This is a genomic window from Clostridium sp. UBA7503 (assembly GCF_002477055.1).
GTDB lineage: Bacteria > Bacillota > Clostridia > Clostridiales > Clostridiaceae > Clostridium_J > Clostridium_J sulfidigenes.
Genome location: NZ_DLNT01000045.1, coordinates 1 through 57,671, shown reverse-complemented (window position 1 = coordinate 57,671; position 57,671 = coordinate 1). Strand labels below are relative to the sequence as shown.

The window sequence follows — 57,671 nt, the reverse complement described above, 5'->3', positions numbered from 1 at the left end:
AGCAGTATGCTGCAACAATATATTTTCAGTATTGAGAAAAGCTATACTCTTTGTGAACATATGCAATTAAATTTTAAAAGATAGAGCATAAAGTTTTAAAACTAGATATTTAAAGACTATAAAAAGTAAATATGGGGGTATAAAGAAATGAAATTCAACAGAAAAGATATAATCAGGTTTCTTTTTCCAGAGTTACAGATAGTTGAAACTGTAAAGGAACACGGATTTATAGCAATGCCAAATAAAAGTAATAAGGAAAAGAAAATTCAAAATATGGAGCATGTAAATAGTGAGGGTAATACTTATTATAAAAATAATTTCAGAGAGATGAACAAAACTACTAAACAGAATCTAGTTAATAAATTAGATGAATCACAGAGTGGAAATGTAGCAACATATCAACACAAGGACACTTCTAAGGTGAAGATTGATGATATAGTAGATGTATTTAGTAGTATTAGAGAAGAAATTGGAACCTTAGTTGTAGGACAAACAGATTATCTGGATAATCTCTGTACTGCATTTAAGCGTCCATTTATAACAGGATATGACAACTTAAAACCTAAGAATGCTATTATTATTCTTGGAAATAAAAGCACAGGAAAACATAGTAGTATATCTTGTATTGCAAATATTCTTAAACAGAGGAGAATTATTAGTAGCAATAATATTTTAAAAATAGACCTCTCTTTGTATGCTACAACTTCGGATTATGAAGTATTTTTATCTGACTTATATAAATGTTTATATGGAGAATCTGATATTGTAATGTTTGATAATTGTGATAAGTGTCATTCTAGTATTATTGATGTAATAGAATTATTAACAATCACTGGTAAATATACCCTTAGTTCAAGATATGTATTTCAAAATAACAATCTTGTTGAATCAAACGGAATGCTTTTACAAAATTCAATAAGTGAGATAAGTTCAAATAATAAATATTTTGTTTTTGTATCAGAGAAATCAGAAAATGATATGTTGAATATTTTTGGGACAAAATTTATGAATTGCATAGGAGATATACTTTATACTAAGAATTTTAATTATGAGGAACTTAAAAAGATATCATTGATATTAATTGAAGATTTAAAGATAAAATGTAGTAAAAATCTTTCAATGAATATAAACTGTGAAGATGCTATATCTGAGTTAATTATATCAAATTACAAAGTTGTATCTGGAATAAGTAGTATGAGAGATTTTGTTGATTCTAATATATATAAGCCATTAGCAGAATTTAAATTAAAAAATAATATTGAAGATAATAATGTATTTTTATCAGTTAATGGTGAATTAATGATGCAAATTGATGATAAGTTTATAAGGTTAATTGATATTCTGCCTCAAAAGAATGTATCGAGTATTGATGATGTTAAAAAAGAATTAGAAAGTATAGTAGGGATTGAATCTGTAAAGCAGTATATTTTGGAACTTGAAGATAATTTAAAAATTCAAAAGTTACGAGAAAATGCTGGATTTAAGGCTTCTAATATTTCGATGCACATGATATTTACAGGCAACCCTGGAACAGGTAAAACTACAATTGCACGGATAGTTGCTAAATATCTAAAAGCTCTTGGAATATTATCACAAGGCCAATTAAGAGAAGTTACTAGAGCTGATCTTGTAGGTCAATATGTTGGGCAGACAGCAAAATTAACCAATGATATTATAAAATCTTCTTTGGGAGGAGTTCTATTTATTGATGAGGCATATGCTCTTTGTAGAGATAAGCATGATACCTTTGGACTTGAAGCCATAGATACATTAGTTAAAGGAATTGAGGACAACAGGGATGATTTAGTTGTTATCTTGGCTGGATATAAAGAAGAAATGGAAGATTTTTTGAAAACTAATTCAGGCTTAAAATCACGCTTTCCAAACATAATTAATTTTGAAGACTATAAACCAGAAGAAATGTATGAAATTTCATTTATTACAGCAAAATCTAAAGGATATAAGGTTTCTGAGGATTGTAAAGAGCAACTCATAAAACTATTTGAAAAAAAACAAATTAAGGGCAAAAATGATAGCGGAAATGGTCGTCTTGCTAGAAATGTAATAGAAAAGGCTATACTTAATCAATCTAAGAGATTGATAGTAGATTCTAATGCACCAATGAACTTATTATGTTACGAAGATTTTAAATTTGAAGAAGTAGGTAAGTTTAATTTAGAGGAAAGTCTTTCTAAGATTATTGGACTTGAGAATGTTAAAGAGTTTGTGAGAACTCAATATAAATTATTAATCGCACAAGAAAAACGTAGAAAAGCAGGAATGATTGTAGATACATCACAAGCTTTGAACATGATTTTTAGCGGGAATCCAGGTACTGGAAAGACAACAATAGCAAGACTTATTGCAGATATGTTTAAAGAGATGGGCTTGTTAAAATCAGGACATTTAATAGAAACTGATCGTAGTGGATTAGTGGCAGAATATGCAGGACAAACAGCTAAGAAAACTGAAGAGGTATTTAGATCTTCTTTAGGAGGTATTTTATTTATAGATGAGGCCTATGCATTAGCAAATGATAATGGCGGCTTTGGAAAAGAAGCTATAGATACTCTCGTTAAACTTATAGAGGATTATAGAGGGGAAATAATAATTATTCTAGCTGGATATAGGAAAGATATGGAATATTTTTTAAAAACTAACTCTGGGCTTCAATCTAGATTTCCACTTAATATAAATTTTCCAGATTATTCAGCAGATGAGCTATTTGGAATAGCTTTAAAGATGATTAAAGATACAGGTTTTAGGCTAGGAGAAGGAGCTGGTGAAGTCCTTAAGGAGGAAGTTATTCTATTGCAGAAACAGTCCAATGAACATTCTGGCAATGGACGTATGGTAAGAAATTATATTGAGGATATAATGAGAAAGCAATCAGCAAGAATTGCAATGAATGATATACCTGTAAATGAAATGAATATGATTATAAGTGACGATATACAACCTAAAGATAAATCAATAGTTAACTTTGATTTAGAAAGTGAATTATCTAAAATTATAGGACTTGAAGAAGTTAAGGAGTATATACGTAGTTTAAATGCAAGACTTAGAGTACAAAGAGAACGCAAAAAACTTGGGCTTGTAGCAGATAATACGCAGACGTTGCATATGATATTCAAGGGGAACCCTGGAACAGGAAAGACAATGGTTGCAAGAACAGTAGCAGATGTTTTATATAATATAGGTGTCATTAAAACAAATAAGTTAATAGAAACAGATAGGTCTGGACTTGTTGCAGGATATGTTGGACAAACAGCAATAAAAACTAAGGAAAAAGTTATGGAAGCTATAGATGGTGTACTGTTCATTGACGAAGCTTATTCACTTTCACAGGGTGGAACTAATGATTTTGGAAAAGAAGCAATAGATACATTAGTAAAACTAATGGATGATTATAGGGATAGAATAGTTATCATATTAGCAGGATATAGTGATGACATGGATGAATTTCTTGATGTAAATGCTGGATTAAAATCAAGATTCCCTAATATAATAAAATTTGAAGATTACTCTACAGAAGAGCTTATAGAGATATCTGGAATGTTGTTTAAGAGTAAAGGATATGAAATTGATTCATTAGCTAAAGATAAGCTTAAAGATATATTTGACATAGTAAGACTTGAAGCACAGTTTGGAAATGGACGCTATGTACGTAACTTGTATGAAAAAGCAGTGAATAATCAAGCAATGCGATTAAGTACAGATATGGATTTAACAAAAGAAGATTTAACTACTATAGTTGATACGGATATAGAAAGGTTGTAATGAGATGAAAAAATTAAAAAATTTACTAGGATATATAATTGCTACTATTTATTTTATTTTTCCTATGTGCTTAGTTTTGCTAATGTTAATTCTTATGCCACTATTTTTTATAACGGATGTTAGTACAGTTAGAAGTTCAGGGTTTGCTGGTCAAAATACAGCAGGTTTATTTATAGGTATGTGTGGGCTTTTTACTGGAGTATCTCTTCTTATACCACCACTAAGGAAGATGTATAGAGTATTACCATGGTTGTATTCATTTGTAAAAATATTCTATGTTAATCTAATAATTCTTGGTATTGGACTTATAATATTAAATTTTGGTTATCAAACACAAAATAATACTCGTCATACTGTATTTTTTATTTTGATGATATTACAGGTAGTTATTTGTAGATTAGTAATGTGCATTTATTTTAAGATAAAACCAGCAAAAATCATTAATGAGAGGTAAATTTATGAGTAATAAACAAAATAGTTTAAAAAAGGGTAATGATAAGATTAAGAAAAATTTTATAAATACAAATGAGAATACAAGAGAACAATTAAACATTCCTGATAATCAGTATAGTGAGGCTCAGGATGATATTGAATGTAAAAAAATAAATGTAATTGAAGAAAATAATGATGAATTTAATAAAAAAATTGAGCAAAAAAGAAAAGATAAGCCATTAAAGATTTTTGGATTGATATGTATTTTTTTTGGAATATGTTTTCTTGTTTTTGAAGGAGTATCAAAAATAGATACTTCAGAATCAGCTAAAAATGCCCTCAAAAATAGAGTATCTACAGCTATTTCAGCAGGAACTATTCTCTTATCAAAGGATGAAAATACTCAAGCACAGGATTATACTATTACACATAAATCTAATGCAAATGATACTAAAATTTGGGTCTGGGATTACGCTGGTGAGGATGGTGACTATGTACAAGTACTTGTAGATGATGCTCCATTAGGGGAAGCATTTATGATTAAACACAAACCAAAAGAAATTATTGTACCAGCAGTAGGGAAAGTTCAAATAAAAGGAATAAGAGACGGCGGAGGTGGTATAACCTATGCAATTAGATATGATATTAATGGAACTAGCTATTTTAATGGTACCCCTGAAGGTGAATTAAATACTTATACATTAATTAAAGAATAAAATTAACCGGTACGGTCAATGAAGGGGGAGTTTTTTGAATAATAAATTTTTAAATCTTCCTAAAGAGAAGAAAAATGCAATTACATTTAGTAATTGACCTACCTCTCACTTTAATTATGGGAATAATTTATATTATTATTTATTTATATATAGTTATCAGTGTTATATTATTTTTATTTTAAATTTTACGAATTGCAATCACATATTTTTCATAAATAAGAAATTATTTGCGTTGTTAAAGTTCTTCTTTTATAATAAAATAATATATATCTATAAAATAAAAAGAAGGTATATAAAATGTTTGACTTTAAATTTGACTGGCAAGATGATTTAAATATCAATATTGGGAGAATTGATGAACAGCATAAAGAACTTTTTAGAATTGCTCGTAATATAGAACAATTATTGATAACAAAATGTGCTACAGTAGATTCTAAAATTCTTCTTGATATAATATGTGAGCTTAGAGAATATATTTCTTATAGCTTTTATGAAGAAGAGAAAATAATGAAAGAAGCTAATTACTCTAATTATGAAGAACATATAAAATCCCATGAGGAATTAAAAAAAGTGATTATGAATATTGATCTATCAGTATTAAAGAAAAAGCCTTGTGAAGAATTAAAGAAAATTAAGGATTCTGTACAAGACTGGATTTTTCAACACATGATGATAGAAGACAAAGCAATGGCAGAAGAAATATTAAAGAGTCCAACCTACATTTAGAATGTAAGTTGGACTCTTAAAATTTATTTCTTTTTACCTAAAATACGTATTAAGTATATAAATAAGTTAACGAAATCTAAATATAATTCTAAAGCGGCAATTATAGCAAACTTATTTGTGGTAGTGGCATCATAACCATAATTTTGCTCATGTATTAATTTAACTTTTTGCATATCATAGGCTGTTAATGCACAGAAAACTGCAATACCAATATAGTTAACCAACATAGATAACTGATCAGAACCTATAAAGAGATTGAATAGGCTAGTAACTAATATTCCAACAACCCCCATTATAGCAATTCTACCTACCATTGATAAGTCCTTTTTGGAGGTCATACCTATCATGCTACAACAAAAAAACATGGCAGAAGTTACTACAAAAATACTTATGATGGACTCGAGACTGTAGATAGTAAATATTGCCCCAAAAGTAAATCCGTTTACTATAGAGTAGGTTATAAACATGGCAAAAGCAGCTTGAACAGAAAGTTTATTAATCTTTCTGCTAAGTAAAACTACTAAAGTTAATTCCACAACAATAATACCTATTACGAAAGCTGGGTTACTATAGATTAACAGCATCATAGAAATATTAGTGGAAATAAAATAACCTACTGCAAAGGTAATTATTAGTCCGATAGCCATATATAATAAGGTCTTATTTATAAAATTATTTTGGCTCTTACTATATGAAATTTCATTCATAATATCACTCCCTCAATAAATATAATATATGAAATATTATACAATATATTTAGGATTAATAAATAGATTATATATATTAAAAGAAAAAATTCAGGAACTATTAATATATTTTAAAGTAATTGAGAAAGTATTATAAGTAAAACATGAAGAAATAGAATAAACTTGGAAAGAATTTCAATGAAATGATATAATAAAAAATGCATAAAATAAATTTTCTCTGAAAGCCCTATGGTTACAGCAAATAGTTAACTAGTTAAATATATAAATAGTTATCTATATAACTATTTATATGTTTTTACAGAGAAATTTTATATCCAATAATATAATTTTATGGAGGATGAAATGGATAAAAAGATACTTATAGGAGAAATGGCCAAGATTCACAATATATCAACTCAGACACTAAGGTATTATGATTCTATTGGATTACTTAAGCCTAGACATAAAGATGAGGAGAATGGATATAGATATTATGATATTGAACAGTTTGCTCAGCTTGATTCTATTTTATTTTTAAAAAAGCTGGGAATGCCCCTTAAGGATATAAAAAAGTATTTTTCAAATAGAAATCTTAAAATATTAATTCATCTCCTTAATAAGAAAGAGAAGGACATAGATAAAGAAATTGAACTTTTGGAAAGATATAAAAAAAGTATCTCTAAAAAACTTGAGTTTTTGGAAGAAAGTATAGAAGAAGCTAGACTTGAAGTATGTGAAATAGTTGATTTAGAGGATAGAGATATAATATATATTTCTCTAAATGATAGAATAGATATATATAGTGTAGAATATGGAATAAAAGAATTAAGTAATAGATTGGGAGATAATCTTTGTTTATTTGATGGAAGAATAGGAGCTTTTATATCACAAGAAGATATTTTAAATAAAAGATATACTACCTTTAGAGATATTGCTTTAATTTTTGATCATGGCATTTTTAACCATAAAAATATAAAAACTTTGCATAAAGGAAGATATGCAAGGATAATTTATAGAGGGCTCTATGATTATGCAGAAGGTTACTTTAATAAGCTTATAAATTTTATGGATATAAATGGACTAGAGAGTGTTGGAGATGGCATAGTTCTTACCATAACTGATTCTGCTTTTTCTTCAAAGGAAGAAGAGTATTTAACAGAAATACAGATTCCTTTAAAATAAATTATTGACATTATAGTTACTATAAGGTTTAGAATATTAACTTGTGAGAGATAAGAGTGCTAGATTAATTACACATTAAATAAATTATTTTAAGTAGGTGATATTATGAACTTTGTAGAGTTAACGGAAATGAGATTAAAGAAATTATTGATAAAATTTTTGTTTCCTAGCATACTAGCTATGCTAGCAACGTCAGTAAATATTCTTTGTGATACCATATTTATAAGTCAAGGAGTTGGAAAAGAGGGCCTTTCTGCTTTAGGAATAGCTATACCTATATATAACGTATATAATGCAGTATCCCTTTTAATAGGAATGGGAGGAGCTACCTTATACTCCATTAATATGGGTAAAAAGAAGAAGGAAAAAGCAAACCAAATCTTTAGCACATCCCTTTTTGTAGCAATTATAATTGGGTTAAGTATTTCTATATTTGGTTATATTTTTTCAAAAAATGTAGCTATATTATTTGGAGCTTCAGAAGAAATATTAGGACTTTCAAATGAGTATTTAAAAATAATATTATTATCAGGGATAAATTTTATATTATCAGGAGTTTTACAGGCATTTATAAGAAATGATGGTGCTCCAAAGCTTTCTATGGTTGCCGGAATTACTGGTAACATGTTTAATGTGGTTTTTGACTATATATTTATTTTTGTATTTGACATGGGTATGAGAGGCGCTGCCATAGCAACTGCTATAGCACCAATGGTAACTTTAATAATTATAGCTACTAAATTTATTAAAAAATCTGGATATCTTAGATTCAACTATAATTTGATTAGAATTCCATATATTAAAAATATATTTAAGGTAGGAATATCAAGCTCATTCATTGAGGTATCTGGAGCTATTGTTATAATTTTATTCAACTATATTTTAATAGATATGATAGGTGAGATTGGAGTAGCTGCTTATAGTATTATTAGTAATATTGCTTTAATTGGAGTTGCAATATTATCTGGAATAAGCCAAGCTATTCAGCCAATAATAAGTGTTAATTTTGGAGCTGAACATTATGATAGAGTAATTAAAACTAGAAAAGCAGCCATATACATTGCAATTGCTTTTGGAATAGTATTTTTCTTAGTAGGAAATATCTTTACAAAAGAAGTAATTAGCTTTTTTAATAATTCAGACATGAAGCTTATGGAAATTACAGCTAGAGGTATGAGAATATATTTTGCCGCATTTATATTCATTGGAATAAATATGGTTAATATATCATTTTTTCAAGCAATTAGTCATGCTAAGATATCAAATACCATGTCTATTATAAAGAGTTTTGCATTAGTATTAATTAATCTATGTATTCTTCCGAAATTATTCGGTATAAATGGATTATGGTCTACCATACCAGTTGCAGAGTTTATTACTTTAATCATTGGTATATTTATAGTTAAATATAATATGAATTACTTAAAGTGTAAGGCATAAAATTAATGAATAAAGTTACAGCATATAAATTTGCTTTTATGTATATTTATATGCTGTATTTTTATATAAATATATAGATGAAGATTAAAAAAATGGAAAAACTACTTTACCTGTCATAGTAATTGTGATATAGTATAATTACTACGACAGGTAAAGTACGATAGTAATAGTAATTAAATAAAATACACTAAAGATGTAGTTATATATGAAATAGGTAAGTAGTAGGTGGAGAAAGGAGGATAACATTTGATAAGCAGTGATGTTATTAGAGGATATAATGATACTATAATTCTTTTTACGCTCCTAGATAGGGAGTCCTATGGATATGAGATATCTAAAACTATAAAAAAACTATCAGAGGAAAAATATATTATAAAGGAAACAACATTATATTCTGCCTTTACAAGGCTGGAAAACAACGGTTATATAGAATCTTTTTATGGAGATGAGACCTTTGGAAAGAGAAGAACTTATTATAGAATCACACAAAAAGGACTTGATTACTATAAAGAAAAGTGTGAAGAATGGAAGGTTATTAAAGAAGTAATGAGTAAATTTATAAAGGAGATGGAGAACTATGGAGACCATTAGAAATTATTTAGAAAATATTTTTTCAAGTTTACCAAAATCAGCAGAAATTATAAAATTAAAAGATGAGTTGCTTTCTAATATGGAAGAAAAATATTGGGAACTTAAAGAAAGTGGAAAAACTGAAAATGAAGCCATTGGAATTGTAATTTCTGAGTTTGGAAACATTGATGAGTTAATAAAGGAGTTGGGAATTGAAAATAGAAAGCAATTAGACAATATTCAGACTATTACTATGGAAGAAGCAGAAAATTACATGAAGGATAAAGTTAAATACGGAAAGCTTATTGCTGTTGGTGTTATGTTATGTATATTAGCACCAGCAATACTAATGTTTACTCATAATATTATAATAGGTGGAGTATTTGGTACAGAAATTAATATGGAAACTTTAGAAGGACTCAGTGTTATCCCATTGTTTATTCTTATAGCTATTGCTGTAGGGTTATTTATCTATGCTGGTACTCAACTTGACAAGTATAAGTATTTAGAAGATGATTTCATATGTCCATTACATGTACAGCAAAGAGTAAAAATTAAAAAAGAAGAATTCTCATCCAATTTTACTAAATTAAATATAATTGGAGTTACACTTTGTGTACTGTCACCTGTTGCGTTAATTGGTATATCAGCAATTGGAGGATATGATAATGATATATTATCTAATTATGGAGCAATTGTATTATTAATAATGGTAGCTATTGCAGTGTTTATATTTGTAAGAGTTGGGAATATAAATAATAGCTATAATGTACTTTTACAAATTGAAGAATATTCATCAAAATGTAAGGAAAATAATACAGTTATAGGAGATGTTGCCTCAGTTGTATGGCCTATTGTCACAGCAATATTTTTGATTTGGGGGTTAGGATTTAACGGATGGCATATTTGCTGGATTATATTCCCTATTACTGGAATACTCTTTGGAGCTTTTAGTGGAGTATATGCCTTAATAAAGCGTAATAATAAAAGATAAATTAGTAAAATAGCTAGTCATGAACTTAAAGTTTGACTAGCTATTTTACTTTAAGCAAAGAACTCTGTTTATACTGGAGTTAATTCTCCAGTGGTGGAATCCATAATAAAACCATAGACGTTAATATCTTTTGGTATTAGAGGATGTTTTGTAATGATAGCTACTGTCTCAGCTACTGAAGTATTAACATTATCAAATCCACTTAACCATGAATCAAAGTTAACTCCGAAGTATTTAGCCAAATTTATTTGATCTTCAGTAATGTTTCTAAGTTTCATTTTTTCAATAATTTTTTTACTATTCATATGTTGTGCTCCACAGTCTGTATGACCAATTACAAAAATTTCTTCAACCCCTAAATCATATATAGCTACTAGTAAGCTACGAGCTACACTTCCAAAGGGATGAGATATTGAACCACCAGCATTTTTAATAATTTTTACATCACCATTTTTAAATCCAAGGGCAGCGGGAAGAAGTTCCGTTAGCCTAGTATCCATACATGTAACTATGGCTATTTTTTTATCTGGATATTTACTTGTAATATATCTTTCATATTCTTTATTTTCTACAAATTCTTTATTGTATTTCAAAATTTCATCTATCATATTTTCACGTCCTTAATATAAGTATTATTAAGTGTAAAAAGTAAATTTTAAATATCTTAATAATATTATACAAATACTTAATTATCACTCAATAAATAGATTTTATTTTAAATGTAAACTAAATACAAGGAATTTCTCATTTTTTTCGCAATATAAAAAATAAATTTGAAATAAACTTTAAAATAATATAATAATTAGTTAATTATAGAAATATATAAATTATTTATAATAATTACTAGTGAATATGATATAGTGGAATAGATTAACAAGAGTATTCTTATATGATATAATATTATTCAGAGTATAATAATTATTATGATAATTTGTTAAATTAATATTTAAAGTAAATAAAGTTATATATTTGACTTTAGATGTTGGGGGAGTAGATGCTATGGTAGATAAACTTTCTGTTTTATTTATGTATTGGATAATCTACAGTTTGTTAGGATGGATAGTAGAAACAATATATTGCTCTGTTCTTGATGGCTATTTTGTAGAAAGAGGTTTTTTAAATGGGCCTTTGTGTCCTATATATGGTTTTGGAGCACTTTTTGTTTTATTATTGCTAAATCAATATAGTAATAATGTAGTTATAGTATTTATTTTTGGTATACTCTATACAACTATTATAGAGTATATAACTAGTTTTATTATGGAAAAATTATTTAAAATGAGATGGTGGGATTATTCTGATTATAAATTTAATATTAGAGGAAGAGTTTGTTTGAGAAACTCTTTTTTGTTTGGATTTCTATGTGTTGTACTAATTGAGATAATACATCCTTTCACAGAGAATATTATGACTAGAATTCCAATAACAATAGTCCACTTATTATCTATTTGTATTTTAATAATTATTCTAGTAGATTTATTCATATCTATAAATTCCATAATAAATCTTAATCGTAAGTTAGAAGAAATTCATCATATTAAAGAAGAAATATGGAATAAATTATATGAAGAAGGTATAGTAAGAAAATTAGAAAACTTGCGTATAATAACAGATAGCAAATTAAATAACCTAAAGCAATTTAAGGGAAATATATCTGAATTTAAAGAAAATATATCTATAGATAAAGTAGAAATATCCCTTCGTAAAAAGTATAAGTCTCTCTTAATGGAAACTAAGTATGTGGAGCGGAGATTAATATGCGCCTTTCCTAAATTAAAATCTCAAAGACATAATGAAGCTTTACATGAATTAAGAAAGGCTATGAAGGACATTGAAAATGAAGATTATTTGGAAAAAATATTAAAATTCATAAAAAAGTTATTTAAAAGAAGTAATAATTTTTAAAATTATAAAACATTAATTTATATAAAAACAGTGTATATAGTATTAGAAGTATTGTCTTTAAATTAACTTGTAAAGGAGAATGATAATGTTTGATTCAAAGGAAAATGGAGATGGAAAAAATACTAGAATATTTATGTGGTCGAAAAATTCTACAAGAAATGATGTTATCAATATTGCTTGGCCTGTTTTGTTAGAACTTCTTATGGGTTCCCTTTTTGGAATGGTAGATATGATGATGCTTGGAAGAATGGGCGATAATTCATTGGCTGCAGCTTCTGTATCTGCTGTAGGTATGACAAATCAGCCATTATTTATAGGATTGTCTCTTGTACAAGCTTTAAATGTTGGGGGAACAGCAATAATTGCTAGATACCTTGGATCAAAAAGAACTGATAAAATAGAAAATACTTTAAAGCATGTAATATTATTGAGTTTGATAATGTTAGCTATACCTATATCAGTATTGGGAATAATTTTTACAGGACCAATTATGAAATTTATGGGGGCAGCCAATGATACATTACAAGTAGGTGGAAGTTATTTTAAAATTATTATGATTGGATTTATATTTCAATCTTTTAATATGTCAATATCTGCAGCACTTAGAGGTATTGGGGAAACCAAAACACCTATGAAGATAAATTTAAGAGCTAATTTTTTTAATGTTATTGGGAATGCAGTTCTTATATATGGTCTTTTTGGACTTCCTAAACTTGGTGTTACGGGAGCTGGAATATCTACTGCTATATCTAATGTAATAGCAAGTATATTTTTATTTAGGTATATTATAAAAGGTAAAAGTATAATTAAATTAGATATTAAAAAATCATTTAAAGTTGATAAAAATGTTATTTATAATTTAGTAAAGATAGGTGTACCTGCATCGCTTGAACAGTTAGTTTTAAGAGTTGGAGTACTTATGTTTGTAAGAATAGTTGCAGGACTTGGAACTGTAGTGTATGCATCACATCAAATCTCATTAAATATATTAAGTCTTTCTTTTCAACCAGGACAAGCTTTTGGAATTACAGCTTCATCCCTGGTAGGTAGAAGCATAGGAGCTAGAGAGCTTTCAAAGGCGGAGAGTTATGCCAAGGAAACCAGAAAGATTGGTTCCTTGATATCCACTTTTATGGCTATAATTTTCTTCTTTTTTGGTCCGCAGATTGTAGGTTTATATTCAAAGGATCCAAGGATTATACAAAATGCATCTATAGCTTTAAAAATAATAGCATTAGTTCAACCATTTCAATCATCACAACTAATATTAGCAGGAGCTTTAAGAGGTGCAGGGGACACTTTCTGGCCACTAGTTGCTACCTTTGTTGGAGTATTATTAATAAGAGTTGTTTTAGCTCACTTACTTGTAAATATATTTGGGTATGGATTAGCAGGAGCATGGATGGCTGTATTCATGGATCAATTTGTAAGATGGTTTTTTGTTTACATGAGATTTAGAACAGGAAAATGGAAATATATAAAAATAAGGTAGATATACATATACACTATAAAGGTTATCTTAAATAGATACTTATAAAGCCTTAGTATGGATAATATTTTATTTAATTTACTTTAGGTTTTATATGATTAGAGTATAGTGTAGTAATGAATAAATTATAAGTTAAGAGGGAAAGCATGGATGAAATAAAAAAATTATTTGATTTGAATATTGGACTAGTATTAGCCGGTGGAGGTGCAAAAGGTGCCTATGAGGCAGGGGTATTTAAGGCACTTTGGGAGTTAGACATAATAAGAAGAGTTTCCGTTGTATCAGGAACGTCAATTGGTACAATAAATGGACTTTTATTATCTATGAATGACAATAGTATAATGGACAAAAGTTGGTCAAGTCTAACTTATTCTAGATTTATTAATCATGAAAGTCTGGCAAGAGATTTAAAGATTTCTCAGTTAATAAAAAAAGCTAAGAATATAGGTAAGGAACAAAAATTTAATGAACTGCTTAGTGTAAGTGATATAGGTTTGCTTTCTCAAAGTGGCATACGTAAGTTTATTGAGGAGTATGTTGATTTAAAAGTAATTAAAGAGTCAAGAAAAACTCTCTATGCGTGTGCATATAATATAGACCTGAAAACACCTGAGTATTTTAGATTAAATGATTATGACAATGAGAAACTTATAGACATTGTACTTGCGTCCTGTGCAGTACCATTTATTTTTAAGCCTATAAATATAAATGAGTATAGATATTCAGATGGGGGTATAAATAGTCCTAAATATGATTATCAAAATGCAGATAATGTACCAATAGCTCCTCTTAAAAACCATAATTGTGATATTATAATAGTTGTACATTTATCTTATAAGCATCAATTAGATAGAACGGGATTTGAAGACTGCAATATTATTGAAATATATCCTTCTATGCATTTAGAAGCAGTAAGTGGTATAGGTACAGTTAATATAAGACAAAGTACATTAAATCAACACATTGACCTGGGATATCGAGATGGGCTTTCAATTTTATCTCCTATGATAATAGACATGATGAAGGGAAAATCCCTAGGGAAGTTAATTGAAAAGCATGAGGAATATAACAAGGAATTACTAAGTAATAATCATTTCTTTTAAAAAAGTGATATCATAGATTTCCATAGATATTGAAAGATATGATACCACTTTAAGGTTATACTTTATTCCCAATAGGTAATAGCTAAGGTCAAGTCCTCTCCATCTTCATTTATGATATCATGAGTACATATATATCCAGTTTGTGATTTTTCAATTTTGGTATGAACTTTTATTCTATGACCGTAATAGGTTTCTTTTTTATATACTACTGTAATCTCACGCATTTCATAATTTAAAGCAATATCTAATGGTATAGATTCAATTATCCAACTTACATATTTTACATTGTTAACATGTTGATTAGTGTCTATATCACTATATCTTATATCAAAGACCTTTTCAGTGTCCCAACTATCTAAAGGTTTCAATGAGGAATGAATAAAGCGTTCATTTTCATCCCTGGATATATTGTATGCAGCATACATATCATCGCTTACTTTTACAGGTCGTCTTTTAGTTGAATCAACTAAGAGCCATATTGACTGTCCATCCACTATTAAGTTACCTAAACTATCTTCAATATAGTTTGTTCTATATGCGTAATATTTATAGAAAGAATTTGCTCTCGTAGATACTCTTAAATTCTCATCATACAAAGGGTATCTACTTATTTTTATATTCCACTGTGTTAGTATCCATCCTTTATTATTTGCTATTAGGTATTCTACACCAACACCACGGCTATCAGATTGTACAGAACATATGTCCATAAGATAATTCATAATAGTGGAAATTAAAGCTCTTTTCTTGGCATCCACTTCATAATAGTGTACATTATAACTTTTACTAGTTATTAAACTCATGCTATTCCTCCTATGGTAATAATAAATGTTACTAAGGCATAAGAATATTTTACCACAAATTTAGAGCGAAATTTATATTTATAATTGAACTAATTTGTAAATATTTTTTTCTTTATAAGATTATTAAACTCTACTATTAATAGAGAGATAAAATCTACTTTTGTAAATTAGCTATTGAATATAAACTATTGGTAAAATTAACTGTTTATATATTAGATTTAATAGTATAATTAGGGTATCTTATTGTAAATTAGGAAGGAATGGATATAGGCTGTGATCGATATAAAGCTTGAAACATTTATTACTGTGGCTGATACAAAGAACTTTACACGGGCTGCTAGCATATTAAATATGACTCAACCTGCAATTTCTCATCATATAAAACTTTTAGAGGAATATTACAATGTGAAGTTATTAGAGAAAAAGAATAAGAATATGGAGCTTACGGAGGCAGGAAGGATACTTTATAAGTATGCTTTAGAAATTGATAAAATAAGTAAATTGGCAAAAAACCATCTTTCAAATGAATCATCTATTATAAAGAGATATAATGTAGGTGCTACTCTTACTATAGGGGGATATGTACTTCCACCTATCATAGGAAATTATAAGGTGAGCAACAAAAACATAGATGTAATACTTCATGTGGAAAATACAGGGAATATAATCCAAAAACTCTTTAGTGGCGAGATTATATTGGGTGTTATAGAGGGCCCTTTTGATAAAAGTAAGGTTATTTATGAAAAATTTAAAGATGATGAACTAGTATTTGTTATTTCAAAAAGTCATGAAATGGCTAAGAAAAAGAAAATAACAATGGATGAAATTCTTTCAGAAAAACTTATACTAAGAGAAAAGGGATCTGGGACAAGACAGATATTTGAAGATTATATGGTGCAGCAAGGATTTGAACCTAAGAATATTAATCCTTATATGGAAATTGGAGATATAACAGCAATTATGTCTTTAGTAGAATCTGGACTTGGAGCAACGGTGGTATCAAAGGAAGCATTAAATTCACCATTGATGTGTAAAAAATTTAAAGCATTATCAATCAAAAATATGAAAATGAAAAGAGAATTTAACTTTATATATTTAAAAAACTCAAATATGGATTTTATAAAGAACTTTATTGATTTTTGTAAAAAGCAATGTGATGAGACTGAATTAGAATAAAATATCTTCTAATTTAGTCTCTATTTTATATTTAAGTTATCCTAAGTATAAAGAATCTTTATTTTACTATAACTAATCTTAAGTTCACTTTGTAAAATTGCAGAGATATAATAAATATGAAAATATTACAAGGATATTACAAGTGCAGAAAGATTAACAATTAGAATGTCAATATAATGAAATAAAGAAGGGTAGTGAAGAAAATGGCAATAATAGCATCAGCAGAAGAAAAATCAAAATTAAAGGGGCAAGGATTTCTTCCACAAAGAGATGGAATACACTTTGCATGTAGGGTAATAACTGAGGATGGATGCTTAAATTCAAAGGAAACAAGAGTCCTTTCTGAAATAGCTGAGAAATATGGAAGAGGATATATGAGTTATACTACAAGACTTACAGTAGAAATTCCATGGATAAGATTTGAAGATATTGAAAAGGTAAAAGAAGAGCTTAGTGACGCTGGACTAGAAGGTGGGGGGACGGGTCCGAGAGTTAGACCTGTAGTAGCGTGTAAAGGAACGGTATGTATATTTGGGCTTTTAGATACACAAGAATTAGCAAGGAAAATACATGAAAGATTTTATAAAGGATATTACAATGTACTTTTGCCCCATAAGTTTAAAATAGGTATAGGTGGATGTCCAAATAACTGTATAAAGCCAGACTTAAATGATTTTGGCATAATGGGTCAAAGAGTACCGGACTGTAATGAGGATTTATGTTTAGGATGTAAGAAGTGTTCAGTAGAAGAAGCTTGTAAAAAAGGAGCAGCAAAAGTTATTGATGGAAGGCTTCAAATAGATAGGGAGAAGTGTACAAACTGTGGGCTTTGTATAGACAAATGTCATTTCGGTTCAATGGTATGCAAAAAAGATGGTGTAAAACTATTTATAGGTGGGAAATGGGGTAAAACTCCAAGACGTGGTGAACTATTGAAAGGGATTTATTTATATGATGAGGCTATGGATATAATAGAAAAAGCAATTTTATACTATAGAGATAACGGAAAAACTGGAGAAAGATTTGGTGATATGGTGGAGAGGATTGGATTTGAAGAAATATCTAAAGGAATATTAGGTAATGAAATTTTAAAAGAGAAAGAAGAAATATTAAAGGCAGAGGTCCATACTAAGAGAAATTATTCCTGTTAATTAAAATATAGAAATAAAAAAGTAAGCTAGGTTTAAGTTGAAATACTTGTACCTAGCTTGTTTTTTCTATTGTAAATTATTTAATAAAAATTTAAGTTTTTCTCTTAAATCTGATACTTCATTTAAAGAAAGACCAGTACTACAGAACATCTTTTCAGGTATTTTTGAAGCTTCATCCTTCATTGAAATACCTTTATCTGTTAGTTTCACATATACATTTCTTTCATCTTGAGAAGCTCGTATTCTTTGTATTATATCCATGGATTCAAGTCTTTTTAATACAGGTGTAAGGGTTCCAGAATCCAAATAAAGTTTCTTGCCTAACTCTTTTACAGTTATATTATCTTCTTTCCAAAGGACTAAAAGGGTAATATATTGAGTGTAAGTAATTCCAAGTTCATCTAATAGTGGCTTATAGCTTTTTATTACAGCTTTTGAAGAAGCATATAAAGCAAAGCATAGTTGATTATCAATATCTAAATGTTCATAACTCATATTAGAAACCTCAGTCCTATAAAAATTTTTCTATCTCTGGAATCATATCCATAGGATCTACAGGAGATTCAAATCTACCTACTATATTTCCATCTCTATCTATTAAGAATTTAGTAAAGTTCCACTTAATACTATTGCCAATAATATACTCAGGGTATTTTTCTTTCAAGATGTTATCTAGTAGTCTTCCGCTAGGGGTACTTAAATCAAAACCATTGAAAGGCATAGAATTACTTAAAAGTTTAAATAAGGGATGAGCCGTTTGTCCCTTAACATCTACCTTTTCAAATAATGGGAAGGTAACACCATAATTTAACTGACAAAATGCTTTTACATCATTGCTATTACCAGGTTCTTGTTCAGCAAATTGATTACATGGAAAGCCTAAAATTTCTAGATCCATATCCTTATATTTTTTATAGATATTTTCTAAATCAGAATATTGAGGTGTAAATCCGCATTTACTAGCTGTATTTACAACCACTAGAACCTTACCTTTGTATTTTTCTAAAGTAGTTTCTTCTCCGTCTATAGTTTTAACTTTAAAATCATAAATATTCATATATATTTCTCCTTTCACAATGAGGATATAGTGTGATGAAAATGGCTAACAATTAAATTGCGCACAATGCATATTTTTAATTTAATACTATATTAGAATCTTAAGTATGTCAATATGAAAATAAAATTAATTTAATAATTATTGCATAAAATTTATACTAAAAAACTATTATTATAGTAGTAATTTAAAAGAGGAATAATTATGTGTAATTTTCTAACAAATAAAGAAGAATTGGCTATATCCTATGCAAAAAGAGCTATTGAAGAAGTACAACAAGGTAAAAAGGAGAGAATCAATGCTATATGGCTAGAGATATCAGGGTGTTTTGGAGAAGTAATTTCTCTGTTAAATGGAGATGAACCAGATGTTTTATATATGCTAAAGGAATTTGTTAATATGATTTTCTTTGGCAGTATAAATGGAGATGAGGGACAGGAAAGCTATGAGAGAATATTTGAAATTTTGGATACTGAATATATATTTTTAGTTTGTGGGGCAGTACCATTAAGAGATAATGGTCTATTTACTACTGTTGCTACCTATAATGGAAGAAAAATAACAGCAATGGAGGCGGTAGAAACCATAGCTAAAAATGCTAAATATATTATTTCTGTGGGAACATGTGCTTGTTATGGAGGACCTACTGCAGCAAGACCTAATATATCTAATGGAGTTAGCATATCAGAGTTTTTAAAAAGAGACGACATTATTAGAATACCAGGTTGTCCTGCAAATCCTGTTTGGACTATGGGAATTTTGGGTTACATTACATACTATGGTATGCCAGAAGTTGATAGTGATGGAAGACCTAAGGCTTATTATGGAGAGACAATTCATGACAATTGTCCAAGAAGAAGGTTTTTTGATAATGGAATATTTGCTAAGAAATTTGGAGATCCAGAATGTTTGTTTTCTATAGGGTGCAGAGGTCCAATAACCCATGCATATTGTCCTGTAAGTCGATGGAATGGCACTGATAATTGGCCTATCGGGGATAATACTAATTGTATAGGCTGTGCAGGACCAAGATTTCCAGATGGAACAGAGCCTTTTGTAAAATATGGAGGAGTTTAATTATGACTAAGATAGTAATTGATCCATTGACTAGGGTAAGTGGACTTTTAAATATAGAAGTGAATGTAGTTAATAATAAGATTATAGATGCAAAAAGTAGTGGAAGTCAGTTTAGAGGATTTGAGGAGATGTTTAAAGATAGATATCCCTTAGATATTATAAGACTTGCTCCAAGGGTATGTGGAATTTGTTCTACTCATCATGCTGTAGCCGCTACTTTATGTCTAGAAGATGCAATGAAAGTTACACCTGATTTTAATGGAAAAGTAGTCAGAGATATTGCTAACGGATTTGAATTTTTGCAGAATTATTTAAGGCATATATATTTCTTCGTATTTCCAGATTATGTAGATATAGCTCATATAAATCCGTTGTATAAAACAGAAAGTGCTAAAGCTGCTGATTATAGGTTATCTAGAGAGGATACAAAAAGAATAAATGAAGATTACTTAGGGGCAGTAAGGTATAGTAGAGAAGCACATAGAGCTGTAGCTGAATTAGCTGGAAAAGTTCCTCATTGTCATGGCATTTTTGTAGGTGGCACAACTACCAATATTGATATACCACAAATAGAAAACATTAAATATAGTATAAAAGTAATAAAAAGTTTTATTGTAGATAAGCTTATACCGGATGTATATACTATAGCAGCCACTTATGAAGATTATTTTAAAATTGGTGGTGGATATAAGAATTTTATGAGTTATGGATTATATGAAAATTATTTACATCCAATTAAAATGGTACCAACTGGAGTAATTATAAATGGAAATAGAGAAGAATTTCAGTCTAGAAATATAGCAGAAGATATTTCTAGAACTTGGGTAGAATCAGATTTGCAAACTATAATACCAGGAGAAGACAATAAAATCACCTATAATCCTTATAAACCAGAAGCATATAGTTGGGTTAATGCGCCTAGATATAAGGGGAATCCTATGGAGGTTGGAGCACTAGCTAGAATGACTTTAAGTGGTGACTATAGTGGAGGAGTATCTACTATGGATAGAATAATTGCTAAATCTATAGAGGCAAAGAGACTTTGTGAAGCTATAGAGGGATTAATAGATTTATTAAAACTAAAAAAGGCTTATCAAGAGCAGTGGGAAATACCTGAGGAATCAAGAGGCGTTGGATTAATAGAAGCAGAGAGAGGATCCCTAGGACATTGGTTATCTATTAAAAATAAGTTAGTACATCACTATACTTTAATACCACCTTCATCTTGGAATTTATCACCTACTGACAATAGAGGAATAAAAGGGCCAGTGGAAGAAGCGTTGATAGGAACGGAAATAAAGGATATGGTCCATCCAGTAGAAATAGGACGTATAGTAAGAAGCTTTGATCCATGTTTAAACTGTGCCGCACATGTAACCAGTGATAAATATGAGCCTATAACAATAAATATACTATGATAAAGATTTTTGCCATTGGAAATATTATTTTGGGTGATGATGGTATAGGAGTAAAGGTAATGGAGTTAATAGGGGATCAACTGGAAATCTATAACAAAGAGGTTAAGGTATTAATAGTTGGAATTGATTATATATATTGTTTAAATGAAATTAATAAGGAAGATACTGTTATTCTGGTAGACAGTACCTACTTTGGAATTGAGCCTGGTAGAGTTTCAGTATTAAATTTAAAGGAATGTGATAAATTTATTAGCCATTGCAGAGATATGCATAGTGAAAATCTTTTGAGGGTTTTAAGAGAGGAATATAGAGAAATTTCTGGATATTTAGTTGGTATTGAAGTAGAAAAGGTGAATTATTCCTTAGAGTTATCTAAAACTTTAATGGATAGTTTACCTAAAATTACTAAAAAAGTATTTAGGGAAATTACAAGGATAATTGGTGATATAAATGCATGAAATTTCAATAATTAGTTACGTTATAGATATGGTAGAGGAACAGTGTATTAAAAATAATATAACTAAGGTAGCAAAAGTAATTTTACAAATAGGAGAATTTTCTTGTATAGATAATTCCTCCATTGATCTTATTTATAAAGAAATGAGCTCAGGCAGTTGTTGTGAGGGTGCAAAACTTATTATAGAAGAATTATTAAGTAAGGCATATTGTAATAATTGTCATAAGGAATTTCCTTTAAAGATTACAAATAGAAAGTGTCCTATTTGTAATCAGATAAGTAATGAAATAACTTCAGGTTATGAAATTTTACTCTACAGAATAGAAGGGGAATAAAGTGATTAGAAAAGGAATTACAGTTAAAGGTACAGTTCAAGGCGTAGGATTTAGACCTTTTGTATATAGAATAGCTTTAGAAAATCAACTATCAGGTTGGGTGAATAATACAAGTAAGGGAGTGGTTATGGAAATTCAAGGAGATGAAGTAGGTATAGAGAATTTTTTAACTGACCTTAGGGAAAGGGCACCTGAGTTAAGTAGTATTGAAGAAGTAGTAGTTGAAAGTAAAAAAAGCCTAAAGGATTATAAGGGGTTTCTTATAGTAGAAAGTACCGAGGAGAATGGGAGGACTTTAATTTCTCCAGATATAGCTACATGTAAGGAGTGTGAAAAAGAGCTAAGGGATAGTATTAATCCAAGAAGATATTTATATCCTTTTATAAATTGTACAAATTGTGGTCCACGATTTTCGATAATAAAAGATACTCCCTATGATAGAAAATATACTTCTATGGATAATTTTATTATGTGTAACAAATGTAAGGAAGAATATGAAAATCTTGATGATAGAAGATTTCATGCAGAGCCTACCTGTTGTTCCTCTTGTGGTCCAAGAGTAATCATCTTAGATAATAAGGGGAACCATATAAAATCTAAGGATGAATTTGAAAGTGTGAGAAAGTATTTAAGGGAAGGAAAAATAATTGGAATTAAGGGCATAGGTGGTTTTAATCTTGTTTGTGATGGAAATGATGAATTAGCTATAGAAAGACTAAGGCTTAGAAAACATAGACCAGATAAGGCATTAGCCCTTATGATGAAAGATATAAATGTAGTAGAAAAATATTGCTATGTAAATAGTGAAGAAAAAGAAATTTTAACAGGAAATAAGAAACCTATTTTACTTTTAAAGAAAAAGAACAATAAATTACCAACTAATATTTCTTTTAATAATAAAAGGCTAGGAGTAGTATTGCCATATTCTCCTCTTCATTATTTAATATTTGATAACAATATAGATACTTTAGTTTTTACTAGCGGAAATTTAAGTACTATGCCAATAATACATGAGGATATAGAAGCTATAGACAACCTTATGGAAATAGTAGATTATTTTTTTATTCATGATAGAGAAATTAATATTCCTGTTGATGATTCCGTAGTTCAAGTAATTGGTGGCTACGGTAGGGTTATAAGGGCTGGTAGAGGTTATGCCCCTTACTATAATAAGTATCTATTCGTAGAAAATATCCTAGCCTTAGGATCTCAATTTAAAAATTCATTTTCCCTTGGAAGTGGAGATTGCGTTTTTACAAGTCCTTATATTGGAGACATGGAGGGAGAAGAGAATTATTTAAGATTTAATAAAGTATTAAAGCACATGAAGAATATTTTTAGAGTTGAACCAAGTACAATTATTCATGATATGCATCCTAATTATTGGAGTAAGAATTATTTAGATAAAAACAAGATGAAAACTCTAGGTGTTTATCATCATCATAGTCATATAGTGAGCTGTATGGTAGAAAATAAAGAAAAGGATAAAGTTATAGGGATAGCCTTTGATGGAGTGGGATATGGAGAAGATGGAAACCTTTGGGGGGGAGAGTTTTTAATATGTGACAAAAAGAACTTTATTAGGGGAGCACACTTAAAATATATTCCTTTGCCTGGAGGGGATGGGGCAGTAAAATTTCCATGGAGAATTGGACTATCTCTTTTATTTGGAGTTTTAAAGGAAGAGGAGATTGAAGAAGCTGCTTGTAAATATTTTTACGGTATGGAATCAAGGATAATTATTAATATGCTAAGAAAGAATTTTAACTGTCCACTAACTTCTAGTATGGGAAGACTATTTGATGGAATTGCCAGCCTTTTAGATTTTAATAAAGATGTGTCCTATGAAGGAGAGGCAGCTATGTATGTTGAAAGCTTAGCAGAAGATTTTATTGATACTAATAATTACGATTATATAAAAAGGTGTGAGAATAGATATCAGTGGGGAATTAGTGATAGCCTTCCTTATATTATAAATATAAATAATATGATTAGAGACATTATAAAGGATTTAGATGATAACCTTGATAAAGGGTGTATAGCTTTAAAGTTTCATAATACTATAATAGATTTTTCAAATGAAATTTGTATTAAGTTGAGAGAAGAATATAGCATAAATAAGGTAGCTTTAAGTGGAGGTGTATTTCAAAACTCTATTTTATTAGAAGGAATAGAAATGGCGTTGAAGGAAAGTGGATTTCAAGTTATAACCCATAGATTAATACCTTGCAATGATGGGGGATTATCTATAGGTCAGGTTGTTGTTGGAAATGAGTTATGTAAGGAGTATTAATATGTGTGTAGCTATTCCGGGAAAGGTATTAGAAATATATCAAGGCAATTCATTGGTTGAATTTGGAAATTTAAGAAAAAGAATCAATACTAGTCTAATAGAAAATCTAGTTGTTGGAGAATATGTTTTGGTTCATGTTGGTTGTGCCATTGAAAAAATAGAAGAAAAGGAAGCTATGGAGACTTTAAATATATTTAAGGAGTTAATGGGAGACTTTTAGAATGTTTTATAGAGATGAAGGAAATTCAAGGGAAATTAATTTGGTAACTAAATTGTTAAAAAATATAAAGGAAAGATGTAATGAAAATATAAATATAATGGAGGTTTGTGGTACTCATACACGAAGTATTTATAATTCTGGTATTGATAAGCTTTTACCTCCTAATATTAAGTTGTTATCAGGACCTGGATGTCCAGTTTGTGTAACAGATGAAAGCTATATAGATCATGCCATAGAGTTAAGTGAGAAAAAAGATGTAATAATAACTACCTTTGGTGACATGATTAAAATTCCAGGGAGTTGTAGCTCATTAAGAGAACAGATGGCTAAGGGAAGAAAGGTAGAAGTTGTATATTCTCCATTAGACGCTTTGAAGATAGCAATAAATAATAGAGATAAGATTATAGTTTTTTTAGCTATAGGCTTTGAAACTACAGCACCTATAATAGCACTTACAATAAAAGAAGCACTAGAGAAAAATGTAAATAACTTTTTTATTTTAAATTCTTTAAAGACTATGCCTAAGGTTATGGCTACTCTAATTTTAGATGAAGAAGTTAAAATTCATGGATTTATATGTCCAGGTCATGTAGCAACAATAATTGGTTGCAGACCTTTTGAAAGATTATCTAATGAGTATAAAACTCCTATGGCTATATGTGGCTTCAAGGCTATAGATATATTAGCTGGGATACTTTATATCATAGATAAAAAGGATAGAGGTAATTACGGATGTGAAAACTTATATAAAGGTTTTGTTTATCCAGAAGGAAATAGAAAAGCACAAGAGATATTAAATCAGGTCTTTGAAACTTCATCTAGTTTTTGGAAAGGTTTTGGAGAGATCGAGGGTACAGGATATAAACTAAGAGAGAAATATAGCTCCTTTGATGCTAGAAATAAATTTTCTTTAAAAAATAAAATCGTAAATAGAAATAAACAGTGTATTTGCGGAGATATATTAAGGGGAATAAAAAGTCCTATGGATTGCAAGGCTTTTGGATCGGTGTGTACACCGAGGACTCCAATTGGTCCATGCATGGTATCAAAAGAAGGAAGTTGTGGCATTGTATACAATACAAAAGAATTTTAGATTATAAGTTTAATATAGAATATGGTAAAAGTTTAATTTAAATTATATTGAAATTTTATGCTAGGAGGAACTATGGAAGTTATAACATTAGCCCATGGGAGTGGAGGAGAAGAAACATATAAATTAATTAACGAGGTATTTTTAAGGTATTTTAATAATAATATATTAATGGAACAAGGGGATTCAGCTATATTAGATATGATTAATGGAAAAATAGCGGTAACTACAGATAGTTTTGTGGTAGATCCCATATTTTTCAATGGTGGAGATATAGGAAAACTGAGTATTTGTGGTACTGTAAATGATCTGTGCGTAAGTGGTGCAACTCCCCTATATATATCTGCTGGTTTTATTCTTGAAGAAGGGTTAGAAATTCAAGATTTAGAGAAAATAGTAAAATCTATGGCAGATACTGCTAATAAAGTAGGAGTTAAAATAGTAACAGGAGATACTAAGGTCGTACAAAGTGGAAAAGGCCATAGAATTTATATTAATACAACAGGAATAGGATATATAGAAAGAAATAATTATCAGGTAAACATAAAAGAGATTAGAGCAGGAGATGCAATAATTATAAGCGGTACTATTGGAGATCATGGAGTATCTATTATAAATGAAAGAGAAAATTTAGATATAGAATTAGGTATAAAAAGCGATTGTGCTGCCCTTAATGAACTAACAAAAACTATAATGGATTCTAGCAATGAAGTTAGAATAATGCGAGATCCAACTAGAGGGGGGTTAGCTAACACCTTAAAGGAATTGGTGAACACCAGTGGAAAGTCTATGGAAATATGGCAAAAGGATATACCTATAAAAGATGAAGTAAGAAGTTTTTGTGATCTTTTAGGATTTGACCCTCTTTATATGGCTAATGAAGGAAAGCTAATTTGTATAGTAAGTAATAAGGATGCTCATAAGGTTTTAAATGCAATTAAGTCAAATCCATTAGGAGAAGAAGCTGCTATTATTGGTCATGTGTTAGAGGATGGCAAAAGTAAATTATATTTAAAAACTTATATTGAAGGTATCAGGGTATTGGGACTGCTACAAGGAGAATTAGTACCAAGAATATGTTGATTAATTTAAGAAGTGAGAGAAATTTTACTTCTTTTTTATTATTTTAAATACCTATTTTCAATAAATATATAATCAAATTATTTATAAAGAAATATAAGATATACTCGAGTATATAATAGTAAGTTTTATAATATATTTTGTAATTAAATTTAAAGAAAGGTTTAAAGAAATATTTTTATAGATTAAATATTATAGATTTTTAAGTAATTTAATCATTATTAATAATAAGTATATAAATTACAAAAATATATAAATTAAAAAAATTATACACTCAGGAGGAAAAAATATGAAACATAAGAAATTTAAAAAGCTTAAGAAATTTAAATTACAGAGCATTAGAGTCAAACTTATAGTTATACTTTTACTAATTTGTTTAGTACCAGTTGCTGGAATGGGAATAACTATATATTCGCAATCAAAATCAATTTTAAGAGATAAGCTTGAAACTACAAGCAGACAAACAATTTTAGAGGTAGATAGGGGAATAGATAATTATTTTATTGGAATGTCTAAATCTGTAGAGCTACTGTCTAATAATATAAATATTAAGGAATCAGATGATAAAGAAGACTATTTTAATTTTGCTAAATTGTTAATATCAGATGTAAAAAATACAGATGAAGATATTTTAACTGCTTTTATAGGAACGGAAAAGGGAAAGTTTTATATTTATCCAGAAGCAAACACTGATGCTAATTATGACTATAAATCTAGACCATGGTATAAGCTAGCTATGGAAAATAAAGGTGAAACAGTGATAACTACGCCATATAAAAGTGCAACCACTGGTGAGAATGTAGTAACTGTAGCTAAAACTATAGAAAAAAATAATAATGTAGTTGGGGTTGTAGGAGTTAATGTAAGTTTAAAAAGCCTTTCTGATGGATTATCTGAGATTAAGGTAGGAAATGAAGGGTACATGTATGTATCTGATGCAAGTGGTAATTTAGTAGCACATCCCAATAAAGAAATTATAGGTACTGATGAAGCTGCTAAGCTTTCTGTTTGGAGCGACATAAGCTCAAATAAAGAGGGATTTACTGAGTATGATTTTAATGGGGAAAAGAAATTTGCTGTTTATACTACAAGTCAACTAACAGGATGGAAAATAGTAGCATCTTTGGATGATAAAGAACTTTTAAATGATACACAAAATATTCTAAATATAATTATACTAACCTTAGGAGTAATATCTATAATAGCTATAGCAGTATCTTTAATATTTAGTAATTCTATTTCAAAGAATATTAATAGATTATTGACGGCTTTTAATAAAGTTAAAGATGGAGATTTAAGGGTTAATGTTAATATAAAATCAAGAGATGAATTTAAAGACTTAGGTGAAAATTTCAATGGAATGATAGAAAACATATCATCTTTAATTAAAAGCGTTAACAAGTCTTCTAATATAGTTTTAGACACTTCATCAAATTTATCTGCTATAGCAGAGGAAACTAGTGCTTCTATCAGTGAAGTAGCAAGAGCTATAGAAGATGTGTCTGGTGGAGCCGTTGAACAAGCTAATAGTGCTCAAGATGGAGCCACAGCTATGATTGAATTATCAGAGAACTTGAAATTATTAAATGAAGCTACAGAAGCCATAGGTGCGGTATATGAAAATGCTAATCACCTAAGCAACAGAGGATTGACAATGGTAGATACATTGATAGAAAAGTCTAATGATACAAGGATTTCCACGAATAAGGTTTCAGAGTTAGTTATAGATATGGATGAAAGTACAGGAAAAATAAATTCCGTATCAGATACTATTTCTCAGATTACAGAACAAACTAACTTGCTTTCTCTTAATGCATCTATTGAAGCAGCTAGAGCTGGCGAAGCTGGTCGAGGATTTGCAGTAGTAGCAGAAGAGATTAGAAAGCTAGCAGAGCAATCAAAAGATTCCACCATGGAAATTAAGAAGATAGTAGATGATATAAAAACTAAAACTAACATTGCTGTTGTGGCTATTAGGGATACTGAAAAAATTGTAGAAGAACAAGATGGTGTAGTAGATGAAGCAAAGGCTGTATTTAATGATATAATGGCAGGAGTGCAAGATTTAATAAGTAAAGTTACTGAAATTAGTGAATATATAGTAGTTATTAATAAAAAGAAGGATAATGTAGTAACTCAGATAGAAAATATATCATCTATATCACAAGAGACTGCGGCGTCTTCAGAAGAGGTTACTGCTTCAACAGAAGAGGTAACAGGAATTTCAGAGGAACTTACGGGTCATGCTAATGAGTTACAACACATGTCTGAAAAACTAAAAGAAATAATAAATACTTTCAAATTTTAATAAAGATTAAAAGAGAAGGAATATGGAATAACCTATATTTCTTCTCTTTTTATACAAAAGTTATTTAATAAAAGAATAATTTTTTTCGATAATATGTAATAGAAATTTAGTGTTATATAAATGCATAATTAAATTTAAGCCATCTAGGTCAATATCAAATAAAATATTTTAATTTGTTTATACTATATGTTAGAAATCAAAATATATTTAGTTTGGTGCAATATTGTGTATGTTAAAAGGAGAGATATTTATGGATATAAGAGAAATTCCAAAAAGCCAGTTACTTAAAAATGTTTCAATAGATCAAATTAATAAATGTTCAAAAGAAGCTATGTTATTAAATAATACTCAAGTTAGAGTAAGACAACAGGATAATGAGTATTTTGTCATAGAAGGTCTTGAAAAAATATTAAGCACTGATAAAAATGAAGATGGTGATGACTTAATAAAATGTTACATAGTATAATTCTAGAGTGATATTTAATAGATTATTTAAGATATAACATAAACTTTATAAAAATATTTAAATTAAAAACTCCATTAAAAATACATAAGTTACTGATATAATCTAATAAATAATTATTATGGAGGGATAGTATGTTTACTAGAATAAAAAAATCACTTAATAGCTTTTTAGATAAGATTGCAAAACAAAATGAGGAACTATATGGGAAAAGAAAAATGGATTGCTGTAATTTAAATAATCAAAATCAGAAGAAGTCTATAAGAAATAAGTAATAGATAAATGTTTTACATAATATATATTTATAGTATATATATTGAAATTATAGATAAGGTTTTATATATAAAAAATATAATAATTATATTTTAAATTATTATTGACAAATTCAACAACTCCTAATAAAATTTACTCAGTGAATTTCATCTAAAGGAAAGGTGTATATAAAAGAATGGAGAATAAAATCAAATTATATGGCTTTAATAATCTTACTAAGACACTAAGTTTTAACATCTATGACATTTGCTATGCAAAGGGTGAAAGAGAGCAAAAAGAGTATGTAGATTATATAGATGAGCAATACAATTCAGAAAGATTAACTAAAATATTATGTGATGTTACTGATATTATTGGTGCTCATGTGTTAAACATATCCAAGCAGGACTATGATCCTCAAGGTGCAAGTGTAACCATATTAATTTCTGAGGAACCTTTGGGAGATGGGGTAATAGATGAATCATGTAATAGTGGTAAATATATTTTAAAAACTAAGGAGACTGTTGTTGCGCATTTGGATAAGAGTCATGTAACGGTACATACTTATCCTGAATATCATCCAGATAATTCTATAGCAACATTTCGTGTAGATATAGACGTATCTACTTGTGGACAAATTTCTCCGCTAAATGCATTAGATTATCTAATTAGCAGTTTTGACTCTGATATAATTACTATTGATTACCGTGTTCGAGGATTCACTCGTGACATTAATGGGAAAAAGTGTTTTATAGATACACCAATTAAATCAATCCAAGATTATATTGATGATAAGACTTTGCAAAAGTATGATGCTATGGATATAAACATGTATCAAACAAATATTTTTCACACTAAAATGCTTATAAAGGAAATTGATTTACAAAACTACCTATTTAAAAAAGATACTCATGAATTCTTACCAAGAGAAAGACTTAATATAAGTAATGCACTTAGAAAAGAAATGATAGAAATATTTAGTGGTAAGAATATTTATAATGAATAATATTATATTAACTAGGAGGATGAAAAATGGAATTATGGTATACTGAGAATCACTCAGAGACTGTTAGGTTTTCAATAAAGGTTGACAAGCAAATATATGCTGGAAAAAGTGATTTTCAAAGAATAGATGTATTTGAGACAAAGGAATTTGGAAGATTTTTTACTTTAGATGGAATAGTTATGATAACAGAAAAGGATGAATTCATTTATCATGACATGATAGTTCATGTTCCTATGGCTACCAATCCTAAGATTGAAAAAGTTTTAGTCATTGGAGCTGGAGATGGTGGAACAATTAGAGAGCTAACTAGATACAATACAATAAAAGAAATAGACATGGTAGAAATAGATAAAAAAGTAGTTGATGTATGTTTAGAGTATTTTCCTATAACATCAAGTAAACTAAAGGATGAAAGAGTAAACTTATACTTTGAAGATGGTATTAAATTTGTGAAAAGTAAGAAAAATTACTATGATTTAATAATAGTAGACTCTACTGATCCAATAGGACCTGGTGAGGGCTTATTTACAAAAGAATTCTATAAGGATTGTTATGATGCTCTAAATGGAGAAGGAATTTTAGTTAATCAACATGAAAGTCCGTATTATGAAATGTATGCTAGTTCTATGAAAAGAGCTCATAAGCGTATAAAAGAATCCTTCCCAATAGGTAAAGTATATCAAGTGCATATTCCAACTTACTCTTCAGGACATTGGCTATTTGGATTTGCATCTAAAAAGTATGATCCAGTAAAAGATTTAAATGCTGGCGCATGGAACTCTTTAGGGTTAAAGACTAAATATTATAATACAGATTTACATTTAGGATCTTTTGCTCTCCCTAACTATGTCTTAGACATGTTAGATCATGCTTATGATGAAGAATAATATTCACTCTACATAATAAATAAAATTTAAGGTATATTTTCTATGTAGATAAAATTAAAAATTATAAATAAAAACCTTTAACATATTAAAATTAATTTAACATGTTCTAAAGGTTTTTTATTTTTAAATATTTTAAATATATGGTAAAATGTATATTGAGTTTAGGAGGAATTAATATGAAGTGTAAAATATGTGGAATGAACATTAATGAGAAGAATTATGATTTTAATTCATTTGCGTTTATAAATAAAAATTCTATAAGTAATATAGTATATTGTCCATTCTGTGGAGTGAGCAGTATTTATTTAAGTAGTTATGATGAAGTTATTAAAGTAGATAGTAAGAATTTAGATATAAATACATTAAGAATTTTAGACCATGCAGTTAAGCTTGAAATATTTAATGGAGAGTTTTATAAAGAAGCAGCTAAAAAAGTAAAGAGCGAAGAACTTTCTAAGGCTTTTCAGGCTTTATCGCAAATAGAAATTTTTCATTCAAAGGTTCATATGGGATTAGGAACTTTTACTAAAATACCTATTTTGACTAAAATAAACTATGACAAGTATGATAGTGACGAAGCACTTTTGAAATTGGCAAAGGAAAGAGAAGAGCATGCTGTTTACTATTATGAAAGATATAAGAATGAAGTATGTGATGAAAATGTAAAAAGAGTCTTTGAAGCTTTAATTGAAGTTGAAAAGGAACATATAGAGCTTACTTATGAGTATAATTTAATATAAAAAGCTTTAGGAGCTTTAAACACGACAAAATTAATTACTATATGCACAAATTAAGAAATCTGTTCATATACATTAGACTTAAAAAATGTTAGAATAATATTTTAGGTACATTTTAGACACATATAGAATGAAAAGCAAAATGAATTATAAAGGAGGAGAATATATGAAAGATTATGTTATTATTACAGATTCAACGGTAGATTTACCTCTTGATATTATAGAGAAAATAAATATAGGAATTATACCTATGGCCTTTGATATGGAAAATAGAACTTATACACACTATCCTGATGAGAGAGAAATGACAAGCCATGAATTCTATGAACGACTAAAAAATGGTGATACGTCTGTTACAACGCAGATAAATTATTTTACTTATAGAGAGTGCTTTGAAAAGATGCTGAAGGAAGGAAAAGATATTTTATATATAGCCTTTTCTTCAGGACTTAGTGGAACATATAATAACTCTCAACTAGTTATACAAGAACTTAAAGAGGAATACCCTGAAAGAAAAATTATATCAGTTGACTCTCTTTCAGCTTCAGTTGGGGAAGGGCTTCTAGTATATAATGCTGCAATGAAAAAAGAAGAAGGATTAGCTATTGAGGAATTAGTGAAGTGGATAGAAGAACATAGAAATAGTACTTGTCACTGGTTTACAGTTGAAGATTTGCATCATTTAAAACGAGGTGGAAGGATTTCTTCAGTAGAAGCAATTATTGGGACAACCTTAAAGATAAAACCTGTATTAAGTGTTGACTATGAAGGAAAGTTAGTGAATGTGTCTAAAGTAAGAGGAGACAAAAAATCCTTGGAGAAATTACTAGATAAAATGTTAGAAGATGGTATGAATTTGAAAGAACAGACTATTATCATAGGTCATGCAGATAGCTTAGAAAGAGCAGAATATCTTGCTAATACTATTAGAGAAAAGGAACTTGTAAAAGATATTATTATTAGTACTATAGGTCCTATAATTGGAACTCACACTGGACAAGGAATGATAGGACTAACATTTATGGGAAATAAAAACTTGAAATAAGAACTTATTAAAAACTATTATGGAATATTTATTTATAATATAACAAAAGAAGCCTAGGTTAGTAGTAATTTAACCTAGGTTTCTTTTATATATCTAGATATTCTACGTGTTATTTTAAATTTATTCCCCTTGAGCTGGATCTAATGCTACTCTCAAGATGTCACCAAGAACATTAAAGCTTAATACAATTAATAGTATCATAAGACCTGGGAAAATTGCTAAGTAAGTCCTATCACCAATTCTAGATTGAGCAGTTTGAAGCATGCTTCCGAGAGAAGCCATTGGTTGTTGTACTCCTAGACCTAAAAAACTTAAAGAAGATTCCATAAGTATAGCATCAGCTATATTTATGCTAGCTGCAACAATTACTGTAGAAATAGCATTAGGTATTATATGTGTTTTTACTATTTTTATATTATTGCTACCTAACGCTTTAGAACATAGAATATAATCCCTTTCTTTTATAGATAATGTTTCTGAGCGGACTATTCTAGCGATACTCATCCATCCAAATATACCTATAATGATTATTATATTGGCTATACTTGGTCTTAAATAGGAATTTACTATTAGTAGTAAAAAGAATAGAGGTATACTCATTAACATGTCTATTATTCTCATTATGATAGCATCAACTTTGCCTCCTAATAGTCCGCTTATAGCACCAACTAGGGTGCCGATGAATGTAGATACCATCATGGAGAGTACACCTACTATTAATGAGATTCGTGCACCATATAAAGCTCTAGTAAAATAATCTCTTCCGAGTTCATCTGTTCCAAATATATTTTTAAAATTTGGAGAAATGAATTGATTGGTCATATCAATAGTATCGGGATCATAAGGAGTCAAAAATGCAAAAATCGATAAAATAATTATTAAAATTAGGCATACTAAAGCAAATATTCCTAATTTATTTTTTTTAAGCTCTCTTATAAAGTTTTCTTTAAATCTAACACTAAACATTTTTATCACCCCTACGTATTCTAGGATCTACTAGTACATAACTAATATCAGCAAGTAGATTTCCTATAACAACCATTATTGAGGTAACCAAAGTCATAGCCATTATAACTGGATAATCTAAGGCTCTTATTGAGTTAATGCCAAGTCTTCCCATACCAGGCCATCCAAAGATAGTTTCAGTTATAAATGCACCAGAAACTAAAGATGGTAAGCTCATTCCAAGAATTGTTATCATTGGGAGAAGAGCATTTTTCATAATATGCTTAAATAGAATTCTATTCTTACTTGCACCTTTGGAAATTGCGGTAACAATATAATCTTGCTTTAGTTCTGTTATAGTACAAGAACGTACATATCTTGTAAGAACAGCTATATTAGAAAAACTGAGTACTATAGTAGGTAATATACCATGTTTTATAACATCTAATGTTGAAGTTACACCTATAGTTCTCATACCAACACTAGGAAGCCACTTTAATTTTAAAGAAAATATTGAAAGCAATATCATTGCAAACCAAAAGCTAGGTATAGAGATTGCAATATAGTTTAATATATTTGTAAATCTGTCTAAGAGTTTATTTCTATGCATACCCGTATATAATCCTAGGGGAATTGATATTAAAATAGCTAGAAGTAGAGAAGAACCCATAAGTCCAAGGGTAGCAAAAAATCTTGAAGAAATTTCACTAGCTACAGCTTGTCTAGAAACCAAGGAGTAACCCAAATTGCCACTTAATACATTTTTAAGCCATAAGAAATATCTAGTTAGCATAGGTTTATCCAGTCCAAGACTTACTCTTATTAAATCTGCTTGCTCCTTTGACATTTTAGGGGTTATATATCCTTGAGCTGGATCTCCTGGAGCCAGATTCATAAGTAAAAAAGATACAAAGGATATAAATAAAAGCATAGGAATAGCTTGTAAAATTCTCTTTGTAATTTTATTTTTCATAATACTATCCTTTCTATGTAGAAAACTTATGTAAAAATGGCTCAAGTACCTGGAAAAGGTAAATGAGCCATAGAAATATATTTTTATGGTTGAATCATATATATTTTTGATAAATCTTCAAACATATATATAGGTACTAATTTGGCATCTTCAATCCCACCAAATTTAGCATCAACTCCGATTAATGACTTTGAATAATATAATGGGTATACTACAGCATCATCAGCTATGGTCTTTTGAATTTTTTCATATAATTCTTTTCTCTTTGCATCATCTGATTGAGAAGCTCCATCCTTCCACAACTTGTCTAGTTCTTTGTTGTTATAACATTGAGCATTAAAGCTACCACTAGACATATAAGCACTAGAATATCCATCTGGATCATTTCCCATTACATATCCATTTATAAGTATATCGTAATCTCTTTCTTGTTCTCCAAGAATTTTTGAGAAGTATACATTGTCATCTATTTGTTGAGCATCTACTTCTATGCCGATAGCAGAAAGTTGTTGTTTAACAACCATGGCAATTTTGCTATCTTTTGGAGTATATTGAAAATTCAATTTTATATTACCTACCCCAGACTTTTCCATAAGCTCTTTGGCTTTTTCTAAATTTTGATCATATTTTTCTACATCATCAGTATAGAATTTTGTGTTTGGAGTTAAAATAGAGTAAGCTTTTTCAGTGTTTTCTAAATTAGTATAGGATGTTTTTAAAATTTCTTCTTTATTTAGGGCATAGTATATAGCTTGTCTAACTTCTTTTTTACTTAAGTTTTCATTTTTTCCATTAAGTATAATATAATTCAGCATTCCTTCATCAAAAGAATGAGTTTTAAACCTATTATCTGATGAGAAAGTTTCAAATTTGTCTTCAGCTAAATATGATGCAGAAACCTCTCCATTTTCAAAAGCAATTTTTGAAGTATTATCATCTGGAATTATTCTATAAACCACACTATCTAAATGAGGTTTTCCTAAATAATAATCATCAAATCTTTCTAGGGTTACCATCTCACCCTTTTTCCATTCTTTAAATTTAAAAGGACCAGAACCTACTGGAGTATTATTTTTATCTGATTCTGCTAAATTGCTTTCATCTTCAAATATATGTTTTGGAATTATTTTAAAATCTCCAATTGATATATAGAATGGTGCAAAGGTATTTGGAAGTTTAAATTCAACAGTTAAGTCATCAATTTTATTAGCTTGGACTTCTTTTTTATCAATAACAAAAGTTTGTCTAGCATCAATCCCCTGACTTTCATCTTTAGCTATATTCACACTATAAACAACATCATCCGCTGTTATTTTTGTACCATCATGCCATGATAAATTATCTTTTAATTTTAATGTATATGTAAGTTTATCTTCAGAAGCTTCCATACTTTCTGCTAAGTAATATCTTACTTCATCTTGATCAACTACATATAGTGGATCAAATAAAGCATTGTTTATTGTATAAGTAACTCTGTTTTGTTGAAAAAAAGGATTTAGGCAACTTGGATCAGTTCTAGCTGAAAATATCATTGTTCCTCCATCCTTTATTTGTTGTTGAGCAGTTTCATTTGTTTTGGATTCAGTATTAGTAGAACTATTTTTTGAACTGCATCCAATTAAGGACAAGGATAGTATTAAAGATAGTCCAATACTGAGAAATCTAGTCTTTTTCATTGTAATCCCCCTTATATACTGTAAAATCAATTCATGTTTATGAATGAATTTTATGATAGTTATAGTTACGTGAAAATACGTAACAATTCCTTATATAGGATAACATAATAAATATTAGGATATAACTCCTATTATAAATTAAAATAAATAAAATCAGTCTATTAGAAAACGTTATAACTACAAAAATCAACAATTTATTACATAATAAATTGTTGATTTTTGTTATTAGTAACTAGTGGAAATAAGCCATATAATAATTTCTGGAATTCTTCACATTTCATATTAGTGAATTATTTTATAAAATGGTTTGTTGAGTATAAATATATTAAAAACAGGAAAATATATTATTAAATTCTATGAAGTAAGGAATATTAAAATTAGGAGGAAGATATGATGAATAATTATGAATTACCAGAAGACAATTTAGGAGAAGAATATAATTTTGAAAATGAAATTAGTTATTATGATGAAGGATATGAAGAATGTACACGATGTGGTAATAGGGATTGTTTAGACAATAAAAGATTATGTAGTTACTGTAGTGAAACTTGGGAATAAAATTAAATGTTTTAATTATATAAAGAGAGTTATTTGCTTCAGGAGAGTTTTTCTACCCCTGAAGCTTACTAACAGACTTCTAAGTATCAATTTATTTNNGGGAAATCGTTATCCAGGGACTTAGTAGCTCTTTATGGCCACTTTAAAAAAGATGGGAGTATTAGAGCTGGGAGTTGTCTGATAAATAGTAGAAGAATTTACTTTAGAATTAAGTTATGTAATTAAGAGATAAGTAACATGCAATATTACAAGACTCAATTTATAGTAAATTTTTGTAGATTATTACAGTAATTTTTATATGTTACATTTTAATTTTATAATATGCTAGACAAAAATATAATTTATTCATATAGAATCATAATAAATATGATTATTGGCATTTGACAACAATTAAAAACAGCAGTAATATAAATTTGGTAAATACCAATAATAATGAGGAGATGATTTTATGTCAACATGTGATACATGTCCATCCAATGGTGGATGCAGTAAAGATAAAGGAAGTTGTGGAGTAGAAAACAATCCTTTAAATAATGTTAAAAAAATTATTGGAGTTATGAGTGGAAAAGGTGGCGTTGGTAAATCATCCATGGCTACTTTGATAGCAAGACAATTAAAGGAAAGAGGATATAAAGTAGGGATTTTAGATGCAGATATCACAGGGCCAAGTATACCAAGACTTCTTGGGATTACAGGACAAAAAGCCATGGGGGATGGTAAAAATATATATCCTATTGAATCTCAAGAAGGAATAAAGGTTATGTCGTTAAATCTACTAGTAGAAAATGAAGAAGATCCTGTAATTTGGAGAGGTCCTATGATTGGTGGAATGGTTAAGCAGTTTTGGACAGATGTGATTTGGGGAGAATTAGACTATTTAGTAGTTGATATGCCACCAGGAACAGGAGACGTAGCACTAACTGTAATGCAAGATATTCCTATAAATGGAATAGTAATGGTATCTGTTCCTCAAGATTTTGTATCTATGATAGTTGCAAAGGCAGTTAACATGACTAGAAAATTAAATATAAAAGTTTTAGGTGTTATTGAAAATATGAGTTATATTAAGTGTCCTGATTGTGATAAAAAAATTAAATTATTTAATGGAGAAGATACGGAAAAGTTCTTGAAAAAGCTAGATTTAAATCTTTTAGGTGAATTACCTATGATAAGTAGTATAAGCAATTTATCAAAAGATGAAGAGCATCAAGAGGAGTTAAAAAACATATTTAATAAAATTGTTGAAAACATGATCAATAATTTATAAGAGTAAGTATAACAGATAATTATTGTAACCTTTTTATAAATTATTGTATCATTATATTAGTCTATAACAGTATAAAAATTTATAATATAAAAACTATCTTAAGTCTTTGATTTGAGATAATTTTTATATTTTTTGTTTTAAATCTAAGGATTAAATTACATTGTTATATAAGAGATAAAAATCTAAAAACTAAAATAAAAAATAATTAATATATAAATAAAAAAATATATAATAGAGAAACTATAAATAAACATATTTTTAAAAACATTGGTTTTATTAGTATTTAGAGTGAATAATTGTTATTCATTAATGAATATAATAAACTTTAGGAGGAGTTCTATGTTCAATGGTACATTGATTGAGTGGATAGGTTATTTAGCATCTATACTAATTACAATTTCTATGTTTATGAAGGAAATATTTAAGCTAAGATTTATTAATTTAATGGGATGTATATTATTTGTAATATACGGGTTGATTATTGGAGCATATCCTGTAGCTATAGCTAATGCAATTATAGTTTTTATAAATCTATATTACTTATATAATTTATTTAGAGAAATGAATACTAAAAATAACATTTAAATTTTAATATAACAATAAAAGTTAAGCTATAGTGAAATAGAAAAGTTACACTATAGCTTTAAATATAGAATTAAAAAGTAAATTTTCTATGTAAATTCATACTAAGTTTACATAGAATTAATTTACAGATAATTTAAAGTATAGTATATTTATCAGAGAGTTTATAATTATTATTTAAGGAGGATATTGGATGTTAAAGGATGAAGAAAATATAAAAAGTGATAATGGAAGTATAGAAGAGGAAAATGTAACAGAAGAAAATATAGCTGAAACACAAGAAAACATGGAAGCAACTTTAGAAAATGAAGAACTATTAGAGCATATAGATGAATCTGAAAAGATAGAAAAGTGTTCTAATGAAAATGTTAAAAAGAAAGGTGGATTTCTAGCAAAACTAGGTGCTAATATAATTGATCAGAGCATAAGTTTATTAGTAAGTTTTGCATTACTCTATTTATTTAATTTAATATTAATGCCTTTTGGATATAAATTTGGAGACAAAGCATTAGGATTTTTAGTAATATATGTAATTGTAAATGTTTTATATGGTATTATAATGGAAGCTACTAAGCTAAAAACAACTATAGGAAAATCTATTTTAAAATTATAGTAGTGAAAACGTGTCTATGTTTAGATGCGTTTTTTATTTATGGAGAAAAAATAGACACCATGTTAAAGTATATATTTTGCTGAAGCAAATGCTATAATAAGAATAAATTAAGAAGTTATTATTGAGAAAATTATTATTAATAATTAATGTTTTAAGCTGGAGGATTAAATATAAATGAATAGAATCACTACAATAAAGAATAAGAAAATTACAATCTTAGCAACTACAGATATACACGGAAATATTTTAGGATATAACTATGATAATGGTGAAAGCTTTAATGATAGTGGAATGAATCGTATTTATTCTTATATAAAGCAAGTAAAAAGTGAAAATCTTAATACTTTGGTAGTGGATAATGGAGATATAATTCAAGGAAATACGTTAACAGATGAAATGTATAATAGTAAGAAGGATGAAAATCATCCTGTGATTTCTGCTATGAATTTTATGGGATATGATGCTATGGTATTGGGAAATCATGAATTTAATTTTGGACTTGATTTAATAAAATCTCTTGAAAAGCAAAGTAATTTTCCATTTCTTTCAGCAAATGTAGAATATAGAGAAAGTGGTGAAGATTTTGTAAAGACACATACAATTATAAATTGTGGTGGAGTGAGAGTTGGAATTATAGGGTTAACTACTCCTAATGTACCAAGATGGGTAGGAAATGTAGTGAAGGATCTAAATTTTCACGACCTTGGTGAAACTGCCTATAGGTATGTAAGTGAAATTAGGGGTAAAGTAGATATTATAATGGTTATGGCTCATGCAAGCATGGTTTCAGAACATGATAAGAAGAATGAAAGAGATGCAGCTGAAAAAATATTGAGATTATGTCCGGAGATAGATGTACTAGTAGTTGGGCATTTTCATATAACAGTAAAAGAAAAAAGAGGAAAAACGCTCATTGGAGGGGCTACAGATAGTGGACAGGAAGTAATTCGTTTTGATTTAACCTTGGACGATAATAATCATGTTATAGATGGACAAGTGAAAGTTGTATCCATGAAGGAGTATTATCCTAGTGAAGAGTTAAGTGAATTACCGGTTATTAAGAAAGCACATGAAACAACTATGGATTTTGTCACAGAAGTAATAGGAGAAGCCACAGAAGATTTTCAACCAAAGGATGAGATAAACTTTATACCAGAAGGACGGCTTAGAGATACTCCACTTATAGAATTGATAAATAAGGTTCAGCTAATAAATTCTGGTGCAGATATTACATCAACTTCTTTAATTAGGGATGATAGCAATATAAAAAAAGGTGTTATTACTTATGGACATATTTTCAATATATATAAGTTTACTACTTTTCTTTATGTAGTAGAAGTTACTGGGAAAGAGTTAAAGAATTATATGGAATGGGCTGCTTCCGCTTATAATCAGTGGAAGCCAGGAGATATTTCTATAAGCTTTACCATGGATATTCCAGGATATCAACATGAATTTTTTGCTGGATTAAATTATAAAGTAGATATTTCTAAACCAATAGGTCATCGAATTGTAGATTTAATATTTAAAGGTGAGTTAGTGAAAGAAAATCAAGTATTAAAATTAGCAACCAGTGATTATTGCTATTTTGCAAATTTAAAAGGTAGGAAGCTAGCAAAGAATAATTATATATGGAAATCTTCTAATACAATTAGAGATATGATAGTAAAATATATTAAAAATCAAGGTATTATATCTCCGCAAATGGATAATAACTGGGAGATAACTGGGATTAATTTAGAGTCACCATATAAAGGGCGAATAATTAAATTAGTCAATGAAGGTAGTATTGAATTACCTTATAATAAAGCTTTAAATATAGACAAACTTAAAAAGTTAGGTTTATTAGATATGAAGTAGGAATATTTGTGTTGACTATATATATTTATTATGGTAAATTATACTTGTAATTTTAAATTTAGGAAGGGGACAATGAGATGTTGATTAGAATCAATTGTTAGTTAAATTTTCGAGAAAAGAAAATATTTAATTTGAAAGAGGTTTTGTTTACGTTATAGATCTATAGTACATCTATGGGATTTTTTGTGATACTTCTTTTTAATACAATTGAAATGAAATCGATCTTATTGAGCTATTTCTAAATTTTACTTAATTATTGTAATAAGACTTGCTTAAGACCTAAGTCTTAAGAAGGGTATTATATAGGATTACTTTTAGTGAATTCCACAATTATTTATGTCTTTAATTATTTAGTGATTTACAAGTTGTCCTAAGTTTATAATAATATTTGTTAATATATATTTTATAAATGTAAAGAAGTACTTAAAGTATGAGTAAATATGGTAACATATTTAACACTTTACTACGTCTTTGATTTTATAGGATGTATAATAATATGAAACTTTATCTATATATACTGGGTAAAGAAGATGATATATACTAAATTAGAGATTTAGTATATTAACTAAGTAAAATAAAAATGTTAGATTTGGCTGTAAGAGAGAGATTCTTTCTTGCAGCTTTTTTGTTGCTCAATAAGGGGGATTTCTAAAAAAGTAAAAAGATAAAGTAGAAAAAGGGGGATTTAATAGTGACTTATTATGAGGATAAGAAAATTAGGATAAGAGATATAGAAAAAGGAGATATCATTAATTTATTTTCTTGCAGAATTGACAAGGAAATTAATAGGTATGATCCAAGACCTATACCAAGTAATAGTAGGGAATTAATTCAAGAATGTAAAATCTATTGTGATAACTTTGAAAGAAATGTGCTCAATGATAGATTAGAAGATCGAATGTATAGATATTTTATAATAACCGATAATGATGAAAATTTTATAGGTTTTGTCAACTTATTTAGTATAGATACAGTTGCAAAGCAGGGGGAAATGGGAGTTACCATAGGTGATAAAAGATATTGGAGGAAAAGCATAGCTTATGACTCTATTAAGATAGCCATAAACTATATATTTAATACCATGGATATAAATAGAATATATGTGGAGATTGAAGAAAATAATAAGCCATCATTAGCACTATTTAACAAGCTAGGATTTAAAAAATGTGATGAGTATATGGAAGATGGAGAATTTAAATTTATAGTAATGGATATTCAATCTTATAATGATTAAATTTTAAATAGTTTCATATGCAGAAATTTACCTATGCAACTATTTAAATATAGAACTATACAACTAGTTAAATAGTTCTTCTGTTCATGAGGGTTTGTGGGATTTGGTTATTTAGATGATTTAGTAATTCTATACACAAACATAAAGAAGTGACGTATTAGAAATGTAAATTTAGCTAGTAGTAAATAGTTAAATTCAGTAAGTTTAGATAAAAAATAAATTAAAATATACTTAAATTGAAGGGGGGAAGTGATTGAGGTATCAATTAGATGACCTTATTGCTAAATTAATTATGAAGAATAAAAAAATATTAAGTCCAATGATATTAAAACTTGAAGAGGATATGAATTCTGGAAATGATAATGCTATAGATATATTTTGGAAAAAGATCGAAAGAGAAGGGGCGCCTCTTATTGAAGACATAGAGGGAGATGAAGAAAATTCAATTGTAACTGTAATTTGGAGACAGGATAGAGAAATTGATAATATATTTGTTTTCAGTGAAATATTTGGAGGATGGATGTTCGGAGAAGGCGATAAAAAAACTAATTTATATAGATTAGGTAATAGCGATTTATGGTATAGAAGTGCTATTTTATCTAAAAAAGCTCGTTGCTTATATACATTGATAGCAAATGTTAATGAAGAGTATGAATGGAGGGATGAAGATGTAATTATAGACCCCCTGAATCCTAAAACTTATACAGCTGCAAGAGATGAGGAGAATCCTGAAGATATAGCGCTCCTTGTACCTACCGAAAATATAATTGAGATGCCTGAGGCTAAAGAAAAAATATGGACAAAGGAAAGAACTGATAATAAAATAGGAAAAATTCATATGTCTAGATTTAAGTTTAAGTCAGATAAAAAAGAAAGAAGAGTTTGGATATACACGCCTTATGGATATGAAGAAAATGGATATGATAACAATCTAATGGTGTTTACTGATGGATGGGAATATATAAACTTAGTAGAAACTCCTAAAATACTAGATAATCTCATAGGTGATAGGCATATAAGTTCTACCTGTGCTGTATTTATTGAAGGCTCTGATAATAGAGCAAAAGAGCTAATTTGTAATAATGAATTTTTGAAATTTATTACAGAAGATATATTACCATGGGTTACCAAAAACTATAAGGTGACAAAAAATCCTAAAAACACAATTATTACAGGATTAAGTTTAGGTGGACAATTTGCAGCTTATGCAGCATTTAATGGATCTGATATATTTGGAAATGTTCTATCGCAATCAGGAGCATTTGCATGGTTTATTGATGATAAGGGAGAAATACAACTTGATTCTGAAGGAAATAGTAAATTAATAGAGGAATACAAGGATTCAGAGGTATTACCAATAAACTTCTATTTAAATATGGGAAGCCTAGAAGGATTTTCAAAAGGCCATGTGGAGGCAAACAATAGAATGATAGCTACATTAAAAAGTAAGGGATACAATGTAACTTCTGAAACTTTTATAGGTGCTCATCTTTATTATGATTGGCAAGATAATCTAGCAAATGGAGTAAAAGCTTTGTTAGTAGATAAACAATAGTAAAGAGGTTAATTAAATAAAATTATTAGATAATTTTCATTATTAAAATGATTTGATCAGATACTTAAGGGGGATATAGTATATGAAATTTCAAATGTGGTCAAAGGAAATATTAAGTTATGAATTAAGGGATGGATATAGACTAGAGAGGGCTGATAATAAAAGGTTCACTGATTACTATACAGTTTACTCACAGATGAACATTGCTAATGGCTTCTTTAAGAAAAGTTATGACGTAATGAGAACTGTAGTTGATGATGAAGATGAATGCTTTTGGATTATTAAAGATGATAAAAAAATAGGTGGAGTGTTTATAGAACCTAATAATATATCAGAATTATTCATTATACCTCCCTATTCAAACGTAGATTTATTATTAGAAAGACTTAAAGAAATTCTAGTTTTTTGGTCAGATACTACAAAGGATATACTTGCGGATATAGTACAACCATCTTTAGTTGAAAATTATGAGAAAATAGGATTTAAGAAAATTGAAAGCGGTAGGTGGATGATAAGACCGACAGAAGAATTCAATATTATGTGGGGAGAAGGTTTTTATGCGAATTTACCTAAAAGAGAAAATCAAGGAGAAATAGGAAAGTTACTTTATGAGGCTTTTGAAAACAATGTGAATCTTCATAGTAGTTATACTCTAGATGAATATACAGGTTGGGTAAAAGAATACTTTGATGATTATTTAGACAGTGACATGCTAAATAGAGCTTCTACCCTTGTATATGATGGAAATACTAATGAGCTAGTTGGAGTTTGTTATGTATCACTTTGGCAGGAATGGCCTTTAATATCTCAGATAGCTGTTAAGCCAAGCTATGAAGGTAGGGGGATTGGAACTAAGATGCTAAAAAAGGCACTTACTATTCTAAAGAAAGAGTATCCTGTAGTTAGGCTATATGTTGATATAGGAAATGAAGCCGAGGAAGTTTATGATAGCTTAGGATTTTTAAAGGGGCTTGAGTTGACACAGATGAAGTTAGTTTAATTAGAGAGTAGGTAATAGGATGAGTGAAAATTGTGAAATAGAAGAAATGGGGAGTTTTTTCAATTTAAGGGCCGAAGGATATGAAAAGCATATGGAAGACGCCATAAATTCCTTTGAAGAATACTACAAGTTAGTTTCTTCTACGCTAAAATACACTGAAGAAGTTATTGAAATTCTAGATTTAGGATGCGGTACAGGCCTTGAGTTAGAAGAAATATTCAATAAGGTACCTAATGCTAGAGTAACTTGTATAGATTTATCTGAGGAAATGCTAAAAATTCTTAAAGAAAAATATAAGGATAGATTGAACCAAATAAATATAATAGTTGCATCCTATTTAGAGGAAGAGCTTGGTGTAAGTAAATATGATTATATATTTGGAGTAATGACTATGCATCACTTTTTATATGATGAAAAGTTAGAACTTTATAAGAAAATAAAATTAGCATTGAAGGAAGAGGGGAGTTATATAGAAGGAGACTATGTGGTAAGTAAATATTATGAAAAGAAGTGGCTTAAGCGAAGAGAAGAATTATTGAAAGAATATGAGAATAAGAAAATTAAGATTTATCACATAGATATTCCTTTTTCGCTAACTACACAAAAAAGGCTATTGAAAGAAGCAGGATTTAAAAATCTTCATATAATTTTTCAAAAGGGTGAACACCTAATTTATGATGTAAAGTAAGGATATTAATATAAAATCGCATATGTAAGATAAAATGGAAATGGGATACTGGGTTTAAAACTATTGATTAACATCCATAGTCTAATATTACGTAAAGAATTAGACTATAGATGTTAGTCATAAAATAAGTTAATTGAAGAAATGGTTTCAACATAATTAATTGAAAGGGGTGATGATAATGAAGTTGCCAATAAAAGATTACTTTGGATTATTATATAAGTACTTAAAAAAGCAAAAGATTATGGTAATACTACTATTTCTTATATTAGTTACTAACTTAGTAATACAATTAGCAAATCCACAAATATTGAGATATTATATTGATGCTGTAACAGCAGATTTGGGCAGAGAAAATTTAGTAATAGCAGCTCTATTATTTATAGGTTTTGGAATTATAAGGCAAGTATTTAAAATTATATCAACTTATATTAGTGAAAAAGTTGGATGGAGAGCAACTAATGCATTAAGAGGAGATTTAATAGAGCACTGCATAAACTTAGATATGGATTTCCATAAAACACATCAATCAGGAGAAATGCTTGAAAGGGTTGATGGAGATATAAATGCTCTATTTAGTTTCTTCTCTACTTTTGTACTGCAATTTATATCAAATTTAGGACTTTTAATAGGAATAATTTTATTGCTCTATAAAGAAGATTGGAGGATTGGATTAACATTAACCATGATTGCTATTTTGGATATGGTTGTAATGAAATATATAGAAAAACATTCATCAAAGCATTGGGAAAAATCAAGGGAATATAGTGCACAGTTGTATGGTTTTTTAGGAGAACAGATTACTAGTGTGGAAGATATAAATACTTGTGGCAGTAAAAAATACACTATGAATAGTTTATATAAATTATTCAGAAAAATGCTGCCCGTGGAAATAAAAGCCAGTTTAGGTCACTATTATATGTGGATAGCTAACATAATTGTCTTTGCATTAGGTAATGCTGCAGCATTAATACTTTCAGCGTATTTTTACGGAAATTCATTAATAACCTTTGGTACTGTATATTTAATATTTTACTATGTTGAGCTAATGGCTAATCCACTAGAAGAAATCAGATCACAGATGCAAAAACTTCAAAGAGCAGAAGCGAGTATTAAGCGCATAAAAGAGCTTTTGCAAATTAAAAGTACAATAAAGTATGGTGACAATTATTTAAATAGTAAAGATTCTATTGATGTAGCCATAGATGGAGTTTCATTTAGTTATGAAGATGGAGAGGCTGTACTTAAGGATATAAATATTGATATAGAAAAAAATACTATTTTAGGAGTACTAGGTCATACAGGGAGTGGTAAAACTACCTTAGCTAGGTTAATTGTAAGGTTATACGATGTATGCAATGGAAGTATTAGATTTAATGGAGAAAATCTAAAGACCTTTACTAAAGAAAGTTTGATGGAAAATATTAGTTATGTTACTCAAGAAGTACAAATTTTTCATGCAACAGTTAGAGAAAATCTCACACTCTTTAATCCTAGTATTAAAGATGAAACTATACTTAATATCATTGAAGATATTGGATTAATACCATGGTTTAATAATTTACCCAGGGGACTAAATACTATTCTAGATAGTGGTGGTAGCGGCTTATCTTCAGGAGAAGCTCAACTTCTCGCTTTTGTAAGAGTGTTTCTTAAAAATCCCAAATTAGTTATTTTAGATGAAGCTACTTCAAAACTTGATCCAATCACTGAAGGACTTATAGATAATGCACTAAATAAACTACTCCAAAATAGGACTTGTATAATTATAGCTCATAGACTTGGAACAGTTGGGAGAGCAGATAGCATTTTGATTCTTGAAGAAGGAACAATTGTAGAGTACGGCAATAGAAATCAACTTTATAAAGATAATAATTCAAAATTTTATAATTTACTACAAAAGGGTATGGAGGAGGTGCTGGCATGATAAAAAGTAAAAAAGAGAAAATTCCAGTGCTTGAGTATATTGCTAAGATGATAATGTATAGACCGTGGTATTATTTACTCAATTGCTTTTTATGGATAACAATTCATATGTTTCCATTGATACCAGGTTTAATTACTAAGAGATTTTTTGAAGTCTTAGAGAAAAGTGGAGGGTTGAATAGTGAAATTCTAAGCCTTATGGTATTAATTTTAGTAGTAGCATTAACTAGATCAATTATTATAGCTATGGGTGGAAGAGTAGATGCTAACCATAGATTTTCTATGAGTGGATTACTTAGAAGAAATCTACTAGAGTGTATTATAAATAATCCATTAATTGAAAATAAGACTTCTTTAGGTGAGTCTATGAACTGTTTTAGAGATGATATAGAAGAGATTGAGACTGTTATAAGCTTCACTTTAGATATAATTGGGGATGGATTATTTGCTTTAGGAGCACTAATTATTTTATTAACCATAAATGTAAAGGTAACTTTATTTATTTTTGCTCCTTTAGTTATAGTAATTTTATTATCACAAAAAGCTATGAAGTATATTTCAAAATACAGGACTACTGCTAGGGAAGCAACTGGTGATGTATCAGGGGCTATCGGCGAAATATTTACTGGAATACAAGCCATAAAAATATCTGGAAGTGAGAAGTATATAATTAATAATCTGAATAATCTAAATGAAAAAAGAATGAAATATATGGTGCGCGATAAGATTTTTGTAAATATAATGGATGCTATATATGAAAATGCTGTAACTATTGGTACTGGATTTATATTGTTATTAACAGGTAAATATATGCTGGAAGGGAGCTTTTCGGTAGGAGATTTTTCACTATTTCTATATTATCTTCCCTTTGTAGCTGATTTTGCAGGCTTCCTTGGAGAAATTTTTGCTAGGTATCAGCAAGGAGGAATTGCCTTTAAGAGAATGTTTAAACTCTTAGATGAAAACATGGAAAAAGAGTTATTAGCTCATAATTCATTATATCTAAAAGGTGAATTAATTGAGGAGAAATGTAAACAAGAAGATATAGAAGTTAAGAGTTTAGAGGTTAAAGAGCTAACCTATAAGTATAATGAAACTAGTGGTATAGAAAATATTAACTTAAGAGTAAATAAGGGTGATTTCGTAGTAGTTACAGGAAGAATTGGAGCAGGGAAGACAACTCTTATAAAATCTATTTTAGGAATGTTACCTGTAGATAGTGGGAGAATCTATCTAAATAATGAAGAAGTTAAAAATAATAGTGAAAAGCTAACACCGCCAATAGTAGCTTATACGCCTCAGAATTCTAACCTATTTAGTGATACTATTAAAAATAATGTTCTTTTAGGACTAAAGGATGAAGGAAAAATATTGGAGCAAGCTATATATTCAGCAGTATTAGATAGGGATATTAAGAGTTTTAAGGATGGAATAGATACCATGATAGGTTCTAAAGGAGTAAAACTTTCCGGAGGCCAAAGACAAAGGGTAGCTGTGGCAAGAATGTTTGCAAGAAGGGCTGATTTATATGTCTTTGATGATATATCTAGTGCCTTGGACATAGAAACAGAGATAAAGCTTTGGGATAGGATGTTTGAAAGGAAAAATATAACGGCCTTAGTAGTTTCTAATAGACATGTAGCCTTAAAGCATGCAGATAAAATTTTAGTTATGAAGGATGGAAAAATTGAAGGTCAGGGAAATCTTGAAGAACTTCTTGAAAACTGCGAAGAAATGAGGCAGATATGGGGTCTTGAAGCTTAGAAGATAGCCTATATAGAATAAGTTTCTGAATATCCAAAGTTAGACTTTACTTCCCTATTGAATAAAAGGAAGGATATTGATTACATGTTTAATCAATCTCCTTCCTTTTAAGCATTTTATACTGAATTAAATATAATATATTTTATAAGACATATTCCATATGATAATCAAAGGGCTCAAGACTATATAGCTTTTTATTTATTTCTTTAGTTAATATACATCCCATACACCTATAAAAGGTTTGAGCATTTTCACAAGATGAGGCAGAGATATAAATTTTATTAGCCTTTAATTCTCTAGCTTTATCAATACACATGTTAAATAGTGTTTTCCCAATACCTTTATGGCGGTGGCTGTTTGTAATGTGAAGATTGGACAATTGAATATACTGTTTTTTACTTCCAAAGAATTCATTTTCTAGGGAAGCAAATCCTACTAATTTACTTTCATCAAAGGCTGCAAAAACTGAACCCCCTTTCTCAAATGTAGATTTTAATTCATTACATATGCATAATAGCTCATTATTATCCCAATTCTCTTCATAATAGATATCTTTTAGGTACTCACTTCCATCATCTCTTAGTCTCCAAGCTCTGTATATTTTCTCGTGTCTATCAAAATCATTTAATAGTTCAGGAACCAAGTCAGTTATTTTTAATTCTTTATATATCATCGTTTATTTCCTTTCATAACTTATGTTAATAGATTATTTACCATCTAAGGTATCTAAATGAGATAATTTATTTGTATAAATTATTCTATGACAACAGCTAGTTATCTGCCAGTGATGTATTCCAGTATCACCTGTAGATATAAAAAGTTGTGAATTTATAGGAAGCTCAAGAAAACTTCTAAAAAGCATATTTATAATGCCACCATGAGCAACAATGGCTATAGTAGAATCAGAGGAGTTTTCACTAACTATCTTTGATAATATGGATTCAGATCTAGCTCTGAATTCTATCATACTTTCCATTCCATACATAGATGTGTGAGGCCATCTTATAGCAGGTTCAGGATAACGCTCATTTGCTTCTTCCCTAGATAACCCCGCTAATAGTCCATTATTAAATTCCATGAGTCCATTTTCATATATAATAGGAATGTTAGTAGCATTAGATAATATTTTAGCAGTCTCACTAGAACGTTTTAACGGACTGGAATAAATTATATCAATATTATAATTTATTGATAAAAAATTTGACATAGCTAAACCTTGCTTATATCCAAGTTCTGTTAATGGGAAATCTGCTCTTCCTTCATGAACATTTAATATGTCTGCTTCTGATTGACCATGTCTAATTACAATGATATCCAAATTTATAGTTCCCCCTCATAATTAATTTAAGGTTATAAAATAATTATATAGTATAAATAAAATGAATTATATGAATTTTTAGTTAAATATAATTGCAATTAAATGATTATTCATAGGTGAAGAATAATAACTTTTTAAATAAATTAAAATTTATATATAGATTATATTCATTTATTAACCTGAAAAAGTGTAACAATTATAGCATTTGTATTATAGTTAGTAGAAAAATTTATGGAAGACAGGGAGGTTATTATAAGTAAATAATATGAAATTATTAATTATTATAGAATCATAGGAAGTGTTCTACTAATAAAAAATTCTATATTTTATGTTATAAATAAATAATAAGGGAATTAAAAGGAGTGATACTAATGAAGAGGAAACTTATTACATTAATTATATGTGGAGCATTAGCAGGCACTGCACTGGTAGGATTAACTTTACAAAATAATTCTAAGTACATTAATAATTCAGCTATTGAAAGTGTAGATGAAAAAGAAGACATAATAGAGGACAATAGAAATGAAATTGCTGTATATGATGAAGTAGATGAAGAAGATAATAACAGTAATGAAGAAATAAACCTTAGTAAAGATACTAGGTTATCTCGGGGTGGCGGACAAGCTGATAATTCACAAAATGATAAAAATGTAGTTAATAATGATGAAGGAAGTAATTTAGAGGAAAAAGAAAGTTCTAATACTACAGTTAATAATCAAGAAGAAATAACTGAAGGTAATTCTTATAGTAATACTGAAAAGTCATCAGTACCATCTCAGGAAAAAGTGAATACACCATCTAAATCAACTATATCGACTACAACAGTTACAGGTGATTTTTCATTGCAAATAGAACAGCTTATATTTACAAAAGTAAATGAAGAGAGAGCTAGAGCGGGTATGAGCACCCTAAGTTACAGTAGTCTTATGGAGAAATACGCAAGAATAAAATCAAAGGATATGGGAGATAAAAATTACTTTGACCATAAAAATATAGAGGGTGAGCTTATAACAGCGCAAATGGCTAGAGACGGTATTTCTTATAGATCTTGGGGAGAGAATATAGCTTATATAGGTGGAGTATCTGACATAAATGAACTTGCTAATCAATTTATGACAAATTGGATGAATTCACAAGGACATAGAGAAAACATATTATCTCCTAACTTTACAAGCATAGGTGTTGGGGTATATAAAGCTGGAAATAGATACTATGCTACACAAGAGTTTTATAAATAATTGTACAAGCATTAAAAGTTTCACCGTTAATATATATTATATAATTAAGAACATAGTTAAAAAGCACTAAGATAAAAGATATCTTTAGTGCTTTTATTTTATATAAAGCATTTATTAAAAGTTATTATTCATTTGTTAATACTGTAAGTTTATTGTAATATATAATAAAGGTTAATCCGATGACTATCAGCTCTAATACTCTTTCTTCTTCAAAATTGGAGTTAAGAGCTAGTACATCCCTGGATAACGATTTCCCCTAAAATACAACGACTTCTAAGTATTAAATAAATTGATACTAAGAAGTCTGTTAGTAAGCTTCAGAGAAGCTAAGAACTTTGTTTATAGAGTAATCTAATATTAATAAGGAGTGAAATAATGAAAGTTAATTTTTATAAATTTAATGAAATAGATGATTATAAATTAAAATTTGCAGTAATAATGGCAAGATATATGAATCAATGGATATTTGTAAAGCATAAAGAAAGAGATACTTGGGAGATTCCAGGAGGACATAGAGAAGAGAATGAAAGTATAAAAGATACTGCAAATAGAGAATTGAGAGAAGAAACAGGGGCTATAAAATTTAAACTTAATCCTGTAAATATATACTCTGTTGCAAGGGAGAGTAATGACACTGATGAATATGATGAATCCTATGGGGCACTTTTCTTTGCCGATATTGAAGAGTTAGGTCAACTTCCTAACTTAGAAATTGAGGAAATTTGCTTATTCAATAATCAACCTAAAAATATTACTTATCCATTAATACAGCCTTATTTATTTAATAAAGTTAGTAGAATATATACTTTAGATGATAGAGCAAGATTAAATGAACCTATAAGCATTAGGTAGAAGGGAGTTAAAAAATGGGGAAAAACTTTGAAGATATGTTAAAATCATATGATAAAAACAATAAAAGAAATGATTTAAACTCCATGGGACTTAAAAAACCCATTATGTTAATGGAAGGAGATAAAGTTGCAACTATAAGTCTATCTTGGGGCGGAGCAGGAGATGAAGATATTCTTTGGAGATATGAAGTAGGGAAAAAAAGACTCCAAGAAGATTTTGGGCTTAAAGTTATGGAAATGACGACAACTCTTAAGGGTACAGAATATGTATACAATAATCCAGAGGAAAGGGCAAAGGATTTGATGGAAGCTTTTAAAGATCCTTCGATTAAAGGTATTTTTTCTTGTATTGGGGGCAATGAAAGCATAAGAATTTTACCTTATATTAATTACGAAGTAATAAGAAATAATCCCAAAATCTTTATTGGTTATTCTGATAGTACAGTTACACATTTTATATGTATGAAGGCTGGAATTTCTAGTTTTTATGGACCTGCGGTACTTTCTGAATTTGCAGAAAATATAAAAATGTTTGACTATACTAAGTTTTATATAAATAGAGCACTATTTACTAATGATGTTATTGGTAATATTAGACCATCAGAAATTTGGACAAGTGAATATCTACCTTGGGAAGTTGAGAATAAATTTATTTCAAGAAAAGTAAATAAAAATATGGGATATGAATTATTGCAAGGAAGTGGAAAGGTCCAAGGACATTTAATAGGTGGTTGTATTGAGGTATTAGAAATGTTAAAAGGAACTGAAGTATGGCCAAGTAGTGATAAGTGGAAAGATGGAATATTATTTTTGGAAACATCTGAAGATAAACCAGAACCTACTTATTTGGAATATTGGCTACGAAACTATGGTGCTCAAGGAATTTTACAAAACATAAATGGAATAGTTTTTGGAAAACCTTATGATGATGTTTATTATAATGAGTATAAGGAAGCATTTATTAAGGTCATAAGAGATGAATTGAAACTAAAAGATTTACCAATACTATTTAATGTGAATTTTGGACACACAGCACCTATGATTACAATTCCTTATGGAGCAAAGGCTGAAATAGATTGTGAAGAGAAGGATTTTTCAATAATAGAAAGTGGAGTTAGGAAGTGATAAAATGAGATACGTTATTGTTTCTGTTATAAAGGGGGAAGCAGGAGATTTTAATAATAATCTTAGAAAAGAAGTTTATAGTAAGTTTAAGGCTAAGTCTTCAAAATTACCTGCACATTTTACTATAAAAGCCCCATTTGAATACGATGGAGATATTAAAGAACTAGAGAAATCTATAGAAAATTATTGTATAGCTCATAAAAGAGAGCCTTTAGAGATTAACGGCTATAATCACTTTGATGATAGAGTGATATATATGAATATGATAATGAGTCAAGAAGGAAAGGCTCTTCATGATGAATTAATTAGTAAAATGAGTAGGATTCCTTATATTGAATTTACTAATAAAGATGGTAAGGATAAAATATTTCATATTACGATAAGTTCAAGAAGAATAAAAAGCATATATTATGATCTTTGGAATTATGTAAATAAGTATCCATGCAATTTTCAGGGTTATTTTGATAATGTATGCATTTTTAGGTGGGAGACTAATACTTGGGTGTTACATAGAGAGTATCTTTTCCAAAAGTAAAATAATATAATAACTACTGATTGATAATTTAAAATCAGTAATTATTATAGAAAATTAATATAGATATAGTTATGTATAAAATTAAAATTACAATAAATCTTTATAATTAAGCTAGAATAAATTTTATATATTTATAAGATATATCTGGATAGGAGTAGATATGGGTAATGATATAAAAAGATGTATAATGATATTTCCAGAGTTTCAAAATATAAATATAATTAATGAAATAAGAGAAACTTATGATCCTTTTGTAAATAATGTGAGCCCTCATATTACGTTAGTCTTTCCTTTTGAAAGTAAAATTAAAGAGTACCAATTGAGAAATTGGATGAATGAAGCATTAAAGGGTGTAAAGCCCTTTCATGTGGAACTAGAAGGAATAATAAAAATTAGCAGTGATTTAAGTTTATATTTATGTTTAGAGGTAAAGAAAGGCAAAGAAGCGATAAGAGAAATTCACAGTAGATTATATAATGGAATACTTAAGGCGTATAAGCCACAGTGGTTAAATCAGGTTGAATTTATACCTCATATGACTATTGGCAAATTTAGTTCTGAGGAAGAGCTAAATATTGCGTATGAAAGAATTGGAAACGTGAAAGAGAAATTTCTTTCTAAGGTGGACAAGATATCTGCAGAAATTGTAGTTGAAAATGATAGATCTATTAGGGAAATAGAGATTAATTTACAAGAGTAGATTATATTAATAAGCATTATAAGGAGAAGATATAATGAAGAGAAGATTTGCTAATAAGCCAGATTGGAGTAGAGTATTAAGGAAAGAGTTTAAAATTGAATTCATAGATAATGAAGAGTTAAAAGGATATATATCTAGTATTCATATGAAAGAGATAACAGAACCATTAATTATACAAACTAAGGGTGTGGATTATTGTATTGTGGATAAAGAATATTCTTGGATTCAGTATTTTCCAGAAAATAAAAACTATGTATTAACAGTTATGATTGATGAAAAACACAATATAATTCAATGGTATTTTGACATTTCAGAAAAATATGAACTTACTGAGGATGGAATACCTTTTTATGATGATTTATTTTTGGATATAGTAGTGTTAACTACAGGAGAAGTAATTCTACTAGACGAAGAGGAATTAGAGGAAGCTTTAAATAATAAGAAAATAACAGAAAAACAATATGGGGATGCAAAAGAACAGGCTAAGGAACTTATTGTATGGATAAATAAAAACTTTGAAAAATTATATGAACTTACTAAGAAATATTATAATCATTTACAAAATATTTCTTAGGAAATATATTACATATAAGAAATGTTTTGTATGAGATACCTCTGAGCATGTTTCAAACAAAGTTGAACATTTCATAAGGATTCGTGTAATATTTTTTAGTATAGGTACAATTAAAAAAATCCACAAAAGAAATTGTAAACCTAACATTAATAAAAAGATTACAATTTTCGCAAAAGCTATAGAAATGGATGTACACATATGTTAATATATGAAGGAATAAATATTTGAAATAAAATATAATAAGTATTAATATGGGAGGTACAACATTGAAAATTACAACTAAGAACATTATATTATGCGCTATTTTTGCTGCATTAACAGCTATTCTCTCACAAATATCAATACCACTGCCGTTTACTCCTGTTCCTATAAATCTTGCCATAATATCAGTTTTTATTGCAGGAGGCTTATTAGAAACTAAGATAAGTGCAATTAGTCAATTGGTATATGTAATAATTGGAGCTATCGGAGTTCCTGTTTATGCAAACTTTACAGGGGGTCTTGGAATTCTAGTTGGTCCTACAGGAGGATATATAGTAGGATATATTATAACTACAATTATAATTGGAGTTATAGTTAAAAGGTTAGGGAACAGTATATATTCTTATACAGTGGCTATGGTAGTAGGTATCTTAGGGTGCTACTTTGTAGGAACAGTATGGTTTATGCATATAACTGAAAGTGGACTAATAGAGGCGTTGCTTATGTGTGTAGTACCATTTTTAATTGGAGATATATTAAAAATTATTTTATCAGCATTCTTAGTTAAAAAGTTAAAAAAATATGTATAGACAATTAATAAAAGGGGCTTTCGCAA

At 28.7% G+C, this 57,671-nt stretch carries 56 protein-coding genes; 46 read left to right on the top strand and 10 right to left on the bottom strand.

The features are described from left to right. Positions 1–147: 147 nt before the first annotated feature. From B3630_RS12270 to B3630_RS12255, 4 genes are all read left to right on the top strand, one after another. A complete protein-coding gene (locus B3630_RS12270) occupies positions 148–3,780 on the top strand; it encodes an AAA family ATPase (protein WP_346898557.1) in 3,633 nt (1,210 codons plus the stop codon). A 4-nt stretch (positions 3,781–3,784) separates the two neighbouring features. Continuing rightward, positions 3,785–4,234, top strand: coding sequence for a hypothetical protein (locus B3630_RS12265; protein ID WP_346898555.1), 450 nt, complete (start codon positions 3,785–3,787; stop codon positions 4,232–4,234). 4 nt (positions 4,235–4,238) lie between these two features. Further along, complete coding sequence (locus tag B3630_RS12260; RefSeq protein WP_346898553.1) at positions 4,239–4,928, top strand: hypothetical protein; 690 nt, start codon at positions 4,239–4,241, stop codon at positions 4,926–4,928. A gap of 297 nt (positions 4,929–5,225) precedes the next feature. Beyond that, complete coding sequence (locus B3630_RS12255) at positions 5,226–5,654, top strand: hemerythrin family protein (protein ID WP_346898551.1); 429 nt, start codon at positions 5,226–5,228, stop codon at positions 5,652–5,654. Positions 5,655–5,677: 23 nt separating this feature from the next. Here B3630_RS12255 and B3630_RS12250 read toward each other — a convergent pair whose 3' ends face one another. Beyond that, positions 5,678–6,361 carry a Bax inhibitor-1/YccA family protein gene (locus B3630_RS12250; RefSeq protein WP_346898549.1) on the bottom strand — a complete coding sequence of 228 codons (684 nt, stop codon included), beginning with the start codon at positions 6,359–6,361 and terminating at the stop codon, positions 5,678–5,680. A 342-nt stretch (positions 6,362–6,703) separates the two neighbouring features. Between B3630_RS12250 and B3630_RS12245 the strand changes: the two genes are divergently transcribed. The 4 genes from B3630_RS12245 (at position 6,704) to B3630_RS12230 (ending at position 10,526) form a co-directional block, all read left to right on the top strand. Then, entirely contained in the window at positions 6,704–7,522 is an 819-nt protein-coding gene (locus tag B3630_RS12245) for a MerR family transcriptional regulator (RefSeq protein ID WP_346898547.1), read from the top strand. A 105-nt stretch (positions 7,523–7,627) separates the two neighbouring features. Beyond that, complete coding sequence (locus B3630_RS12240) at positions 7,628–8,962, top strand: MATE family efflux transporter (protein ID WP_346898545.1); 1,335 nt, start codon at positions 7,628–7,630, stop codon at positions 8,960–8,962. A 246-nt stretch (positions 8,963–9,208) separates the two neighbouring features. After that, on the top strand, positions 9,209–9,553 hold the full coding sequence (locus B3630_RS12235; RefSeq protein WP_346871035.1) for a PadR family transcriptional regulator: 345 nt from the start codon (positions 9,209–9,211) through the stop codon (positions 9,551–9,553). Next, positions 9,540–10,526: a permease prefix domain 1-containing protein gene (locus tag B3630_RS12230; RefSeq protein WP_346898543.1), complete on the top strand. Its 987-nt coding sequence runs from the start codon at positions 9,540–9,542 to the stop codon at positions 10,524–10,526. The genes B3630_RS12235 and B3630_RS12230 overlap by 14 nt, the downstream gene beginning before the upstream one ends. 68 nt (positions 10,527–10,594) lie before the next feature. Here B3630_RS12230 and B3630_RS12225 read toward each other — a convergent pair whose 3' ends face one another. Further along, complete coding sequence (locus B3630_RS12225) at positions 10,595–11,134, bottom strand: carbonic anhydrase (protein ID WP_346898541.1); 540 nt, start codon at positions 11,132–11,134, stop codon at positions 10,595–10,597. 391 nt (positions 11,135–11,525) lie between these two features. On the opposite strand from B3630_RS12225, the gene B3630_RS12220 reads away from it, so the two are divergent. The 3 genes from B3630_RS12220 (at position 11,526) to B3630_RS12210 (ending at position 15,023) form a co-directional block, all read left to right on the top strand. Further along, the gene (locus B3630_RS12220; RefSeq protein ID WP_346898539.1) at positions 11,526–12,431 is read left to right on the top strand and encodes a putative ABC transporter permease; all 906 of its coding nucleotides are present in this window, start codon (positions 11,526–11,528) and stop codon (positions 12,429–12,431) included. Positions 12,432–12,516: 85 nt separating this feature from the next. Then, positions 12,517–13,923 (top strand): MATE family efflux transporter, encoded by a 1,407-nt coding sequence (locus tag B3630_RS12215; protein WP_346898537.1) that lies wholly within the window; start codon positions 12,517–12,519, stop codon positions 13,921–13,923. Positions 13,924–14,066: 143 nt separating this feature from the next. Further along, on the top strand, positions 14,067–15,023 hold the full coding sequence (locus B3630_RS12210) for a patatin-like phospholipase family protein (RefSeq protein ID WP_346898535.1): 957 nt from the start codon (positions 14,067–14,069) through the stop codon (positions 15,021–15,023). Positions 15,024–15,085: 62 nt separating this feature from the next. Here the strand turns inward: B3630_RS12210 and B3630_RS12205 are convergent, their stop codons facing one another. After that, positions 15,086–15,826 carry an acyl-[acyl-carrier-protein] thioesterase gene (locus B3630_RS12205; RefSeq protein WP_346898533.1) on the bottom strand — a complete coding sequence of 247 codons (741 nt, stop codon included), beginning with the start codon at positions 15,824–15,826 and terminating at the stop codon, positions 15,086–15,088. A 273-nt stretch (positions 15,827–16,099) separates the two neighbouring features. Between B3630_RS12205 and B3630_RS12200 the strand changes: the two genes are divergently transcribed. Then, positions 16,100–17,002: a LysR family transcriptional regulator gene (locus B3630_RS12200; protein WP_346898531.1), complete on the top strand. Its 903-nt coding sequence runs from the start codon at positions 16,100–16,102 to the stop codon at positions 17,000–17,002. 203 nt (positions 17,003–17,205) lie between these two features. Beyond that, positions 17,206–18,153, top strand: coding sequence for a 4Fe-4S binding protein (locus B3630_RS12195; RefSeq protein ID WP_346898529.1), 948 nt, complete (start codon positions 17,206–17,208; stop codon positions 18,151–18,153). A gap of 66 nt (positions 18,154–18,219) precedes the next feature. Here B3630_RS12195 and B3630_RS12190 read toward each other — a convergent pair whose 3' ends face one another. Both B3630_RS12190 and B3630_RS12185 read right to left on the bottom strand, forming a co-directional pair. Next, the gene (locus tag B3630_RS12190) at positions 18,220–18,648 is read right to left on the bottom strand and encodes a MarR family transcriptional regulator (protein WP_346898527.1); all 429 of its coding nucleotides are present in this window, start codon (positions 18,646–18,648) and stop codon (positions 18,220–18,222) included. Between the two features lie 16 nt (positions 18,649–18,664). Beyond that, positions 18,665–19,210 carry a glutathione peroxidase gene (locus tag B3630_RS12185; protein ID WP_346898525.1) on the bottom strand — a complete coding sequence of 182 codons (546 nt, stop codon included), beginning with the start codon at positions 19,208–19,210 and terminating at the stop codon, positions 18,665–18,667. A gap of 201 nt (positions 19,211–19,411) precedes the next feature. Here B3630_RS12185 and B3630_RS12180 point away from each other — a divergent pair, with 201 nt between their 5' ends. The 15 genes from B3630_RS12180 (at position 19,412) to B3630_RS12110 (ending at position 33,875) form a co-directional block, all read left to right on the top strand. Next, positions 19,412–20,284, top strand: a complete 873-nt coding sequence (locus B3630_RS12180; RefSeq protein WP_346898523.1) for a hydrogenase small subunit — start codon at positions 19,412–19,414, stop codon at positions 20,282–20,284. Between the two features lie 2 nt (positions 20,285–20,286). Continuing rightward, on the top strand, positions 20,287–21,702 hold the full coding sequence (locus B3630_RS12175) for a nickel-dependent hydrogenase large subunit (protein WP_346898521.1): 1,416 nt from the start codon (positions 20,287–20,289) through the stop codon (positions 21,700–21,702). Further along, positions 21,699–22,160, top strand: coding sequence for a hydrogenase maturation protease (locus tag B3630_RS12170; RefSeq protein ID WP_346898519.1), 462 nt, complete (start codon positions 21,699–21,701; stop codon positions 22,158–22,160). Before B3630_RS12175 ends, B3630_RS12170 begins: the two co-directional genes overlap by 4 nt. Further along, a complete protein-coding gene (locus B3630_RS12165; RefSeq protein ID WP_346898517.1) occupies positions 22,153–22,494 on the top strand; it encodes a hydrogenase maturation nickel metallochaperone HypA in 342 nt (113 codons plus the stop codon). Before B3630_RS12170 ends, B3630_RS12165 begins: the two co-directional genes overlap by 8 nt. Before the next feature lies 1 nt (position 22,495). Continuing rightward, complete coding sequence (gene hypF, locus B3630_RS12160) at positions 22,496–24,787, top strand: carbamoyltransferase HypF (protein WP_346898515.1); 2,292 nt, start codon at positions 22,496–22,498, stop codon at positions 24,785–24,787. A 1-nt stretch (position 24,788) separates the two neighbouring features. Next, positions 24,789–25,007 carry a HypC/HybG/HupF family hydrogenase formation chaperone gene (locus B3630_RS12155; RefSeq protein WP_346898513.1) on the top strand — a complete coding sequence of 73 codons (219 nt, stop codon included), beginning with the start codon at positions 24,789–24,791 and terminating at the stop codon, positions 25,005–25,007. A 1-nt stretch (position 25,008) separates the two neighbouring features. After that, positions 25,009–26,100 (top strand): hydrogenase formation protein HypD, encoded by a 1,092-nt coding sequence (gene hypD, locus B3630_RS12150; protein ID WP_346898511.1) that lies wholly within the window; start codon positions 25,009–25,011, stop codon positions 26,098–26,100. 72 nt (positions 26,101–26,172) lie between these two features. Further along, positions 26,173–27,180 carry a hydrogenase expression/formation protein HypE gene (gene hypE / locus B3630_RS12145; RefSeq protein ID WP_346898509.1) on the top strand — a complete coding sequence of 336 codons (1,008 nt, stop codon included), beginning with the start codon at positions 26,173–26,175 and terminating at the stop codon, positions 27,178–27,180. Positions 27,181–27,466: 286 nt separating this feature from the next. Next, positions 27,467–29,485 (top strand): methyl-accepting chemotaxis protein, encoded by a 2,019-nt coding sequence (locus B3630_RS12140; RefSeq protein ID WP_346898507.1) that lies wholly within the window; start codon positions 27,467–27,469, stop codon positions 29,483–29,485. A gap of 250 nt (positions 29,486–29,735) precedes the next feature. After that, positions 29,736–29,951, top strand: coding sequence for a hypothetical protein (locus tag B3630_RS12135; protein ID WP_346898505.1), 216 nt, complete (start codon positions 29,736–29,738; stop codon positions 29,949–29,951). Between the two features lie 131 nt (positions 29,952–30,082). After that, positions 30,083–30,223 carry an LDCC motif putative metal-binding protein gene (locus B3630_RS12130; RefSeq protein WP_346871056.1) on the top strand — a complete coding sequence of 47 codons (141 nt, stop codon included), beginning with the start codon at positions 30,083–30,085 and terminating at the stop codon, positions 30,221–30,223. A 173-nt stretch (positions 30,224–30,396) separates the two neighbouring features. Continuing rightward, entirely contained in the window at positions 30,397–31,206 is an 810-nt protein-coding gene (gene speD / locus B3630_RS12125; RefSeq protein WP_346898503.1) for an adenosylmethionine decarboxylase, read from the top strand. Between the two features lie 26 nt (positions 31,207–31,232). Next, entirely contained in the window at positions 31,233–32,093 is an 861-nt protein-coding gene (speE, locus tag B3630_RS12120; protein WP_346898501.1) for a polyamine aminopropyltransferase, read from the top strand. Between the two features lie 176 nt (positions 32,094–32,269). Next, positions 32,270–32,833 carry a ferritin family protein gene (locus B3630_RS12115; protein WP_346898499.1) on the top strand — a complete coding sequence of 188 codons (564 nt, stop codon included), beginning with the start codon at positions 32,270–32,272 and terminating at the stop codon, positions 32,831–32,833. 163 nt (positions 32,834–32,996) lie between these two features. Beyond that, positions 32,997–33,875, top strand: a complete 879-nt coding sequence (locus tag B3630_RS12110) for a DegV family protein (RefSeq protein WP_346898497.1) — start codon at positions 32,997–32,999, stop codon at positions 33,873–33,875. 120 nt (positions 33,876–33,995) lie between these two features. Here B3630_RS12110 and B3630_RS12105 read toward each other — a convergent pair whose 3' ends face one another. The 3 genes from B3630_RS12105 to B3630_RS12095 all read right to left on the bottom strand — a co-directional run bounded on the left by B3630_RS12105 (position 33,996) and on the right by B3630_RS12095 (position 37,469). Then, positions 33,996–34,841 (bottom strand): ABC transporter permease, encoded by an 846-nt coding sequence (locus B3630_RS12105; protein ID WP_346898495.1) that lies wholly within the window; start codon positions 34,839–34,841, stop codon positions 33,996–33,998. After that, entirely contained in the window at positions 34,834–35,793 is a 960-nt protein-coding gene (locus B3630_RS12100; RefSeq protein WP_346898493.1) for an ABC transporter permease, read from the bottom strand. The genes B3630_RS12105 and B3630_RS12100 overlap by 8 nt, the downstream gene beginning before the upstream one ends. 83 nt (positions 35,794–35,876) lie before the next feature. After that, on the bottom strand, positions 35,877–37,469 hold the full coding sequence (locus B3630_RS12095) for an ABC transporter substrate-binding protein (RefSeq protein WP_346898491.1): 1,593 nt from the start codon (positions 37,467–37,469) through the stop codon (positions 35,877–35,879). 390 nt (positions 37,470–37,859) lie between these two features. On the opposite strand from B3630_RS12095, the gene B3630_RS12090 reads away from it, so the two are divergent. From B3630_RS12090 to B3630_RS12040, 11 genes are all read left to right on the top strand, one after another. Next, the gene (locus B3630_RS12090) at positions 37,860–38,027 is read left to right on the top strand and encodes a hypothetical protein (RefSeq protein ID WP_346871064.1); all 168 of its coding nucleotides are present in this window, start codon (positions 37,860–37,862) and stop codon (positions 38,025–38,027) included. A 448-nt stretch (positions 38,028–38,475) separates the two neighbouring features. Continuing rightward, a complete protein-coding gene (locus B3630_RS12085) occupies positions 38,476–39,294 on the top strand; it encodes an Mrp/NBP35 family ATP-binding protein (protein ID WP_346898489.1) in 819 nt (272 codons plus the stop codon). A gap of 309 nt (positions 39,295–39,603) precedes the next feature. Further along, complete coding sequence (locus B3630_RS12080; protein WP_346898924.1) at positions 39,604–39,879, top strand: YgjV family protein; 276 nt, start codon at positions 39,604–39,606, stop codon at positions 39,877–39,879. A 190-nt stretch (positions 39,880–40,069) separates the two neighbouring features. Then, positions 40,070–40,489, top strand: coding sequence for an RDD family protein (locus tag B3630_RS12075; protein WP_346898487.1), 420 nt, complete (start codon positions 40,070–40,072; stop codon positions 40,487–40,489). Between the two features lie 174 nt (positions 40,490–40,663). Next, positions 40,664–42,349 carry a bifunctional metallophosphatase/5'-nucleotidase gene (locus tag B3630_RS12070; RefSeq protein WP_346898485.1) on the top strand — a complete coding sequence of 562 codons (1,686 nt, stop codon included), beginning with the start codon at positions 40,664–40,666 and terminating at the stop codon, positions 42,347–42,349. 691 nt (positions 42,350–43,040) lie between these two features. Continuing rightward, the gene (locus B3630_RS12065; RefSeq protein WP_346898483.1) at positions 43,041–43,583 is read left to right on the top strand and encodes a GNAT family N-acetyltransferase; all 543 of its coding nucleotides are present in this window, start codon (positions 43,041–43,043) and stop codon (positions 43,581–43,583) included. 253 nt (positions 43,584–43,836) lie between these two features. Next, positions 43,837–45,138, top strand: coding sequence for an alpha/beta hydrolase (locus B3630_RS12060; RefSeq protein WP_346898481.1), 1,302 nt, complete (start codon positions 43,837–43,839; stop codon positions 45,136–45,138). 82 nt (positions 45,139–45,220) lie between these two features. Continuing rightward, complete coding sequence (locus tag B3630_RS12055; protein ID WP_346898479.1) at positions 45,221–46,138, top strand: GNAT family N-acetyltransferase; 918 nt, start codon at positions 45,221–45,223, stop codon at positions 46,136–46,138. A gap of 19 nt (positions 46,139–46,157) precedes the next feature. Then, positions 46,158–46,826, top strand: coding sequence for a class I SAM-dependent methyltransferase (locus tag B3630_RS12050; RefSeq protein WP_346898477.1), 669 nt, complete (start codon positions 46,158–46,160; stop codon positions 46,824–46,826). A 178-nt stretch (positions 46,827–47,004) separates the two neighbouring features. Then, on the top strand, positions 47,005–48,750 hold the full coding sequence (locus tag B3630_RS12045) for an ABC transporter ATP-binding protein (RefSeq protein WP_346898475.1): 1,746 nt from the start codon (positions 47,005–47,007) through the stop codon (positions 48,748–48,750). Beyond that, positions 48,747–50,513 carry an ABC transporter ATP-binding protein gene (locus B3630_RS12040; protein WP_346898473.1) on the top strand — a complete coding sequence of 589 codons (1,767 nt, stop codon included), beginning with the start codon at positions 48,747–48,749 and terminating at the stop codon, positions 50,511–50,513. The genes B3630_RS12045 and B3630_RS12040 overlap by 4 nt, the downstream gene beginning before the upstream one ends. A 142-nt stretch (positions 50,514–50,655) precedes the next feature. On the opposite strand, the gene B3630_RS12035 is transcribed toward B3630_RS12040, so the two are convergent. Together B3630_RS12035 and B3630_RS12030 are read right to left on the bottom strand one after the other, a co-directional pair. Next, positions 50,656–51,186: a GNAT family N-acetyltransferase gene (locus B3630_RS12035; protein WP_346898471.1), complete on the bottom strand. Its 531-nt coding sequence runs from the start codon at positions 51,184–51,186 to the stop codon at positions 50,656–50,658. A gap of 33 nt (positions 51,187–51,219) precedes the next feature. After that, complete coding sequence (locus B3630_RS12030) at positions 51,220–51,831, bottom strand: histidine phosphatase family protein (protein ID WP_346898469.1); 612 nt, start codon at positions 51,829–51,831, stop codon at positions 51,220–51,222. A 371-nt stretch (positions 51,832–52,202) separates the two neighbouring features. Here B3630_RS12030 and B3630_RS12025 point away from each other — a divergent pair, with 371 nt between their 5' ends. From B3630_RS12025 to B3630_RS11995, 7 genes are all read left to right on the top strand, one after another. Beyond that, positions 52,203–53,069 carry a CAP domain-containing protein gene (locus tag B3630_RS12025; RefSeq protein WP_346898467.1) on the top strand — a complete coding sequence of 289 codons (867 nt, stop codon included), beginning with the start codon at positions 52,203–52,205 and terminating at the stop codon, positions 53,067–53,069. 375 nt (positions 53,070–53,444) lie between these two features. Then, complete coding sequence (locus tag B3630_RS12020) at positions 53,445–53,921, top strand: NUDIX hydrolase (RefSeq protein ID WP_346898465.1); 477 nt, start codon at positions 53,445–53,447, stop codon at positions 53,919–53,921. Between the two features lie 83 nt (positions 53,922–54,004). Further along, positions 54,005–55,045, top strand: a complete 1,041-nt coding sequence (locus tag B3630_RS12015; protein ID WP_346898922.1) for a S66 peptidase family protein — start codon at positions 54,005–54,007, stop codon at positions 55,043–55,045. A 4-nt stretch (positions 55,046–55,049) separates the two neighbouring features. Further along, the gene (locus B3630_RS12010) at positions 55,050–55,580 is read left to right on the top strand and encodes a 2'-5' RNA ligase family protein (protein ID WP_346898463.1); all 531 of its coding nucleotides are present in this window, start codon (positions 55,050–55,052) and stop codon (positions 55,578–55,580) included. 160 nt (positions 55,581–55,740) lie between these two features. Beyond that, positions 55,741–56,280, top strand: a complete 540-nt coding sequence (locus B3630_RS12005) for a 2'-5' RNA ligase family protein (protein WP_346898461.1) — start codon at positions 55,741–55,743, stop codon at positions 56,278–56,280. 34 nt (positions 56,281–56,314) lie between these two features. Beyond that, complete coding sequence (locus B3630_RS12000) at positions 56,315–56,854, top strand: DUF402 domain-containing protein (protein WP_346898459.1); 540 nt, start codon at positions 56,315–56,317, stop codon at positions 56,852–56,854. A gap of 266 nt (positions 56,855–57,120) precedes the next feature. Continuing rightward, entirely contained in the window at positions 57,121–57,645 is a 525-nt protein-coding gene (locus B3630_RS11995) for a biotin transporter BioY (protein WP_346898457.1), read from the top strand. Positions 57,646–57,671: the final 26 nt, after the last annotated feature.

Coding starts and splice junctions, on each gene's coding strand:
- hypE (WP_346898509.1), top strand. CDS start 26,173: ATGGAAGTTATAACATTAGCCCATGGGAGTGGAGGAGAAGAAACATAT.
- B3630_RS12045 (WP_346898475.1), top strand. CDS start 47,005: ATGAAGTTGCCAATAAAAGATTACTTTGGATTATTATATAAGTACTTA.
- B3630_RS12115 (WP_346898499.1), top strand. CDS start 32,270: ATGAAGTGTAAAATATGTGGAATGAACATTAATGAGAAGAATTATGAT.
- B3630_RS12230 (WP_346898543.1), top strand. CDS start 9,540: ATGGAGACCATTAGAAATTATTTAGAAAATATTTTTTCAAGTTTACCA.
- speE (WP_346898501.1), top strand. CDS start 31,233: ATGGAATTATGGTATACTGAGAATCACTCAGAGACTGTTAGGTTTTCA.
- B3630_RS12055 (WP_346898479.1), top strand. CDS start 45,221: ATGAAATTTCAAATGTGGTCAAAGGAAATATTAAGTTATGAATTAAGG.
- B3630_RS12090 (WP_346871064.1), top strand. CDS start 37,860: ATGATGAATAATTATGAATTACCAGAAGACAATTTAGGAGAAGAATAT.
- B3630_RS12245 (WP_346898547.1), top strand. CDS start 6,704: ATGGATAAAAAGATACTTATAGGAGAAATGGCCAAGATTCACAATATA.
- B3630_RS12260 (WP_346898553.1), top strand. CDS start 4,239: ATGAGTAATAAACAAAATAGTTTAAAAAAGGGTAATGATAAGATTAAG.
- B3630_RS12015 (WP_346898922.1), top strand. CDS start 54,005: ATGGGACTTAAAAAACCCATTATGTTAATGGAAGGAGATAAAGTTGCA.
- B3630_RS12075 (WP_346898487.1), top strand. CDS start 40,070: ATGTTAAAGGATGAAGAAAATATAAAAAGTGATAATGGAAGTATAGAA.
- B3630_RS12155 (WP_346898513.1), top strand. CDS start 24,789: ATGTGTGTAGCTATTCCGGGAAAGGTATTAGAAATATATCAAGGCAAT.
- B3630_RS12005 (WP_346898461.1), top strand. CDS start 55,741: ATGGGTAATGATATAAAAAGATGTATAATGATATTTCCAGAGTTTCAA.
- B3630_RS12170 (WP_346898519.1), top strand. CDS start 21,699: ATGATAAAGATTTTTGCCATTGGAAATATTATTTTGGGTGATGATGGT.
- B3630_RS12270 (WP_346898557.1), top strand. CDS start 148: ATGAAATTCAACAGAAAAGATATAATCAGGTTTCTTTTTCCAGAGTTA.
- B3630_RS12035 (WP_346898471.1), bottom strand. CDS start 51,186: ATGATATATAAAGAATTAAAAATAACTGACTTGGTTCCTGAACTATTA.
- B3630_RS12085 (WP_346898489.1), top strand. CDS start 38,476: ATGTCAACATGTGATACATGTCCATCCAATGGTGGATGCAGTAAAGAT.
- B3630_RS12105 (WP_346898495.1), bottom strand. CDS start 34,841: ATGTTTAGTGTTAGATTTAAAGAAAACTTTATAAGAGAGCTTAAAAAA.
- B3630_RS12100 (WP_346898493.1), bottom strand. CDS start 35,793: ATGAAAAATAAAATTACAAAGAGAATTTTACAAGCTATTCCTATGCTT.
- B3630_RS12095 (WP_346898491.1), bottom strand. CDS start 37,469: ATGAAAAAGACTAGATTTCTCAGTATTGGACTATCTTTAATACTATCC.
- B3630_RS12255 (WP_346898551.1), top strand. CDS start 5,226: ATGTTTGACTTTAAATTTGACTGGCAAGATGATTTAAATATCAATATT.
- B3630_RS12250 (WP_346898549.1), bottom strand. CDS start 6,361: ATGAATGAAATTTCATATAGTAAGAGCCAAAATAATTTTATAAATAAG.
- B3630_RS12050 (WP_346898477.1), top strand. CDS start 46,158: ATGAGTGAAAATTGTGAAATAGAAGAAATGGGGAGTTTTTTCAATTTA.
- speD (WP_346898503.1), top strand. CDS start 30,397: ATGGAGAATAAAATCAAATTATATGGCTTTAATAATCTTACTAAGACA.
- B3630_RS12040 (WP_346898473.1), top strand. CDS start 48,747: ATGATAAAAAGTAAAAAAGAGAAAATTCCAGTGCTTGAGTATATTGCT.
- B3630_RS12265 (WP_346898555.1), top strand. CDS start 3,785: ATGAAAAAATTAAAAAATTTACTAGGATATATAATTGCTACTATTTAT.
- hypD (WP_346898511.1), top strand. CDS start 25,009: ATGTTTTATAGAGATGAAGGAAATTCAAGGGAAATTAATTTGGTAACT.
- B3630_RS12180 (WP_346898523.1), top strand. CDS start 19,412: ATGTGTAATTTTCTAACAAATAAAGAAGAATTGGCTATATCCTATGCA.
- B3630_RS12210 (WP_346898535.1), top strand. CDS start 14,067: ATGGATGAAATAAAAAAATTATTTGATTTGAATATTGGACTAGTATTA.
- B3630_RS12135 (WP_346898505.1), top strand. CDS start 29,736: ATGGATATAAGAGAAATTCCAAAAAGCCAGTTACTTAAAAATGTTTCA.
- B3630_RS12175 (WP_346898521.1), top strand. CDS start 20,287: ATGACTAAGATAGTAATTGATCCATTGACTAGGGTAAGTGGACTTTTA.
- B3630_RS12000 (WP_346898459.1), top strand. CDS start 56,315: ATGAAGAGAAGATTTGCTAATAAGCCAGATTGGAGTAGAGTATTAAGG.
- B3630_RS12205 (WP_346898533.1), bottom strand. CDS start 15,826: ATGAGTTTAATAACTAGTAAAAGTTATAATGTACACTATTATGAAGTG.
- B3630_RS12165 (WP_346898517.1), top strand. CDS start 22,153: ATGCATGAAATTTCAATAATTAGTTACGTTATAGATATGGTAGAGGAA.
- B3630_RS12240 (WP_346898545.1), top strand. CDS start 7,628: ATGAACTTTGTAGAGTTAACGGAAATGAGATTAAAGAAATTATTGATA.
- B3630_RS12225 (WP_346898541.1), bottom strand. CDS start 11,134: ATGATAGATGAAATTTTGAAATACAATAAAGAATTTGTAGAAAATAAA.
- B3630_RS12025 (WP_346898467.1), top strand. CDS start 52,203: ATGAAGAGGAAACTTATTACATTAATTATATGTGGAGCATTAGCAGGC.
- B3630_RS12220 (WP_346898539.1), top strand. CDS start 11,526: ATGGTAGATAAACTTTCTGTTTTATTTATGTATTGGATAATCTACAGT.
- B3630_RS12185 (WP_346898525.1), bottom strand. CDS start 19,210: ATGAATATTTATGATTTTAAAGTTAAAACTATAGACGGAGAAGAAACT.
- B3630_RS12195 (WP_346898529.1), top strand. CDS start 17,206: ATGGCAATAATAGCATCAGCAGAAGAAAAATCAAAATTAAAGGGGCAA.
- B3630_RS12070 (WP_346898485.1), top strand. CDS start 40,664: ATGAATAGAATCACTACAATAAAGAATAAGAAAATTACAATCTTAGCA.
- B3630_RS12010 (WP_346898463.1), top strand. CDS start 55,050: ATGAGATACGTTATTGTTTCTGTTATAAAGGGGGAAGCAGGAGATTTT.
- B3630_RS12190 (WP_346898527.1), bottom strand. CDS start 18,648: ATGAGTTATGAACATTTAGATATTGATAATCAACTATGCTTTGCTTTA.
- B3630_RS12110 (WP_346898497.1), top strand. CDS start 32,997: ATGAAAGATTATGTTATTATTACAGATTCAACGGTAGATTTACCTCTT.
- B3630_RS12215 (WP_346898537.1), top strand. CDS start 12,517: ATGTTTGATTCAAAGGAAAATGGAGATGGAAAAAATACTAGAATATTT.
- B3630_RS12140 (WP_346898507.1), top strand. CDS start 27,467: ATGAAACATAAGAAATTTAAAAAGCTTAAGAAATTTAAATTACAGAGC.
- B3630_RS12080 (WP_346898924.1), top strand. CDS start 39,604: ATGAATATAATAAACTTTAGGAGGAGTTCTATGTTCAATGGTACATTG.
- B3630_RS12020 (WP_346898465.1), top strand. CDS start 53,445: ATGAAAGTTAATTTTTATAAATTTAATGAAATAGATGATTATAAATTA.
- B3630_RS12130 (WP_346871056.1), top strand. CDS start 30,083: ATGTTTACTAGAATAAAAAAATCACTTAATAGCTTTTTAGATAAGATT.